The sequence below is a fragment of the Paraburkholderia ultramafica genome (assembly GCF_902859915.1).
GTDB lineage: Bacteria > Pseudomonadota > Gammaproteobacteria > Burkholderiales > Burkholderiaceae > Paraburkholderia > Paraburkholderia ultramafica.
On sequence record NZ_CADIKK010000029.1, the window covers coordinates 1 to 56,522 of the forward strand.

Genomic DNA, 56,522 nt, shown 5'->3' on the forward strand with positions numbered 1-56,522 from the left:
TAGCGGAGCGGTTTCGCTCAAAGAATTTTTAGCGAAGCGGGCGCGGATTTCGTGCCGTGCCTGCGATCACCCCGGTGCGCCGCTTCCGCTTCGCTAAAAATCCTCTGCCTTGTCGCGCGGATTTGATTTGATATGTCTATGACGCGTCGGTTAAAAAATGCATCCGGCGGCGCCGCAAGATAATAAGGATTAGTCATTCTCCCATTACCGGCGCATTACGTCAGTCCTTGCTATTCCGCTATACGTTTGCTAGCATCCCGTTGCAGTTTGCAATAATCATAAGTTTTCTAATTCTTCAGGCCCGCACAAGTCGGCCGTGCGGCAGCCAACGTTTCTGCGAGGAATGCGTTATGGCTTGCCACTTACCACCCGTCCGCTGACGCTGGAACAAGCGCGGCGCGCAAAGCAGCGTGGTTTTTGCGCCTCATTATCCCAAAAGCTCGCCGTCAGTCGCATCCGGCGGCGTGGGCATTGCTTTTCGCGATTTTTGCGCGTAATGAGTATTACGCGAGGGCTGGCATTGTCTTTAAAGGACGGAGGTCAGTGTGAAGAAAGAAATTATCTGGCCGTCCCGGTCTTGATGGCGACCATTGTGGCGTTTTTTGCCGAAAACGCATTCGCGCAAAGTGAAACCGATAACGTGAACCAAAGTAATAGTCCGCTTAATCTCGCGTCTTCGCTCAACGTTCAGACGTCCGACCCGGCAATCGATCCCGTCGAAATCCAACAGGCCATGCGCCAGTAATTCAGCGGAGAAAACGGATGGAGCCAAATCTCACTGCGCGACTGATCGACATCCTGCTGCGCACGGCGAAGAATCGCGGCGTGCTCTCGTACTCACGCTTTCACGCGCTGTTCGCAGGCACGATGACGCTGGCTGCCAGACACACGCTGCTCGACGAAGCGTTGCGCAATCTCTGCGATGAGCATGAAGTCGACTACGGCGTGCTTTTCGCGCGCGACAACGGACTTCCAGGTTCCGATGACGCAATCAAAAGGAGTGTTTCATGGCATGCAATATATCGAGGTCGAGAGTGGGTCGCATGAAGACCATCCCGGTCGCGCTGGCGTTTCTGCTTGCGACGGCTTACCCGGCCGTGGCTCAGGAGCCGGCATCAGCGCCGCCGGCCGTCGGCGCGGCGGCACTGCTGCACGTTCAGGCGCGCGTCGTCGAAATCGATCCGGATTCGAACAGCGTCACGCTTGTCGGTCCGCGCGGCAACCTCGCGGTCATCGATGTGAATCCCCAGATCGCGGACGTGAAGAAGCTGCATGTCGGCGACACGGTGAACATTGCATACCAGAAGGCCGTTCTGATCGGCGTCGACAAACTGGCGACGAGCGGGATCCGCCAACGTATCGACACCGAACTCGCGCAGCCTGCATCGGGCGGTGTCGTTGCGTCGGCACGTCGTGTCGAGGTCGTGGCGACGGTGCAGAAAATCGACCGCAAGCTTCACACGGTCACACTGCGCGGCCCGACGCGCACCGAAACGCTCGACGTCGCGCCGGACGTTTCGTTGAAGGGACTCAAAGTGGGCGACTCGGTTCGGGCGGTGTTTGTCACCGCCGCGGCGGCCTCGGTGTCGCGCAACGGCGCCGAACTCAAGTGACGACGAAGGCGTAGCATGGGTGAAGCGCATCATCGAGTGCGGCGTTTTCCGGCAGCGTGATTCGGGCTTGAGTCACGCTGCGCTCGACGTTTGACGCCGCGCCGGGCAACGATCGTCGACACAGTCATGGCGTCGCGGGCGAAGGAGCATGGAATGGAACAGAAACAGGTGAAGTCCACCGACGCCGACACCGACGCAGCGGAGCGCAGAAAAATCATGCGCGGCAAGGTGCGCATCGGCCTCGCTGCGTTCGGTACGTTGGCCGCGGTCGCTGGAATCGGCGTGGTGATCAACGGGGGCCTCTACTTCAACACGACGAAGGTGCTGATCGGCGTCGGCATCATCGTGGTATCGACGGTGCTGTATGTCTCGATGCTGGTTCTGTCGAAGGACGATTAGGCAGGGGTCCGCTTTCATGGGTACGGCTTGCCGAAACGCTGCTCGACATACTGCGGAATGTTGACCGGCGTAACAACGACCACAGACGACGATGGGCCCACGGCAGACGCGGGCAGCAGCTTATGGAAATGCATAATGTGGTGACACGCGGTTCGCATGTCTTGCCGGAGGTCGTGATGCAGGACCGCGCTGAGCTTCCCGTCGCGCAGCAGCTGTACGTTGTCCCTGTCCAGGTCGTGTCCGATGAAACACTGCGGTGTCTGGCCTATCGACTGCAGCGCGCGAAGTATCGCAAGGTTGCCGCCGCCCATCGAATAGACGGCTACGATTTTCTTCCTCCGGCCCACGGCTCGTCGTACGCGTTCCTCTGTTTGCATGTCGACACCGTGGCCGCCGCTAGCATCGACGAGTCTCAGCTTCGGATAGCGTCGGCGTAATTCGTCGCGAAAACTGATCTCGCGCTCTTCCTCGCCCCTGAAGCGTTCGTTGCTCATCGTGACGAGAACGTTGCCCTCCGGGTGAGCAAGCCACTGGCCAATCAGGTACGCCGCCGTGGCCCCTGCCATGCGGTTGTCGAGACCCGCATAGGCTATCCGTCCCGACAATGGAATGTCGGTGAAGGTCGTGATCACGGGAATGTTGACTTCGAGACGCACTATGTGCAATTGCCGCTCGAGAAAGGCGATGCGCTCTTCTTCAATCCCAGCGCTCTTCCATGCCGCTGGTTCGAACAGGACGACGGCAGTTCAACGCATGGCGAACCTCCTGCAGAATTCATCGGCTTATGGCCGCGCAATGGAGTCGTTGAACCGGGCAAGGATGTGCGAGGTGCGGTATCCGGTCCTGCTGGCATCTCTTGACACAGCGAGCATGACGCAGGCAGAAGTCGACGCGGCGGTGGCTTCCTGTGCCGAGGGCTATCCCTTTCCGACGAACCTGGACAGAGACCCGCCGCTGGGCGGCCTCGCGCCAGAAAGCCAGCAGGGCTTGTTCGCCCGGGCACTCAAAGAGTCGTGGACGGTAGACCGATTTCACACGGCAATCCGTGAACAGGTCGCGCGGCGGGAAGCGTAGGACGCAAGGCGCTGTGAGTCAGGACGAGGCACGCTCACGCGTGACACTCGGCTAAATCGCGCGGCATTCTTGAGGTGTTTTGCGGTCTATTGCTGGAGGCGGACAGCAACATCACGAGAAAGCGCCTCGCTTCAACGGCCCGTCATAGCGTGTCACTTTGTCGACGCGTTGACCGAGCGATTTCAACAACACAATTTCGAGCGGCTCTGGATCGCGTAGTCCGCGCGCCAAATGGCATTCCGGTTCGTCATTCCATGCGCTATAACTTACTTGCAGGGCGACTATTACGTGTCGAGGGTCCACAAAATCCGTTGACATTGCCAATTCGCACGCCAACTTGCGCCCCTCGACCTCGGTTGGGCGCACTGCGCTCCGTATCTTCCCAACTACCTGATACCCTGGCCTCGGGCAATTTGGCCCGCAGACCCAAGGAGGGTTTCGCGCGTCGGCAAATCCCGGTTGGATTTCAACCGCGGAGCACGCGAATAACAAATCGTATGGATGGAAAGCTCAACGTAAATCAAGGAGCCAACATGAAACTACGACTGATGGTTGCTTCTACTGTTGGGTTGTTTGTCATGGCCGGGCTTGCGCATTCGCAAGGCTCGCCCCAAGCCCCTCAACCCGCCCCGCAGGAAAACGCCGCGACTCAGGCTTCCTCACCCAGTACGGGGATGGAAGCATATGGCGGTATGCCCGACACAAGGATGCAAAGTGGCGCAAGAAATGCCCGGCCGTGCAGGGTGGACCCACAATGCAATGTCTTCTTTGGGGGGAGCTAAAAAACTGATGGCGCGAGCGAACAACGGAAGACACTGCGTGCTCGCGTCGCAAGGGGGGCGACGTCCTTGGCTGACTGGGTGGCTCCCCTTTCATTCTTTCAGGTTCAGACGCGTCCTGACAGGGGAGGCCCGTCTGTGTACATGCGAAGCGCCAGCCGGCTTCAAGGTGTAACGGACTGGATGTCACAAAGAGAATTTGGACGCCCGAGAACCTTAACCTGGAGCGTATATTCCACGAGCTTCGAGCTTCGAGCTTCGAGCTTCAAGCTTCAAGCTTCAAGCTTCAAGCGTCACGACGTCGACCTCGGCTCGGGCCAAGGCCAACCTCTCTTCTCGTTGCGCACTTCCGCCTCGACGGGCGGCGCGGCGGTGACAGATACCTCGACCGGACTCACCTCGTCGGCGGCATCGTATGACGGTTCCGGCAAAGCGTCCCTGTTCACATTCGAAAGTCCGGTCCCAAACCACGACACTTTCTTCTGGACGTGGCTGATATACGCTTGCCAGCCGTCAGGATTGCCGTCAAAAAGATTGTGCTGAACGGTTGACGCCAGTGCGTCCCGGTTGAGCTCCGTCTCAAGCAGCTCCTTTGGCCACGAGAAGAACGCGCTGGCGACGCGCGTGGTGAATTCGGCCACCGTCATGCTGGGCGCCAGTGTCCGGAGAAACTCGAAGTCCTGCAACGATTCCTCTTCCTGCATGAGGTGCGCCACCGACACGCCCGGCCCGCCCGTCCTGGTTAAACAGTTCAAAGCGTCGAGAATGTCGCCAAGATGAAGCAGCAGTTCTCGTCTATCAAATCGGTCGTCCATTCCAGTATGTCCGTTCATCTCGTGCCTGGTTGCCAATGCCCTGTTCCGGCGTAACGCCTCGTGCAGTCGCCTCCTGTTGCAGCGCGTCCGCGTCGAACAGTTCGACATATTCTGATCGCAAGTTAGCATGAAGCACGGCATTCCCCCAACGCGACCATGCTCAGCATTCACCGCATCTCAACTCATCCAGTCGAGGAAGGACAAATGCGAACCGAAGTTCGCATTTGTCGACACAGAAGGTCTGTAAGAGACGAAGCTCTCTTATTGAGCGGCGGACACGGTCGACACCCACTGCCTGGCGGCCTTGTTAGCCGATTCATAGGTGGCGCTAGCAGCCGAGAAGGCCGAGTTCCACGCTGCAATAACCGATTCGCTTCCTGCCGGGGCGTTCTTCTTGAGATTTTCGACGAACGCTTGCGCGTCGCGTTGGAATTGCTGGACCTGTGCCGTCGCCGCGGCCGAGATTTCGCTCTGAACTTCGGACACGATTTCGTGAACCTGGCGGCCGTACGCGGCTACCTTTTCCGCCGCAGGCTGGGACAGGCTCGCCGGGAGCGCCAACAGTTCACCCGGGTTGCTGGCTGACAAGCCTTTGGCCAGGATTTCCTGGCTTTCGGCCAGAGTCGCTTTGCCAACCTGAAAATTTAACGTGACCAGCTTCTCGAAGCCTTCAAATGCCTTGTTCGTCAGACCAAACAGCGTTTCGAGGCCGGCTTGTTGCGCGGTGACCAGTTGCTGGGGGGTAAGAGTGCTCATCACTGCTCCGAAAGGGTAAGGCGGCAGGTGCGAGGGGCTCTGAGTGAAAACGAAATCCACGCGCCTGCGAGGGACGAAGGCTGATTGCTGCAATGCAGCAAAACCAATTGTACGGGGGAATGCCCGGAAGTCAATGGTTTTCGTTGCGACATCGACGTGAATGGAATCGTCCCGGTTGGGTCGCTACCCGGAACGCGTCATGGCTCGGCAGTTCAACGGAATTAATCGAAGTTGCTCAGGCGTTGCGTATAAAGGAAACTTGACGAGTATCCAACGTGACGGAGAGAGACATGACCAACGCATCCGGGGCTAATAATACTAGTCAGCGCGCGCTTCTGCCGGAGGCGCTGCGGGCTTTGGCAGAGTATTTGGAGTTGTCCCTCGACGCCGGTGCGAGTCTGATTGTGATGCGTCACACAAGTGATACCGCCACCCTCTATGTGGGTGACGCCACGGGGCCACGAGAGGATCTGAAGCGTCGCGGAACGATTCCGGCGCCGCTTGCTAACGAAATCCTCGACGCGACTCGAGCGGGAGTGAACCTGATTGAAATTGAAGGCAGAACGTACCGGTTCTTTCGCAGCTTTGCGCACATGGACGAAGTTGCCGCGGTCGTATTCTCTTCAATTTGATCGAGTCGTGTTGGGGGCTTGAGCGCGACTGCCTCCGTCAACCCGCCGCGAGCGGCACAAGCACTGACCGGCAGAACCGGGCGCCTGGCCCGTCACTGCTTCCATCGAAACGTTCAAAGCGCGTCGTGACAAAGCGCCATCATCCTTTGGACCATCGTGCTCGACTCGTTGAGTTCCATCTCGCTGGTGAAGAGTGCGTTCACGCTGGACAGCCGAACCGCAACACCGGCTTCCAGCAAGTCTTTGCTGGCAATCTTCAGCGCCAGTTGGCCGATGCGGACCCGGTCGAGCCAGTCCATCTTGATGCGATTTTTCTTTAGCCACTGACGGCTGCACTGAACAACATGGTCGACTCGCCATTCGTTGGTCAGCGCGTAGGACGCCGCTGCAATCGCGACGAGGAAACATAGCAAGTCGGGACGCGCGCTTTCGCGTTCGTTGAATTCGGGTTTGGTCATGTCTGTCGGCTTGCCCGCTGCGGTTGAGCAAACCCAACACATGTGGGCGAGGACGGACGAATCAAGTAGCCGGTTGACAAACCGCTCCCGATCCACTTTTGTTATCGCCCCCTCCAATACTCGAATTGTTGGCGCATCGCACCGCTCGTATATTGCTGAACTATCAGCACGGACAGCAGCGATACGACAACTGACAGGCACGCCACTCGGGCGGCCCACAGGAGCACAGCGATGAATAGAATCGATCTGGAGGGGCGCGTTGTCGCCATCACCGGCGGCGCGCGCGGCATCGGCTACGCGGTGGCGCAGCGGGCACTGAACTCGGGCGCGTCGGTCGCGTTATGGGACGTCGACGCCGAACGCCTCGCGCGCAGCCAGCGCGAACTGAGCGAGCTGGGCAAAGTCACCGCGGTCACGGTCGAGTTGACCCAGGAGGCCGCGGTCGCGCAGGCGGTCGCGCAAACCGTCGCCGCTCACGGCGCGATCGACGTGCTGATCAACTGCGCCGGCATCACCGGCGGCAACGGCGCGACGTGGGAGCTGGAGCCCGAGGTCTGGCGCCGCGTGATCGACGTGAACCTGATCGGCCCTTATCTGACCTGCCGCGCAGTGGTGCCGCAAATGCTCAAGCAGGGCTATGGGCGGATCGTCAATATCGCATCGGTGGCCGGCAAGGAGGGCAACCCGAACGCCTCGCATTACAGTGCGTCGAAAGCTGGACTGATCGGCTTGACGAAGTCGCTCGGCAAAGAACTCGCGACAAAAAACATCCTCGTCAACGCGGTCACACCGGCTGCGGCCAAAACCGAAATCTTCGATTCGATGTCGCAACAGCACATCGACTACATGCTCTCGAAGATTCCGATGAATCGATTCCTGCTGCCGGAAGAAGCGGCGTCGCTGATTCTGTGGCTGTCCTCCGAGGATTGCGCGTTCAGCACCGGCTCGGTGTTCGATCTGTCCGGCGGCCGTGCGACTTACTGAAACTGACTGAGCGTTCGTTGCGCCATCTGAGCGTCACAGCCGCAGCCGCGTACAAGACAAGAACGCAGAGCCGCTACACGCGTGCTCTGCGAAGGAGACGACATGGACCCGCACGCGCCCGTTGCACGGGAAGCGATCGACGGCAACGCAAGGCGCCGCAAGCTCGCGCCTACTGCGCCGATCGCAGCGCTCGCGCTGATGATCAGCAAGCGCTTGCCCCACGACGCCGTGCAGCCCGGCGCGTCTTTCCAGAACTTATGCAACGCGCCTGCCAGGCGCATTGTCGACTGCACGTTCGACGTATCCATAACGGAGCTCCTTTCATGGCCATGCCTACTATCCGGCACGTGCGTGCCTTCATCGTTCGCGGCGGCGGTGCGGACTATCACGACCAGCCCGGCGGACACTGGATCGACGATCACATCGCCACGCCGATGGCGCGTTATCCCGAGTATCGACAAAGCCGCCAGTCGTTCGGCATCAACGTGCTCGGCACGCTGGTGGTGGAGATCGAAGCGAGCGACGGCACCGTCGGCTTCGCGGTGACGACGGGTGGCGAGATCGGCGCGTTCATCGTCGAGAAGCATCTTGCGCGCTTTCTCGAAGGGCAGCTTGTCACCGACATCGAGAAGATGTGGGATCAGATGTACTTCTCGACGTTGTACTACGGCCGCAAAGGCGTGGTGCTGAATACGATCTCGGGCGTCGATCTCGCGCTGTGGGATCTGCTCGCGAAAGTGCGCAAGGAGCCGGTGTACCAGTTATTGGGTGGCCCGGTGCGCGACGAACTCGTGTTCTACGCGACCGGCGCGCGGCCCGATCTCGCGAAGGAGATGGGCTTCATCGGCGGCAAGCTGCCGTTGCTGCATGGTCCCGCTGAAGGCGAAGCGGGTCTGAAGCAGAACCTGGAGAAGCTCGCCGATATGCGCAGCCGCGTCGGCGACGACTTCTGGCTGATGTACGACTGCTGGATGAGCCTCGACGTGCGCTACGCGACGCGGCTCGCGCAAGGGGCGCACGCATACGGTCTGAAATGGATCGAAGAGTGCCTGCCGCCCGACGACTACTGGGGTTACGCCGAACTGCGCCGCAACGTGCCACGCGGCATGATGGTGTCCACCGGCGAACACGAGGCGACGCGCTGGGGCTTCCGGATGCTGCTGGAGATGCAGTGCTGCGATCTGATCCAGCCGGACGTGGGCTGGTGCGGCGGCATCACCGAATTGATCAAGATCTCCGCGCTCGCCGATGCCCACAATGTGATGGTGGTGCCGCACGGGTCGTCGGTGTACAGCTATCACTTCGTCGTCACGCGGCATAACTCGCCGTTCGCCGAGTTTTTGATGATGGCGCCGAAGGCCGACCAGGTCGTGCCGATGTTCACGCCGCTTCTGCTCGACGAGCCGGTGCCCGTGAATGGACGGATGAAGGTGCCGGACACACCGGGCTTCGGGGTGAGGCTGAATCCGGAATGCGCGTTGGTGCGGCCTTATCCGCGTTGAGGGCGCGTTGAGAGCGCGTTGAGTGTGTGTTGAGCGTGTGTCGAGTTGGTGTCGAACTCGTGTCGAACCAACCCGCTCGCGAATGCGACTTCACGCAGGCGCACCAAAGCCACTACCGCTGCCAGTATTGCTGGCTCACCAAAGGAGAATGACGTGCTGCTCAAGGACAAGGTCGTAATCGTCACCGGCGGCTCGCGTGGCATCGGCCGCGCGATCGCCGTCGCGTGCGCCGCCGAAGGCGCGGACGTGGCGATCAACTACTGGGGCGATAACGACGCATCCTATGGACGCCGTTCCGCCGTCGCGGAAGTGGTCGGCGAAATCGAGGCGCTGGGTCGCCGCGTGATCGCGGTCGAAGGCAACGTCGCCGCGCGCGACACGGGGCAGGAACTCGTGCGTCATACCGTCGAAGCGTTCGGCAAAGTCGACGTGCTCGCCAGCAATGCCGGCATCTGTCCGTTCCACGCGTTTCTCGACATGCCGCCGGACGTGCTGGAGTCGACGGTGGCGGTCAATCTGAACGGCGCGTTTTACGTCACGCAAGCCGCCGCGCAACAGATGAAGAAGCAGGGCACGGGTGGCGCGATCGTGGCGACGAGTTCGATCAGCGCGTTAGTGGGCGGCGGCATGCAAACGCACTACACGCCGACCAAAGCGGGCGTGCATTCGTTGATGCAATCGTGCGCGGTCGCGTTGGGTCCGTACGGCATTCGCTGCAATTCGGTGATGCCCGGCACCATCGCGACCGACCTGAACGCGCAAGACCTGGCCGACGAAGCGAAGAAAGCCTACTTCGAAAAGCGCATTCCGCTCGGCCGCCTGGGCTGTCCGGAAGACGTCGCCGATTGCGTGGTGTTCCTCGCCTCGGACCGCGCGCGCTATGTGACGGGCGCCGCATTGCTGGTCGACGGCGGCCTGTTCGTCAACCTGCAATAACGCGCGATGCCGATTTCAATGCGCCGCAGCCGGCGCGCTCAGCGAGTCCGGCGCGGCCATCGTGGCGAGGGCGTCGCCGTCGCCGGCGAGCTTGCGCGAGAAGCCACGCAGCAGGTCGATGAAACGCAACGCCGGTTCGGCGAGCGCTTCTTCCTTGCGCGTGAGAATGCCGAAGCCGGCGAGACTCTTGCCGATTTCGAGCGGCAACGCAACCAGCAGCTGGCCGCGCAAATGATCGCGTACGACCGACTCGGGCAGCATCGCGACCGCATCGTAATTCTCGAGCAGTTGCAGCGTCGCGAAGATCGACGCGCATTCGGTCAGGTTGACCGGTGTCGCCAGCCCCGCACGCGCGAGTTCCTCTTCGAACAGCACGCGCGCCGGACTGGTAACGGGCTGCGCGACCCACGGCCAGTCGACCAGCTCGCGCAACGTGATGCGCGCGCGCTGCGCCAGCGGATGCACCGAACGCACGACCAACAGCAGGGTCTCGCGCGCGAGCGGCTCGAAACTGAAATCGTTGTGTTGCAGCGGACTGGTCAGGCGGCCGAGCGCCAGATCCACTTCGCGGCGATGCAGCAGCTGCACGACCTGGTCGCTGGTTTCGCCGAGAATGCGCACGTTGAGCAACGGGCTTTCGGTCTTCAACGCGGCCACCGACATGGCCAGCAGATCGGGCGCGGCGCCCATGATCGCGCCAACGGTCAATTGCCCGTGACCACCGCAGCGTTTGACGTCGAGGTCTTCGGCGAAGCGGGTCAATTCGGCCAGCGCGCGCCGCGCGTAAGCCAGCGTGACGACGCCGAGCGGCGTGGGTGTCATGCCGCGCGCGTTGCGCTCGAACAGCAGGAAGCCGAACGCTTCCTCGATGTCGCCGAGCATGCGGCTCGCGCTCGGCTGGGCCACGTTGACGGCTTCGGCGGCCTGATGGAGATTGCGCGTGTCGTCGAGCGCAACGAGCAGCGCGAGGTGCTTGAACTTGAGCCGGTTGACGAGTGCGACGGCAGCTGAATATTGGCTCATGGTTCCGGTGCGATTCGGTTTGTGGATCGCCCAATCCCAACAACGGATTGAGATGCTATCGACGCAGGAATTATAGTCGCATCAGACGCTTCCAGGCTTCACTGGAAAAGCGCCCGAATACGACGGGAGACAGGTCGCAATGGAAACAATCGCTTTCCGCATGGTGCTCAACCCTGGCATGCGCGAGGAATACGAACGACGTCACGCGCTGATCTGGCCCGAGCTGGTTGATGCGTTGCACAACGCCGGCGTGCGCGAATACCGGATTTTCTTCGACCCGGAATCGAACCATCTTTTCGCCATGCTGACGCGAACCTCCAATCACACGATGGATGAACTGCCGCAACTCGACGTGATGCGCAAATGGTGGGATTACATGGCCGACATCATGCAGACCGCGCCGGATCACACGCCGCTTCAGCAGTCGCTCGAACCGGTCTTTCATTTGAATTCGCTGAGCTGACAGTTCACCGCGTTACCACGTTTGTTGACCTCGAAGTGACCTTCACTGGACGGAGCGTGCTGCATGCAGGTTGTCGATTCGCATATCCATCTGTGGGATCTGAAAACGCATCGCTATCCGTGGCTGGAGAACCCGGGCCTGTCGTTTGTGGGCGACGCGCGCGATCTGAAGCACGATTACCTGCTCGACGATCTGCTGGGCGAGGCCGGCGAGATCGACGTGCTGAAACTGGTGCACGTCGAAGCGAATCACGATCCCGCCGATCCGGTCGAGGAGACGCGCTGGCTGCAATCCATCGCGGATCGCAAGGAATCGCGCGGCATGCCGAACGCGATCGTCGCCGCCGTCGATCTGTCCGCGCCGAATGCGCCCGCGGTGCTTGAAGCGCACGCGTCGTTCGCCAATACGCGCGGCATCCGGCAGATCCTGAACGTGCACGAGAACAAACTGTTCGATTACGTCGGCCGTCACTTCATGCGCGAGCCGCAGTGGCGCGAACACTTTGCGCTGCTGCGCCGCTATGACATGTCGTTCGATCTGCAACTGTATCCGTCGCAGATGGAGGAGGCCGCCGCGCTGGCGCGCGCGCATGGCGACACGCAGTTCATCGTCAACCATGCCGGCATGTTCGTCGATCGCAGCAGCGTCGCCGGGTATCGCGCGTGGCGCGAGGGCATGCGCACGCTTGCGGGTTGCCGGAACATCGCCGTGAAGATCAGCGGACTCGCGATGTTCGATCATCGCTGGACCGTCGAAAGCCTGCGGCCCTACGTGCTCGAAACGATCGATACGTTCGGCGTCGAGCGTGCGATGTTCGCGTCGAACTTTCCGGTCGACCGGCTGTTCGGCTCTTACACGGACTTGTGGCGCGCGTATGCGTCGATTGTCGACGGCGCGAGCGTCGCCGAAAAAGAGGCGCTGTTTTGTCGTAACGCGGAGCGTTGCTACCGCATCTGATACCGCGTTTGACACCGCATTTGGCACATCACGAACGCGAATAAAGAAGGAGACAGGCAGTGCAGCAACCCACATCCGCTGTGCCGAGGCTCGAACTGCGACACGCGAGTAAATCATTCGGCCGCGTGCGTGCGTTATCCGACGGCGATCTCGCGCTCTGGCCTGGCGAAGTCCACGCGTTGCTGGGTGAGAACGGCGCGGGCAAGTCGACGCTCGTGAAGATTCTCGCCGGCGTGCATCAGCCCGATACCGGCGAGCTGCTGGTGGACGGCGCGCCGCGCCGCTTCGCGACGCCGGCCGAAGCGCGCGACGCCGGGCTCGCGGTGATCTATCAGGAACCGACGCTGTTCTTCGATCTGTCGATTGCGGAAAACATCTTCATGGGACGGCAGCCGGTCGACCGCATCGGCCGCATTCAGTACGATGCGATGCGCCGCGAGGTGGATGGCCTGCTCGCTTCGCTCGGTGTCGACCTGCGCGCGGATCGACTGGTACGCGGTTTGTCGATTGCCGATCAGCAGGTGATCGAAATTGCGAAGGCGTTGTCGCTGAACGCCAACGTGCTGATCATGGACGAACCCACCGCCGCGTTGTCGCTGCCTGAAGTGGAGCGGCTCTTCGCGATCGTGCGCAAGCTGCGCGAACGCGACGTGGCGATTCTGTTCATCACGCACCGGCTCGACGAAGTATTCGCGCTGACACAACGCGTGACCATCATGCGCGACGGCGCGAAAGTGTTCGGCGGACTGACCGCCGATCTGAGCACCGAGTCGATCGTCGCGAAGATGGTCGGCCGCGATCTGGAGACGTTCTACCCGAAGGCCGACCGGCCGCCGGGCGAAGTGCGCCTGTCGGTGCGGGGACTCACGCGCGTGGGCGTGTTCAAGGACATTTCGTTCGACGTGCGCGCCGGCGAGATCGTCGCGCTGGCGGGTCTGGTCGGCGCGGGGCGCAGCGAAGTCGCGCGGGCGATCTTCGGCATCGATCCGCTCGACTCGGGTGAAGTCTGGCTCGGCGGCGCGCGTCTGACGACGGGCCGGCCTGCCGCCGCGGTGCGCGCCGGCCTCGCGCTGGTGCCGGAAGACCGGCGCCAGCAGGGGCTCGCGCTGGAGCTGAGCATTGCGCGCAATGCGTCGATGACCGTGCTCGGACGGCTCGTCAAACACGGCCTCATTTCGACGCGCAGCGAGACGCAACTGGCCAATCAATGGGGCACGCGTCTGCGTCTGAAAGCGGGCGACCCCAATGCGCCGGTCGGCACGCTGTCGGGCGGCAATCAGCAGAAGGTCGTGCTCGGCAAATGGCTCGCCACCGGCCCGAAAGTATTGATCATCGACGAACCCACGCGCGGCATCGACGTCGGCGCGAAGGCGGAGGTGTATAGCGCGCTGGCCGAACTGGTGCGCGACGGCATGGCCGTGCTGATGATTTCGAGTGAGCTACCGGAAGTACTGGGTATGGCCGACCGTGTACTGGTCATGCACGAAGGCCGTATCAGTGCGGATATAGCGCGCGCCGAAGCCGACGAGGAGCGCATCATGGGCGCCGCGCTCGGTCAACCGCTTCCACCGTTGGGACGGGCAGCATGATGCGCCATTCTTCGACTCATCCCGCGCCGGTTCAGCCGCCGCTGTCCAAACGCTCCGCCAGCACGCCCGGCGGCTTCGTTGCAGGCATCGCGAAGAGCCGCGAGACCACACTGTTCGTCGTGCTGATTCTGTTGATTGTCGGCACAGGGCTCGCGAAACCGCAGTTTCTGAATCTGCAGAATCTGCGCGACGTGCTGCTGAACGTGTCGATCATCAGTCTGCTGACGGCCGGCATGACGGTCGTGATCCTGATGCGCCATATCGATCTGTCGGTCGGCTCGACGGTCGGCATCAGCGCGTACGCGGTCGGCAGCTTATACGTTGCGTTTCCGCACATGCCGGTGCTGGTCGCGCTGGCGGCGGGGCTCGCCATCGGTTTCGTCGCGGGCGGCATCAACGCGCTGCTGGTCGCGGTGGGGCGCGTGCCGTCGCTGGTCGCGACGCTGTCCACGCTGTACATCTTTCGCGGCGCGGACTACGCGTGGGTGCATGGCGGCCAGATCAACGCGACCAGTCTGCCCGACGCGTATTCGCGTCTCGCGACCGGCACGCTGCTCGGCATCCCGACACTCGCGCTGATCGCGATCGTCGTGCTGGTCGGCCTCGCTGTGTACCTGAAGCAGTTCCGCGCCGGCCGCGAGCACTACGCGATCGGCTCGAATCCGGAGGCGGCGCGTCTGGCCGGTGTGAACGTCGAACGCCGCGTGATGTCGGGCTTTCTGTTGTCCGGCGCGATTGCCGGTTTCGCGGGCGCGTTGTGGCTGGCCCGTTTCGGCACCGTCGACGCCAGCACCGCGAAGGGCATCGAATTGCAGGTGGTCGCGGCCGCGGTGGTCGGCAGTGTCGCGATCACGGGCGGCGTCGGCACGATACTCGGTGCCACGCTCGGCGCGCTCGTGCTCGGCGTGATCAGCATCGCGCTGGTGGTGCTGCATGTGTCGCCGTTCTGGGAGCAGGCCATTCAAGGCGCGCTGATCGTCGCCGCGATTACCGCCGATACCTTGCTGGCCCGCTCCGTCGCCAAACGCATGATGAGGAAACGCGATCATGGCTAAACCCGACTCCGCGCTGCTGACGCGCAAACGCGAAACGCCGCTGCAATGGGAAGTGCTGCTGGTGATCGTGCTGATCCTGTCGCTCGGGCTCGGACGGTGGTTGTCGCCGGTGTTCCTCACCGGCGCGAACCTGAGCAACGTGTTGGCCGATCTGACCGAGATCGCGTTGATGGCGCTGCCGATGACGCTGATCATCGTCGCCGCCGAAATCGATCTGTCCGTCGCGTCGGTGCTCGGCGCATCGAGCGCGTTGATGGGCGTGCTGTGGCACATGGGCTTGCCGATGCCGGTCGTGATCGGGCTGGTCGTGCTTGCCGGTGCGCTGGCAGGTCTGCTCAACGGCCTGGTGATCGTCAAGCTCAACCTGCCTTCGCTCGCGGTCACGATCGGTACGCTGGCGCTGTTTCGCGGCCTCGCGTATGTGCTGCTCGGCGATCAGGCGGTGGCGGATTTCCCGGCGGCCTATACGGCGTTCGGCATGGACACGCTCGGCGCGAGTTTCATTCCGTTGCCGTTCGTGATCGTCATCGTCGGCGCGGTGCTGTTCACCGTGCTGCTGCAGTCCACCGCGTTCGGCCGCAGCCTTTATGCGATCGGCGCGAATCCGACGGCCGCCGCGTTCTCGGGCATCGAAGTGGCGAAGATCAGGCTGCGTCTGTTCGTGCTGTCCGGCGCGATGAGCGCGCTGGCGGGTGTCGTCTATACGCTGCGCTTCACCAGTGCACGCGGCGACAACGGCGAAGGCTTCGAGTTGTCGGTGATCGCGGCGGTGCTGTTCGGCGGCGTGAGCATTTTCGGCGGACGCGGCTCGATGATCGGCGTGCTGCTGTCGCTGCTGATCATCGGCGTGCTGAAAAACGCGTTGACGCTCGACGACGTGTCCAGCGAAACGCTGACCGTCGTCACCGGCGTGCTGCTGCTGGCGTCGGTGCTGATACCGAACCTGGTCGCCCGCTCGCGCGCCGCACGCGACCGGCGTTTCATTGCGAAGTCCGTTTCTCGGTCCGCCACTTCTTCATAACGTTGTCTTAAAGCTGTCTGCGAAGAGAAAGTCCAACAACCAATGACCCGGACACCACCACGTCCAACAACAAGGCAGGAGACACTTTCATGTTCAAACCTCTTCTACGTCACACCGGCACGGCCGCGCTCTGCGCCGCGTTGCTCGCGATCAGTTGCAGTGCATTGGCCGCGGACCTGAAAAGCGGCCTAAAGATCGCCTTCATACCGAAGCAGATCAACAACCCCTACGAAGTGATCGCCGACGACGGCGGCATGGCCGCGATCAAGGAATTCGGCGGCGTGGGCAAGGTGGTGGGGCCGTCGGATGCGGGCGCGTCGTCGCAGGTGCAGTACATCAACACGCTGATCACGCAGCGGCAGGACGCGATCGTGATCGCCGCCAACGACGCGAACGCGGTGGTGCCGTATCTGAAGAAAGCGATGGGGCAAGGCATCAAGGTGGTGACCTTCGACTCCGACACGGCGCCCGAGGGCCGGCAACTGTTCGTCAATCAGGCGAACGCGGAAGGCATTGGCCGTGGCCAGGTGCAACTGGTGTCGAAGCTGATGGGCGGCGAGGGCGAGTTCGCGGTGCTGTCGGCCACGCCGAACGCGACCAACCAGAACACGTGGATCAAATGGATGCAGGAGGAGTTGAAGAAGCCGGAGTACGCGAAGATCAAGCTCGTGAAAATCGCCTACGGTAACGACGACGATCAGAAGTCGTTCGTCGAAACGCAGGGTTTGTTGCAGGCGTATCCGAACCTGAAGGCGATCGTCGCGCCGACCACGGTCGGCATTGCGGCCGCCGCGCGTTATATCTCCTCGTCGTCGAGCAAGGGCAAGGTGGTCGTTACCGGTCTCGGCACGCCGAACCAGATGCGCGCGTTCGTGAAGAACGGCACCGTGAAGGCGTTCCAGTTGTGGGATCCGAACCAGCTCGGCTACCTCGCGGCTTATGCGGCGGCGGCACTGTCGTCGGGCAAGATCAGCGGCAAGGAAGGCGAGTCGTTCGACGCCGGCAAGCTCGGCAAGCGCACGATCGGGCAGCAAGGCGAAATCATTCTCGGACCGCCGACCACGTTCGACGCGACCAATATCGACAACTTCAACTTCTAATCTGGCCTGCGTGATGGCCACTCGGCTAGTAGTTCGTACACCACGCGTCTGATGACCTGATGTACGAGGCGCGTCGGGCGGCAAAAAAACGCCCGACGCGCCTTCTCCCTTCACCGCCGGATCACAAAGCGCCGCGCATAACCTGCCGACGGCGTGCCGCTACCCCACACCTCGCCGTCGATCAGCACCTGCGTCACGTCCTCGCCAGGCAGCGCCACGTTCACGCGCGCGGCCGCTTCGCGATACAACTGCGTCTGGTTGATCCGCGCCGCGATCTGCGCGTAATCCGTGCACGCGTCGATCATCCCCCAGCGCTCGAACTGCGTGAGAAACCACGCGCCTTCGAACGGGTGCGGATAGTTGACCGCGCCGTCGTCGAAGAATCGCACCGGCAGGCTGCGCGGCGTGACGGTGGCGAAGCCTGCAACATCGGCGCCGAGCCGGGCTGCGATCAGGGTTTCATCGATGCCGATGTAGTCGGGCCGCGCGAGCCAGCGCGCGATGTCCTCGCGATGCTCCGCGCCGTCCAGCCAGCGGCACGCTTCGAGCATCGTCTGCACGAGGGCGCGCGTCGCATGGGGATTCGCGTCGACGAAAGCGCGCCGGCACGCGAGCACCTTCTCGGGATGATCGGGCCACACCTCGCTCGTATAAGCCACCGTTCTGCCGACGCGTTGCGCTTCGGCCAGCGCATTCCACGGCTCGCCGACACACAGGCCGTCGAGCTTGTCGTCGGCGAGCGCGGCGACCATTTGCGGCGGCGGAATCACGACGCTCTCGATATCGCGCAACGGATCGACGCCCTGCGACGCGAGCCAGTAGTCCAGCCACATCGCATGCGTGCCGGTCGGGAAGGTCTGCGCGAAGACCGGCTTGCGGCCGAGCGTCGCCAGCGCTTTGGGCAACGTGCGGTATTCGGCGAGCGCATCGGCGAGCCGGTTCGACAGCGTGACGGCCTGGCCGTTGCGGTTGAGCACCATCAGCACGGCCATGTCCGTTTGCGGACCGCCGAGCCCGAGCTGCACGCCGTAGACGAGCCCGTAGAGCGCGTGCGCCGCGTCGAGATCGCCCGACAGCAGCTTGTCGCGCACGGCGGCCCATGACGGCTGACGGGAGAGTTCGAGCGTCAGGCCATGCGCGTGGCCGAACTCGAGCAGCTTCGCGGCGACGAGCGGCGCGGCGTCGGACAGCGCGACAAAACCGAGTCGCAGATGGGTCTTTTCGAGCCGCCCCGATGAGGACGATGCGGCGATGGCAGCGGGAGTATTCATGAGCGGCGCTTCATTTGAGCGAGTCGGCCGACGCGACGACCGCGCGCGCGACTTCGGCGAGCTTGACGCCCTGGTTCATCGCGCGTTTGCGCAGGATGGCGTAGGCGGCATGTTCGGTGATTTTCTGCTGATCCATCAGCAGGCGTTTGGCGCGATCGATCAACTTGCGCTCGGCGAGCTCGTTCTCGACTTGCGCGAGGCGTTCGCGCAACTGCGATTCCTGCGCAAAACGCGCGAGCGCGACTTCGAGGATCGGAGCGAGCCGCTCCGTCGCGAGGCCTTCGACGAGATAGGCCGTGACGCCCGCGTTGACCGCGTCGCGGATCAACTGCTGGTTGGCATCGTGGCTGAACATCAGCACGGGACGCGGCGCGGTCGCGTTCATCACCGCGAGCTGTTCGAGCGTGTCGCGCGACGGCGATTCCGTGTCGATGATGATGACGTCGGGCCGCTCGTTCTGCACCGCGCGATGCAGCTCCTGCGGTGTCGCCGTGCCGGCCAGCATCTCGCAGCCGAGCCGGGCGAGGGCGTCGCGCAGATCGCCAATGGGCTTGTCGGTATCGGTTACGAGGAGAACACGCAGCATGGGGTAGAGTTTTATCGACGGCTAACTACGGTTAAAGCAACAGATATGCCAGGCGACGCGCGCGGCAGTGACCCGCAGTGAGCCGCAGTGACCATAAGGCCATCACGGACTTACCCGCGCGGCCGGCAAGCGCCGTTGCACCCTCACGGGGCACGCGCGGTCGATGCACCGAAGCGGCGCATGCCGATGCCGTTCACCCTGTCAGCGCCACTGCCTGTAGCTGCGCGGCGAGAACAGCCACGTCACCGCCATCATCGCGCCGACGCAAACGGCCAGCATCACCCAGGCGGCGCCGAAACCACCGCTCCAGCCTCGCACGAGCCCGGCAACGACCGGCGCGATGGCCGCGACGATAAAGCCAACCCCCTGCGTGAACGCGACCAGCCTGCCGGCCACGCGATGGTCGGTGGAATGGTCCATCGCGGTCACGAGCGTCAGCGAGAAGGTTCCGCCGAGTCCCGCGCCCGCCACGCCGATCCATAGCAGCGGTGCGGCGTCGGGCCAGACGATCAAGCCCAGTAGTCCGAACCATTGCGCCGACAGGCCCAGCGTCAACCACGGCCGGCGATCGCGGAACGACGCCGCGGCCAACGGCAGCAACAAGGCCGCCGCGGCCTGGAAGACCGTCATCCCGGCCAGCAGCGAGCCGCTCGCCGCGACGCTCACGCCGCGCTGCTGGTAGAACGCCGGCAACCACGCGACGAGGCTTGTATAACCGCCGTTGACGATGCCGAAATACAGCCCGAGCGTCCATGCGCGCCGTTTGTTCCAAAGCGCAAGCGGCACCGTTTGCGCCGGCTCGGCCTGCGCCTCCGGGGTTGTTCGAACGCTGGCGATTCAAAACCCACCAGCCGAGCAGCGCGACGCCGGCAGGCATCGCCCATACCGCGAGACCCGCGTGCCACGACTGCGTCGCGCGGCTCACCCACGGACTCAAACTCGCGCCGAGCCCGCCGCCGCCCATGATCGACGCGGAGAACACGCCCATCGCCAACGGCACGCGCGCGTGAAAGCGCTGCTTCATGACGGCGGGCAGCAGCGCCTGGATCGCCGCGACGCCCACGCCCGCGAGTAGCGCCGTCGCGAGCAGCGCGGCGCCGCTCGACGCGGTCCACCGTGCCGCGCAGGCCAGCGCGATCGCCAGCAGGCCGAGCGCGACGCCGCGTGTCTCGCCGACACCGCGGGTCAGCGCGCCCGCGCCGAACGCGCCGATCCCCATCGCGACGACCGGCAGGCTGGTCAGCAACGACGCGCCGTAGAAGCTGAGGCCGGTGGTCTCGCGGATCGTCGTCATCAGCGGGCTGATCGACGTCAGCAGCGGGCGCAGATTGATGCCGATCACGACGATCGCGCCGAGCCACACGACGTCCTGCCACGTCAGCGCGGCGGACGCGTGGTCGGCGGGAGTATGGGTCGGGCTGGCGCTGGGGTGCGAAATCACAATTGACCTGGATGCGAAAGAGGGACGGGGCGCCGCTCCGCAGACGCGACGACGAAAACCGGGCGAGCCGAGCCGGCATGGCCGACGAATCAAACATAAGGACCGTCGCGGCCTGGCTCACGGAGCCAGATAAAGCTGCAAGGATCATTTTGGTCAACCATAATAACCTGGAATGGTTAACCATTTCCATGATGTCCGGTATAGCTCACGGCATAAGCGGATGGCATCGTGCGCCCGCCGCCGCTAGAATGCCGGGCGATATCGCTCCATTCCCGCTCCGTTCACGCTCAGTTCCCGGTTACTGACTCCATGGCTCCACGCTCCCGGCGTTCCCCGTCCGCCGACACCGAAACGCCCATTAGCAGCGCATCCGACGACGATCCGATCAGCGTCGAAGCGCGCATTTACGCGTCGATTACCGCGGCGTTGCTGCAGGGGCGTTTGCGGCCGGGCGCGCAACTGGTCGAGCGGGATCTCGCGGCCGCGTTCGGCTGCACTCGCGGCGCGCTGCGCAAAGTGCTGGCGCGGCTAGGCTTCGAGGGCAAACTGGTGCTCGAGGCGAATCGCGGCGCGTTCGTGCCGTCGCCATCGGAAGAGGACATCCGCCAGGTGTACCGGGCGCGGCAGATCGTCGAGGCGGGGATCGTCGCGGCGCTCTGCGGAGCGTTGAGCGCCGCGCACAAGCGCCGCTTGCGCGCGCATGTGCGCAGCGAAGAGAAGGCGTTGCGCACCGGGGCCATCGAGGAATCGGTGCGCCTTGCGGGTCAGTTTCACGTGCTGCTGACGGAACTGGCGGGCGGCACCGAGCTGCTCGGACTGGTCGGGCAACTGGTCGCGAAAACCGAGTTGTACAAGGCGCTGTTCGATCCGTCGAAGGGCTCAACCTGTTCCGCGGACGAGCACACGCACATCATCGAAGCGCTCGACGCCGGCGATCTGCAAGCGGCGTTAGCGGCGATGCGCGAGCATCTGTCGGAACTGGAAGAGCGGGTAGTCGAGCAGGTGCGCAAAAGCGCCGCCGGAGAGGATCTCGGAGCGGTGTTCGGGCTGTAGAAAAAACACGATGGCGCGCGAGGGTGCGCAGCATCCGTTGACGGCGGAAAGGGCGCGGCGGTAAAGCGGCAGGCAGAGCCGCGTGCGAGAAGATCGGTAAAGCGACCGGCCGCGCAGCACGGTGTGCAGCTTGAGCGACTCGTGCTCGTGAGTGAGCAAGCAAGCCGCCTTGGCCAATCCACATCGAGCAACCCGCGACGGGCAACTCGTGAGCAGCACGCGTGGAACTCATGCGCTGCCGCGGCGCGCCGCTCAGGCGCGATTCAATGACTCAGCGAGTCAAGCCGGAGAAGGCGCGCGAAAAGGTTCGCGTACAACTCAATCGCAATCGGTCACGCAACGACCGTGCACAGCGCGGTCAGCTTGCCGTCAGGCCTTAACGGCGACGCAATTGCGTATTGCTGCGGGCGCTGCCGCCACCGGTGGCGCGCTCGTCTTTATGACGAAAATTGATCCGGCCTTTGGTCAGATCGTAGACCGACAGTTCCAGCGTCACGCGGTCGCCCGCGAGAATACGGATGTGGTTCTTGCGCATGCGTCCGGACGCGTAAGCGCCAACCACGACGCCGTTGTCGAGCGTCACGCGGTAACGGCTGTCCGGAAGTACTTCGTCGACGATACCGTCAAGTTCAAGCAGTTCTTCTTTCGCCATGCATAACTCCTGGTCGATGGGATAACGGGGTGCTGGTCGCCGGCGAAAAACCGGGCGGCACAACATTGGATACGGTTGACAGCGGGTTGTCAGACCCGCTGCGTTGCGACATCAGCCTCTACGCTGATAGTACCGCTCAAAGATCGGCGATGGACTGGCCGTCCACGCGGCCGTCGATCAACTGTTCGGCGTGAGCCATGCACGCAATGCGCGCCTTGCCCGTGCCGTCGAACGGAAACAGGTACTGCAGACGGAACACCCGGCCGTCGGCCGCCGGATTGGCGCCCACGCGGCAGATGCGCACCGACGCGTCGTAGCCGGCATCCGCATTGCGGCTCGTCTGACCGTCCGCCGGACGGCGCGGATAGACGAGCGGGTGAATTTCGTAGCCCTTGTACGTCTTGACAACCGAGTTCATGAAACATGTGTCCTGTAATACGTGGCCGACATGTCACGCGTGTTACGCGCGGCAAGACCGGCCGGCGGCGCTGCACCGTGGGGCGCGCCGCCATGGAAAAAGTTGGCACAGGCCCGTTGGCAAGGGCTTGAGCGCGGCCGCGCAAAATCGCGGATTCGATGGAGAAGAACGCTGAAGTCGCGCAGACATCGGGCGCGTAAAGCTGAACCACTCAGCTGTACAACTCGCGACGGCGAATGCATGCGGCGCATTGCCGGAGTGACGGGATCGCCGACGGGCGGCGGTCGAACAGTCGGGGGCGTGCGGAGATGCCGGTTGGAGACTGCCCGGTGTTGCCTTGTGCTGCCAGTGCTACGAATGCGGAATACAGCTATTCCAATATGATGCACTAAATGAGGCTAATTGGATAGCAAAAACTTCCGCGCATAGGCAAACCGCCCAACTGGCGGGGCTTTGAGCGCGGCGAAGAGATCGCTGGCGGCGCGCTGCGCATGAGCGGCACGCCGTGTACGCAGCGCGCCGCAATGGCGCAGCCCGCTGCCTGGTGGGCGCAACGGCGCTTCAGCGGGAGGTTTCGGCGACGCGTTTCCGCAACTCGCGCGAAGCCGCGAGCGGAATGCGGGCGTCATCCCAACCGGCCAGCCATTCGACCTCCTTCGACGTGAAGATCTGCCCGTGATTGCGCAGCGCGTATTGCAGCGAATCGATGATGTGATTGCGGATGATTTCCGGCGTGCCTTCGTCATCGAGCACGGCGCGAAACGCTTCGAGCGTGGCCATCTGCGGCTCCGTGAAATAGTTGGTTCTGTTATCGCATGAAAAAAATCGCCTCGCCAAGCGGACAAAAATCGCCGTGCGGTGGCGGGAAGGCGCGCGTGGCGGGTTTTTGAGCGGAGTGGACGGTGCAGCAGTCGCGGCGGCCAGGCGGGGTGGCTACAATGGCGAGTTGCCGCGTGCGGCCTGGTTGGCTCCGCCTTCGGCAGCGGCTTTTTCTCACCGCTTCGCGTCTGCGAAACCGGCGCCGCATCCTTCGAACACTGCGACTTCCAATGCGCAATCCAAACGTGTCTCCTGTGAAAGACCTGCTGCTGGAGCGTTATGCTCCGATCGCCGACGGCATCGCGGCGCTCCTCTATCCGTGTGCCGAAGTGGTGATTCACGACTTGCGCGATCAGACCATCGCCTACCTGGTGAACAACCTGTCGAAGCTCGAAGTCGGCGGCCCGTCGGTGCTCGACGAGGTCCATTACGCGGCGCGCGGCCAGACGATCGGACCGTACGAGAAGCTCAACTGGGACGGCCGGCGCATGCGTTGCGTGAGCAACATCCTGTTCGACGACGATGGCAAGCCGGCCGGCATGCTGTGCATCAACTTCAATATCGCGGTGTTCGAGGACGTGCGCTCGACGCTCGATCTGTTCATCAAGGGCGGCAGCCTGACGGACGCGCCCGCGGAAGACCTGTTCCGCGACGACTGGCAGGATCGCATCAACACGTATTTGCACACGTGGCTGCGTGAGCGGCAGATCGGCATCAATGCGCTCACGCGCGAACACAAGCGGGAGATCGTCGAAGCGCTGCACGCGCAGGGCGCGTTTCGCGGCCGTAGCTCGGCGAACTACGTGGCCGCCGTGCTGACGATGGGGCGCGCCACGGTCTACAAGATTCTGAAGCAGATGAAAGAGGCCGGCTGAAGCTCCGGAGGAAGCCCCCTTTGGGGCGCACTGGAGGAAGTCCTCTTGGGGGCGTCCCGGAGGAAGTCCCCTTGGGCGACGCCCCGACAGTCGCCGCGCCGAAGCGCTGCGGTTTTCAATCGTTCGAGGAGGATGGCAATGGTGCGTTACCGGCACTACAAAGGCGGTATTTACGAACTGGTTTGCGAAGCTACACTGGAGTCCGACCCGGCTGTCACGATGATCGTCTACAAAGCCAGCAATGGTACGATCTGGACGCGTCCCGCTTCGGTGTTTTTCGAGCTGATCGAGCAGGACGGCGTCAAGGTGCCGCGCTTCGCACCGATTTAACCAGGCGCGGGCGTTTAGCTCGGCTCATCTCAGCTCAGCCTGACGCGCGCTGGCATGCAGCACTAGCAGGAAATCCGAATGCGTTTATTGCTTGCCATCATTCTGCCGTGGTTTCAGTTCTTCACGATCGGCCGCCCGTTTGCGGGCATCATCTGCCTGATCTTGCAGATCACGCTGATCGGCTGGATTCCGGCCGCGATCTGGTCGGTGTATGCGTTGAGCCAGTACAACACCGACAAGAAAATCGCCCGCGCGATGGGCAACGGGCGTTAACGCGCGCTTGCGATGGAGGATGTGCGCGCCGCTTCAGACCGGGGCGGCGCGCTGCGATTCAACTCAACGTGGCGGCGACGACTCGATTGCGTCCGGCGCGTCGAGCACCACGTCGGTTTCCGCGATCGCCACGCACGGCAGGATGTAGCCTGCCACTTTCTCTTCCCGACTGAGGCCCGGCCACTCGATCGTGTAGCGCACCCGGCCGGCTGTCATTTTGCAAATACATGTGCGGCAGGTGCCGTTGCGGCACGAGCGCGGCAGACGCAGATTCGCAAAGCCGGCCGCTTCGAGAATGGTCAGCGAGTCAGGCGCTTCGAAGCTCTGGCCGAGCGGTTCGATGCGAACGAGAGGCGGGCGGGTCGGATCGGACATCGTGTGACGTGGGTGGCTGGGTGCGCCACACTTTACACGGGATGGGCGGGGCGGGATGTGTCGCCTGGCGCCACCATCCGCATCACCACTTCAATGCGTGGTCCCGCCGCGCCGCAAATACCGATACACCGTGTTGCGGGCCAGCCCCAACTCACGCGCTGCCGCCGACACATTGCCATCGAGCCGCGCAAGTGTCTGCGCGATCAGCGTGGTCTGCCAATCCTCCATCCGTGCAGGCGCCTGTGGCTCGGACGCGTGCGCCGCAATGCGCCCATCGTCATTGTTGCCGGAACCGGCCGCCGCCGCCGGCACGCTCCCCGCATCCGTCACCAGGACGCAATCCTGCAAAAAGTCGTCCGGCAAATCATCCATCTCGATCTGCTCCGCGCCTTCGGCCATGATGCTCGCGGTGCGCAGCACGTTGGCCAGTTGCCGCAGATTGCCCGGCCAGCGGCATTGCGCGAAGCGCGCGAGCACGGCGGCGGACACGCGCCGCGGCAAGCGCTCGCCCTCCGGCTGCAATGCCAGCATGCGCATGACGAGCGTGGCGAGATCGGTGCGCTCGCGCAGCGCCGGCAAGCTCACGACGAGTCCGTTGATCCGGTAATACAGGTCTTCGCGGAAGGTGCCCGCGTCGATCATCGCGCGCAGGTTTCGATGGGTCGCGCAGACAATCCGCAGATCGACCGGAATCGGCCGTGTGCCGCCGAGCGGCACCACGGTGCGCTCCTGCAGCACGCGCATCAGACGCACCTGCTGCGCGAGCGGCATATCGCCGATTTCATCGAGGAACAGCGTGCCGCCGTCGGCCTGCACGACCTTGCCGACGCTGCCGCGTTTTTTCGCGCCGGTGAACGCGCCGTCCTCGTAACCGAACAACTCCGCTTCGATCAGCGTGTCGGGCAACGATGCGCAATTCAGCGCGACGAACGGCGCGGCCCGCCGCGGCGAATCGTGATGAATCGCCCGCGCGAGCCACTCCTTGCCGGTGCCGGTTTTGCCGAGCACGAGAATCGGAATATCGCGGCCACGCAGCTTGGCGACGCGCCGCAGGATCGCGGCGACTTGCGCGTCGCCGGTGTCGAGCGTTTCGAGTGTGGCGAGCGGCGCCGGCCCGGCGGCGCGTGGCGCGTGACGCGCGCCGCCGGACGCCGGCGTGCGCGGCGTGCCGATCAAGTCCTCCGCCGGCGCGACATAACGTGGCGCCGCATATTCGCCGCGCGCGACCACCCGCACGCCGCTCGGCAGCGTCAACAAGACACTTTCGCCGGGGGCGCGGGCGATCTGCCGCAACAGCCCCGCGAAGGCGACACCGAACAGCGCTTCGAACGGTTGCCGTTGCAGCTCGGCGAGCGGCCGGCCGAACTGGAACAGCGCGCTGCGATTCGCCGACAGAAACGTGCCGTCCGGCGCGAACGCCGCGAGCCCTTCGAACAGCGTGCCGATGAATTCCGCGCGCGCGTGAAAGTGCACGCGGACCGCGTCGGCGAATTGATTGGAGAACAGATGATTTTCGATCATCTGCGCCGACATCCTGACGAGCGCGAGCGTGTGCTTATGAAAGCCGCGCGTGTCGCCGCTCACGTCGAGCGCGCCGATGGTGCGCCCGAACGGGTCCGCAATCGGCGCGCATGAGCAGGTGAGAATCCGGTTGGCGTGCAGAAAGTGCTCGTCCGCGTGCACGACGGTCGGCTGTCCGTCGACCAGCGCGGTGCCGATCGCATTGGTGCCGCGATCCGCTTCGGCCCACGACACGCCCGGACACAGCGCAACCCGATTGGCTTTTTCGACGAAGTCGCTGTCGCCGAGACTATGCAGGATCACGCCGTGATGGTCGGTGAGCAGCACCATGCTTTGCGTATCGACGATCTGCGCGTGCAGCGTTTCCATGACCGGGAGCGCATGCGCAAAAAGCGCTTGATTGCGGTCGACGAGCTCACGCAGCGCGGGCCGGCGCAGCGGATGAAAGTCCGGTATTTCCGACGCGCGCAGGCCGATCTCGAGCGAGCGCGCGTGAGCTTGCGCGATGACATCAGGTCGACCGATGCTGGCCGGCGTGGCAGGACGATGGGTCAAGGCATGTCTCCAGAAAACGGACGCGCGGCGGGTGCGTTGCCCGCCGTTCGATGCCGCAGCGCAACATGCGCGCGTGCGGCCGAACACCGATCTTACAGGACGAAATGCGCTGTGCGCGGCAGCGAAAACACTGAGATCACACATCGCCGGATGCCGCAAAAAGCCGTGCATAGCAGCAAAATCATGCAAACCGAAAGGAAAACTTGCGCCGCGCCCGAACTCGTCTAAAGTGAATCAATTCACCTCCGCGAGGCGCGAACTACGGTGCCGCCGCAACGGGGTGACGAGCCCGCGTCGTCAGCATTGGACAAGGAGGAGGGAGCTGCTGGCGCGATCAGATACAACCGGCGCGCGCACTACCAGGCGATACGCTGCGCAGCCCCAATTTCCAGGTGAACTCCCATGCAGATCCTATTCCCCAATGAAACTCCTGAATATTCAGGTCGCGAACTCACCTTGGCGTTCCCGGCGATGGTCGATGGGCAGAGGGTGGAATGCATGATCACGGCGGAGGCACTCGAAGATCACTTCGGCGCCGCATCCCCTCGCCTGGAAGACATGGTCGGTGCCTTCGACGCGCACCGCGCGCGGATCGAGGCCGCCACGCGCCGATTGCTGTCGGAAACACGCGCGCAGTGCCTGGTGCTCAGGAGTGGTTACGTGCGCTTCTACGAGGCGAACTGGCGTAACTGATGGAGGACGTCTCCAGCGTCTGAAACAACGCTCGGACGCTCGAACGAGAAAGAAAGCCGCGCGAAAACCGCAGGTCGTCGAAACCTGAGCGCGGCGTGAGTCGTTCAAACTGGCTGCGGCCGTTCGCGCCGCCATCGTTCATGACCGCGCTTGCTTCTGTCCCGGGCGCGGCACATCAAAAAACTTGCTGGCTTCAGGCGTTTCAGGCGCCTTGTCAACACTTGCCCGCGCCTTCTGCGCCGGCGAGCACGGCACGCAATCAGATAATCCGCCGCAGCGTCCGGTCCTTGAAAACCACGTGATGCGCAATCGCCGCCAACGCGTGCAGCCCGATCACCCAATAGAACAGATTGCCGAGCCACTCGTGCACGTCCTTGAGCAAGGGCCGCGCGATCGAATCCGCGCCGACCAGCGTGAAGCTGAGATTGACCCACGCGAGCGTCACCGGCCGTCCGCCGGCATTGACCAGCAGGATGCCGAGCAGCGGCTGCGCGAAGATAAAGGCGTAAAGCGCGAGATGCGCCGCGCGCGCGGTGAACGTGAGCAGCCGGTTGCCGGCGAGCTCCTCCGGCGCGCCGGCCCACAATCGCCAGAGCAGGCGCGGCACAGCCAGAGCCAGCACGAGCGTGCCGGCCCAGAAATGCACGCTGGTCCAGAACGCCCGGCTGTCAGAGCCTTTCGGCCCGCGTATTTCGATAGCCAGATAAGCCAGCGCGATCAGCAGAAATATGGCCCAGTGAAGGAAAATCGCGGGCGACGTGTAACGGTCGGTTGAGCGGCTATATGACATGCGGGACTCCTGCGACCAGGTCGATCGTCCTTGGAATCATTGAATGATAAACGGTGCCCGACCGGAAGGGGCTCTCTCAATAAAGCGTCCTTGATCCAGCCGCAAGTGTGCCCAAAAAAGTGCTCCAGGCCGCGCCCAATCTCCCGCGTCTTGCCGCCCGTGCGCATCACCAGCCGCTACGCCGGCGGCCGCGCTGATTCACTGCTATTCGCTGCCGAGGTAGAAATAACGGAACAGGAAAATCGCCGCGATGACCCATACCACCAGCTTCACCTGGCGGGCCTTGCCGGTCAGCAGCTTCAGCCCGGCGTACGAGATGAAGCCGAACGCGACGCCATTGGCGATCGAATAGGTGAACGGCATCAGCAGCGCGGTCAGCGTGGCCGGCACGACTTCGGTGGCGTCTTCCCACGGCAGATCGACCATTTCGCGCAGCATCAGGCACGACACGTACAGCAGCGCCGGCGCGGTCGCATAGGCGGGCACCACGGCCGCCAGCGGCGCGAAAAAGAGCGCGGCGAGAAACAGTACGGCAACCGTGATCGCGGTGACGCCGGTGCGTCCACCCGCCTGCACGCCCGACGCGCTTTCGATGTACGCGGTGGTCGACGAGGTGCCGAGCATCGAGCCCGCCAGAATCGCGGTGCTGTCGGCGAGCAGCGCGCGGTTCAGGCGGTGCATCTTGCCCTCGACCAGCAGCCCCGCGCGATTGGCCACACCCATCAGCGTGCCGGTCGCATCGAACAGTTCGACGAGGAAGAACACGAGGATCACGTTCAGCACGCCAGTGGATAACGCGCCGCGAATGTCGAGCTGGAACAGGGTCGGCGCAATCGACGGCGGCGCGGAGACGATGCCGTGGAACTGATTGCCGCCGAAGAAAAAGCTCAGCACCGTCACGCCGACAATGCCGATCAGGATCGACCCGCGTACCCGCAGGTAGTCGAGCGTGACGATCGCGAAGAAGCCGATGATCGCGAGGATCGCGTGCGGGTCGTGCAGGTTGCCGAGCGTGACGAGCGTGGCCGGATGGCCGACCACCACGCCGGAGGCCTTCAATGAAATGATCGCGAGGAACAGGCCGATACCGCCGGTGATCGCAATGCGGATCGAATGCGGGATGCCTTTGACGATCACTTCACGCACGCGAAACAGCGTGACGATCAGGAACAGGCACCCGGAGACGAACACCGCGCCGAGCGCGGCCTGCCAGGTGAAGCCCATGCCCTTGACGACGGTGTACGCGAAGTACGCGTTCAGGCCCATGCCGGGCGCGAGCGCGATCGGGTAGTTCGCGTACAGACCCATGATCAGCGAGGCCAGCGCGGCCACGATGCAGGTCGCGACGAACACGGCGTCCTTCGGCATGCCGGCGTCGCCGAGAATCGCGGGGTTGACGAAGATGATGTAGGCCATCGTCAGGAAAGTGGTCAGCCCAGCGAGCACTTCGGTGCGCAGGTTGGTGCCGGCGGCGTCGAAGTCGAAATAGCGTTTTATCGAGTCCATGAGGCGGGTCTCTCGTCGTTCAGAAAGCGTTTCTTGTGGTTGAGGCGGATGACGCGTAGCAATCCGGCGGGCGGCATGCCGACCGCCGCGGCAGCGGGCTACGGGCGCCGGGCTACGGGCTACGGGCGGATTGTAATCATGAATGGCGGCCGCACGCGCTGTCGCGTGGCCGAACCGGGGTGTAAAGGCGTGTCAGGCGGGCGGTTGGTCGGGAGAGTGTGGCGTCGGCGCATCAGAGCGCGGCGGCTGCCGCGCCAGCCAGCGGTCCAGTTCGCCCGCGAAGCTCTTGCTGTCGCGCGGACTGAAGGCGGCCGGCCCGCCCGTGTCGACGCCGCTCGCGCGCAACTGGTCGAGCATCGAGCGCATGCGCAGCCGCTCTTCGATCGTACCGGGCGTGTACCAGTTGCCGCGCGGGTCGAGCGCCTGCGCGTTTTTCGCGAGGACGGCGGCGGCGAGCGGAATGTCGGCGGTGATCACGAGGTCGCCCGCGACGACGCGTTCAGCGATCAGGTCGTCGGCGGCGTCAAAGCCGGCGGGCACCTGAATCGCGCGGATCAGCGGCGACGGCGGCACGCGCAGAAACGCATTGGCGACCAGCGTCAGCGGCATGCCGGTGCGGCGCGCGGCGCGAAACAGCATGTCCTTGATCACGACCGGACAGGCATCGGCATCAACCCAGATTGGCATCGTTCGGATTCTGGCGGTGGAGGGTATCGAAGGGGCGAGATGATACCTTGCCAGCGCGCGGGGTGCATGGGCAAGGGGATTTGTGGTGTTGCGGGAAGGAGGCCGGGAAGCGGCGGGGCGAACAGCCAGGCAGCCGGGGCGGACCAGCGAAGAGGAAGCCCAAAACCCAATGCCAGCAAGACACGCGGCTTCCCCCAATCCGCGGCCATTGCAGTCGCGGGCAGCCCGGCAGCATGCCGCCTGCGGCGGCGCACGCGTTACTGCGTCATCGTCTCACCGGCCTGCTGCGCGCGCCGTGCCGCGACGATGCGGCCCGCGCGTAGCGCATTGCACGGATAGTCGATCCAGTCGAGCGGATCGTAGCCGGCGGCGCGCCATTCGACCAGGTCGGCCCTGACATCGGCGCGCGTTTTCGGCGCCGATGGATCGTAAGGCCGCGCCTGGGGTTGCGCAAACGCGGTACTGATACTCACGGCGGCCAACAGCGCGCCGAGTCCAACTCGAGAGACGGTCTTCATGATGAGCTCCCATGGAGCGGTTGAAAACAACCCCGGCATTCTGGTTTCCGGCTGCATTTCGAGTAAGGCGATGCAAAGCAATGCACCGTTTCGTCCAGCGGCCAAAAGCGCGCCAAAACTTCGCTGGTTCATGGGGGGTCAGGGGGCCGACGGCTTGCCGAAGCGATCCAGCACCGCAGTTAGCAGATCGACCGGCAGGGGAAACACGATCGTCGAATTCTTGTCGGCGGCGATCGTCGTGAGCGTTTGCAGGTAACGCAACTGCATCGCCTGCGGTTGCCGCGCGAGCGTCTGCGCCGCTTCCAGCAGATGCTGCGAAGCCTGCAATTCGCCCTCCGCGTGAATCACCTTGGCGCGCCGCTCGCGCTCGGCTTCGGCCTGCCGGGCAATCGCGCGGATCATCGTTTCGTTGATGTCCACGTGCTTGATCTCCACAATCGATACCTTGATGCCCCACGCGTCGGTCTGCGCGTCGAGCACTTTCTGGATGTCGGCGTTCAGCTGCTCGCGCTCGGCCAGCAACTCGTCGAGCTCGTGTTTGCCGAGCACCGCGCGCAGCGTCGTCTGCGATAACTGACTGGTCGCCTCGAAATAGCGCGCGACCTGAATCACCGCTTTCTCCGGATCGACCACGCGGAAATAGACCACTGCGTTGACTTTCACCGACACGTTGTCGCGCGTGATGACGTCTTGCGGCGGCACGTCGAACACGACGGTGCGCAGATCCATTCGCACCGCCTGCTGGACGATCGGGATGATCAGCACCAGCCCGGGCCCCTTGACCTTCCAGAAGCGCCCGAGCATGAACACGACACCCCGTTCGTACTCCCGAAAAATCCGTATCGACGAAGCAATCAGCACGGCCGCCAGCAGAATCAGAATGCTGCTGAAGCCGAATGTGAAACCGATCATGAACGTTCTCCTGTCGACCAGAGTTAGCGCTTCAGCGCCTTACTCTGGTCCCATGCACAGCGGTCGACCAGAGTTGGCGCTTCAGCGCCTACTCCGTCCCATGCAAGACGGTTGCTGCATGGCCTCCGCGGACGCGACCGGCACCACGGTCAGCGTCAGTCCGCGCCGCGCGGTCACGCGCACCGGCTGGCCCGCCGCGACCGGGGCCGTGCTGGACACCCGCCAGCGCTCGCCCTGCACGCGCGCCCAGCCCTCCGGCGCGCCACCCGCCGTCGCGTGCTCAAGCGCGAGACCGCCGTCGAGCACCACGCCGACGCTGCCGATCAGCCCTTCCGAGCCAGTCACCACGGGCCGGCGCCGCGCGCGCAACGCAAGCCTCGACACGCCGAGCACAAACACCACGCTGAACACGACGACGGCGGCGATCAGCGGCAATGGGATGCCGTAGCCGGGCACGTCGGTGTCCATCAGCATCAACGCGCCGATCACGAACGCGACCACGCCGCCGAAGCCTAGCGAGCCGAAGGTCGGCAGGAACGCCTCGCCGATCAGGAACGCGATGCCAAGAAAGATCAGACTGAGGCCGACATAGCTGATCGGCAGCATCTGCATCGCGAACAGGCCGATCAGCAGGCTGATCGCGCCGACCACGCCGGGCAGCACGAAGCCCGGATTGGCGAACTCGAAGAACAGCCCGTACATGCCGATCATCAGCAGCACCAGCGCGACGCTGGGGTCGGTGATGACCGCGAGGAAATGACTGCGCCAGTCGGCTTCGAGCGTGATGAGCGGCGCGTGCGCGGTGTGGAGCGTGACATTGCCGCTGCTCGTGGTGAGCGTGCGGCCGTCCACCTGGCGCAGCAGGTCGGGGACGTCGCGCGCGACCAGATCGACGACGTGCTGCGCGAGCGCGTCCTCCGCCGACAGGCTCACGGCTTCGCGGACCGCGCGCTCGGCCCATTCGATATTGCGCCCGCGCATCTGCGCGAGGCCGCGGATGTAGGCGGCCGCGTCGTGGACCTGCTTGCGCAGTTCGGTCGATTGGGTGTCGAGCGGGAGTGCACTGGCGGCTTCGCTGGCGGAAGCGGCGGACGCGGCGGAAGCGGTCGGCGAGGCCGTCGACGGGTTCGATGCACCGCCACCAGCGCCAGCACCAGGCAGCCCGGGCGTACCAGGTGTGCCAGGTACACCCGGAGACCCACCCGGCAACCCCGGCGCCCCTCCGCCCCCAGGCGGCTCAGCCCCGCCAATTCCCATCTGCACCGGCGTCGCCGCGCCGAGATTGGTGCCCGGCGCCATCGCCGCGATATGGCTGGCATAGACGATATACGTGCCGGCGCTCGCCGCACGCGCGCCGCTCGGCGCGATGAAGGTGGCGACCGGCACCGGCGAGCCGAGAATCGCCTTGATGATCTGCCGCATCGACGTATCCAGCCCGCCCGGCGTGTCGAGCTGCAGCACCGCGAGTTGCGCGTGCTCGTCGGCCGCGCGTTGCAGGCTGCGCACGATGAAGTCGGCGCTGCCCGGGCCGATCGCGCCGTTCACCGGAATCACCACGACGCTATTGCGGGCGATCGCCGCGTGCAACGGCGCCGCGAATTCGCACGACGCGAATCCGAATGCCAACAGCACGCCAAGCGCGGTAATGCCGCGCATCAACCGGCCCACGACGCCGCCACGGATAACCGGCATGCGCGAACCAGACTGCCGGAACGGGAGACGCGGATACGTGCTCATCGCTGACGGCTGCCGCGCCCGGTCGACAGATATCGGCCGGCGCGGGCCGATACCCCACAAGAAGGCTGGCCTGCCGCTTACAGCTTAGTCCGATTCCGCGCGCTGCGTGAAATCCGCACGCGCCGGCCGGTAGTCGGTCGGCCGCATGCCGGTCCATTTGCGGAACGCGCGATGAAACGCGCTCGGCTCCGCAAAGCCGATCGCGCTGGCGATGTCGGCGATCGTGCGATGGCTGCCCTGCAATTCGCCGATCGCGATGTCGCGCCGCAAGTCGTCCTTGATCGACTGGTACGTATAGCCTTCCTGTTTCAAACGCCGCCGCATCGTGGCCTCGGCGACGTGCAGGCGCGCGGCCATCTGATCGGCTGCGGGCCAGCCGGCCATCGGCAGCGCGCGCAGCGTCTTGCGCACGCGCGTGGCGAGCGAGCCGGCATTGCGGTACTTGACGATGAAGCTGCCGGGCGCATCGCGCAGGAACGGCTTGACCGACTGGGTGGTCTGGATCACGGGCAGTTCGAGAAAGGACGGCGCGAGATCGACATACGACTCGGCTTGATCGAACCTCATCTGATCGCAGAACATCAGGCGGTATTCGTGCGCGGCGGGCGGCGCGGCGCAGCGAAAGCGCGCTTCGAGCAACGGAATGCGCCGCCCGACCAGCCAGCACAGCAGACCGTACACGAGGATGAAGTAGGTCGCGTAGGCGAACATGGCGGGCGCCGGCGCGCCTTCGCGCTCGACGAACCGGAGCCGCACGCGCTCGGCGTCGGTCTCGATGCGCGCGCCGAGATCGTCGAGCACGAGGCGCATGAAGCCGACCGCGCGCGCGAGCGCCTGCGCGCCGTTGCGCGCGGTCAGCGCCGTTTGCGTCATCGCGATGAAGCTGCCGCTTTTCATGCGATGCGAATCCTGGCCGAAGAACTCGTCGTCCAACGCGCGCGCGATGCTGGCCCATAGCGCGCCGTATTGCGCCGACGACACCCGGCTCTTCGGCGACGCCAGCATCGGCGCCGCGATGCCGGCGGCTTCGGCGAGCGGCAGCGCGTCAAGCCCGCGCGCCCGCGCGAGCGCCAAGGTCTCCTCGACCAGACTGACGGAAATCGTGCCCTTGTCGGTTTTCATAGGTGTGTGGCCTGGCTGGCAAAAGCGCTCAGCATTTTCCTTATGGCGGTTCGCTAAGCCCCTGAAATTGCGGATCAAATAAGACTGGGATAGTACCAGTATGGCAAATGCGCTCAACCAGATTGATCGGGCTGAGCATCGAAGCTGGCCGGCGGCTTCCCTACACTTGCCCTCAACCGATCGCGCAACCCGCCTGCATCGAACCACGACGGCGAGCCGGCGCACCCGCTGCGAGCAGACGCACAGGACAGGACAGCCCATGGACAGCTTCTACACCAACGAGCAACGGATGATCCGCGACGCTGCTCGCGACTTCGCCACCGAACGCCTGGCGCCGCACGCGGCGCAATGGGATCGCGACGCGCAACTGCCCGCGGATGTCGTCACGCAGATGGGCGAGCTCGGCTTTCTCGGCATGATCGTGCCGCCGGAGTGGGGCGGTTCGTACACCGACTACGTCGCCTATGCGCTCGCGCTCGAAGAGATCGCCGCGGGCTGCGCCGCGTGCGCCACGTTGATGAGCGTGCACAATTCGGTCGGCTGCGGGCCGATCCTCAACTTCGGCAGCGCCGCGCAAAAGGACCGCTATCTGCAGGACCTCGCGACCGGCCGGCGGATCGGCGCGTTCTGTCTGACCGAGCCACAAGCCGGCTCCGAGGCGAATAACCTGCGCTCGCGCGCGGTGCTGCGCGACGGCAACTGGATTCTCAACGGCAGCAAGCAGTTCGTGACCAACGGCGCACGCGCCGACCTTGCGATCGTGTTCGCGGTTACCGATCCCGAGCGCGGCAAGCGCGGCCTGTCCGCGTTCATCGTGCCGACCAGTACGCCGGGCTTCAACGTCGGCAAGCCGGAGCACAAGCTCGGCATTCGCGCGTCGGACACCTGTCCGATTTCGTTCGACGACTGCGCGGTGCCCGAAGCGAATCTGCTCGGCGAGCCGGGCGAAGGCTTGCGCATTGCGCTATCGAATCTCGAAGGCGGGCGGATCGGCATTGCCGCGCAGGCGGTCGGCATCGCGCGGGCCGCGTTCGACGCCGCGCGTCGCTACGCGAACGAGCGCGTGCAGTTCGGCAAGCCGCTCAAGGACCATCAGACCATCGCCAACATGCTCGCCGACATGGCCACGCGCCTGAATGCCGCGCGCCTGCTCATGCATCACGCGGCGCGGCTGCGCTCGGCGGGTCAGCCGTGTTTGTCGGAGGCGTCGCAGGCTAAGCTGTTCGCGTCGGAACTGGCTGAACAGATCTGCTCGAGCGCGATCCAGATTCACGGCGGCTATGGCTATCTCGAGGATTATGCGGTGGAGCGCCACTACCGCGATGCCCGCATCACGCAGATTTACGAAGGGACTAGCGAGGTGCAGCGGATGGTGATCGCGCGCCATGTCTAAACGCGAGTCGAACGGCGTTTGAGCGCAAAATAGCCTGGGCGTCGAGCTTAGGCGGAACATAAGCCAAACACAAGCGGAGCACCCGCAGGGCAGCGGCGCAACAGCGGAATAAAGAGCGGAGCGCATACCGCGCGATCAGCAACTGCGTTGCATGGGATCGGAGTAAGCGCTATGGGACCAGGGTAAGCGCTGAAGCGCCAACCCTGGTCGACACGCTAACTCCGATCGACATAGGAGACGAGGAGACGACGATGACTGCAGCGAAAGCCTTTTTCGACGCGCGCGATCTGTTATTGCGCCATCGAACCGACTACGACCGTGCCTACCGCGAATTCGCGTGGCCAGCGTTGGACGAGTTCAACTGGGCGCTCGACTACTTCGATGTGATCGCACGCGACAACCACAACCCCGCGCTGTGGATCGTCGACGATCCCGCCAGCGACGGCCTGCGGCTGTCGTACGCGCAGATGTCGGAGCGCTCGGCGCGCATGGCGAACTTCCTGCGCGATGCTGGCGTGGGGCGCGGCGACCACGTGCTGCTGATGCTGCCGAACCGCGTCGAACTGTGGGACGTGATGCTCGCGGCGATGAAGCTCGGCGCGATCGTGCTGCCCGCCACCACCCAGCTTTCCGCCGACGACGTGCGCGACCGCGTGCAGATCGGCGGCGCGAAGTTCGTGGTGGTCGATAGCGCCGAGCTGGCCAAGTTCGATACGCTCGACGTGCCGCTCACGCGCTTCTCGGTCGGTGCGCCGCGCGACGGCTGGATCGATCTGGCCGCCGCGGCTCAAGCGTCGCCGCAATTCACGCCCGACGGCGTCACGCGCGCCACCGATACGCTGCTGCTGTACTTCACGTCGGGCACGACGTCGAAGCCGAAGCTGGTCGAGCACACGCATCAAAGCTATCCGGTCGGCCATCTGTCGACGATGTACTGGATCGGCCTGCAACCGAACGACATCCATTGGAACATCAGCTCGCCGGGTTGGGCCAAGCACGCGTGGAGCTGCTTCTTCGCGCCGTGGAATGCGCAGGCCTGCGTGTTCGTGTTCAACTTCGCGCGCTTCGTGCCGAAAGACACGCTGAACGTGCTGGCGCGTTTCAACGTCACGACGCTGTGCGCGCCGCCGACCGTTTGGCGCATGCTGGTGCAGGAGCATCTCGCGGACTATCCGGTCAAGCTGCGCGAGATCGTCGGCGCGGGCGAGCCGTTGAACCCGGAGATCATCGAACGGGTGAAACACGCGTGGGGCATCACGATTCGCGACGGCTTCGGCCAGACCGAGACCACCTGCCAGATCGGCAACTCGCCGGGGCAGCCGGTCGTCGCCGGTTCGATGGGACGCCCGCTGCCGGGCTACCGGATCGAACTTGTCGACGCCGACGATCAGCCTGTCACCGAGGGCGAAATCGCGCTGCCTTTGAACGAGCGTCCGCTCGGTCTGATGACCGGCTATGCGAACAATGCCAACGCCACCGCGCAGGCGATGCGCAACGGCTTCTACCGCACCTCCGATGTCGCGCTGCGCCGCGACGACGGCTACTACGTGTACGTCGGCCGCGCCGACGACGTTTTCAAATCTTCCGACTACCGCCTGAGTCCGTTCGAACTCGAAAGCGTGCTGATCGAACACGAGGCGATCGGCGAAGCGGCCGTGGTGCCGAGCGCCGATGCGCTGCGTTTGTCGGTGCCCAAGGCGTTCGTTACCGTGCGCCAGGGCTACGAAGCCGGACCCGAACTCGCGCGCGCGGTGTTCGCGTTCTCGCGCGAAAAACTCGCACCGTACAAGCGGATTCGCCGTCTGCAATTCAGCGAACTGCCGAAAACCATCTCCGGCAAGATCCGCCGCGTCGAGTTGCGGCGCCGTGAAATGGAGCGCGAAGCCGAACCCGCGCGTCTGCCAGGCGAGTACTGGGAAGAGGATTTCCCGGAGCTGCGTTGATTATTTTTATTTCCCCTTATTCAAGTCATCACCGTTACTCTCCGGCCGCCGCGCGGCCACTGCACAGGAGTTTCAGCATGAGCGCAATTGCTTCGAACCATGCCGGGCGCGACGCTGCCGGCGCCATCGCCACCGTCAAGCTGCTGATCAACGGTGAGTTCGTCGAATCGAAGACCAGCGAATGGCGCGATATCGTCAACCCCGCCACGCAGGAGGTGCTGGCGCGCGTGCCGTTCGCCACCGCCGACGAAGTCAACGAAGCGATCCACAGCGCGCACGCCGCGTTCAGCACCTGGAAGGACACGCCGATCGGCGCGCGCATGCGCATCATGCTGAAGTACCAGGCGTTGATTCGCGAGCATCTGCCGCGCATCGCGAAGACCTTGAGCGCCGAGCAGGGCAAGACGATTCCCGATGCCGAAGGCGACATCTTCCGCGGCCTCGAAGTGGTCGAGCACGCGTGCTCGATCGGCACCTTGCAGCAGGGCGAATTCGCGGAGAACGTGGCGGGCGGCGTCGACACCTACACGCTGCGCCAGCCGCTCGGCGTCTGCGCAGGCATCACGCCGTTCAACTTCCCCGCGATGATCCCGCTGTGGATGTTCCCGATGGCGATCGTCTGCGGCAATACCTTCGTGCTCAAACCGTCGGAGCAGGATCCACTGTCGACGATGCAGCTAGTCGAACTCGCGCTCGAAGCCGGCGTGCCGAAGGGTGTGCTGAACGTGGTGCACGGCGGCAAGGACGTGGTCGATGCGCTCTGCACGCACGAGTTGATCAAGGCGATTTCGTTCGTCGGTTCGACGGCGGTCGGCACGCACGTGTACCGCCTCGGCAGCGAGCACGGCAAGCGCGTGCAATCGATGATGGGCGCGAAGAATCACGCGGTGGTGCTGCCCGACGCGAACCGCGAGCAGACCTTGAACGCATTGGCGGGTGCGGGATTCGGCGCGGCCGGCCAGCGCTGCATGGCGACCTCGGTGGTGGTGCTGGTGGGTGCCGCGCAACAATGGCTACCTGAACTCGTTGCGAAGGCGAAGACGCTCAAGGTCAACGCGGGCAATGAGCCGAACACGGACATCGGCCCGGTGGTCTCGCGCGCGGCGAAGCAACGCATTCTCGGCCTGATCGAAGCGGGCGTGAAAGAAGGCGCGACGCTCGCGCTCGACGGCCGCGACGTGAAGGTGCCCGGCTACGAGCAGGGCAACTTTATCGGCCCGACGGTGTTCACAGGTGTCACCACCGAGATGGAAATCTATCGCACCGAAATTTTCGGTCCGGTGCTGCAGGTGCTGAACGTCGCCACGCTCGACGACGCGATCGCGCTCGTCAATCGCAATCCGTTCGGCAACGGCGTTGGCCTGTTCACGCAGAGCGGCGCGGCGGCGCGCAAATTCCAGAGCGAGATCGATATCGGCCAGGTCGGCATCAACATTCCGATTCCGGTGCCGGTGCCGTTCTTCAGCTTCACCGGCTCGCGCGGCTCGAAGCTCGGCGACCTCGGCCCGTACGGCAAACAGGTCGTGCAGTTCTACACGCAGACCAAGACCGTCACGGCCCGCTGGTTCGACGACGACACGCTCAACGACGGCGTCAACACGACCATCAGCCTGCGCTGACCGCGTGATGAGCGCGCGCTGAGCGAGCAGACACACGGAGACGACATCATGAAAATTGGCTTTATCGGACTCGGCAACATGGGCGCGCCGATGGCGCACAACCTGCTGAAGGCGGGCCACACGGTCAACGTATTCGACCTGAACGCGCAAGCCGTGCAGGCGCTCGTCGAGGCGGGCGCGAAAGCGGCCGGGTCGCCGAAAGCGGCCGTGACCGATGTGGAGTGCGTGATCACGATGCTGCCCGCCGCGGCGCATGTCCGCAGCGTGCTGAGCGCGGACGACGGTGTGTTCGCCGGCATCGCGAAGGGTGTGACGATCATCGATTCGAGCACGATCGATCCCGCCAGCGTGAAGGCGTTCGCCGAACTCGCGGCGCAGCATGGCAACACCTTCGTCGATGCGCCGGTATCGGGCGGCACCGGCGGCGCGGCGGCGGGCACGCTGACCTTCATGGTCGGCGGCAGCGCGAGCGCGTATGAACAGGTCAAGCCGGTGTTGTCTGCGATGGGGAAAAACATCGTGCATTGCGGCGATACCGGCACCGGCCAGGTCGCGAAGATCTGCAACAACCTCGTGCTCGGCATCACGATGGCTGGCGTGGCCGAGGCGATGTCGCTCGGCGTTGCGCTAGGCATTGACGCGAAGGTGCTCGGCGGCATCATCAATACGTCGACCGGGCGTTGCTGGAGTTCGGACACGTATAACCCGATGCCCGGCGTGATCGACACCGCGCCGTCGAGTCGCGGCTATACCGGCGGCTTCGGCACCGACCTGATGCTCAAGGATCTGGGTCTCGCCACCGACGCTGCCCGGTCCGCGCGTCAGCCGGTCTATCTCGGCGCGCTCGCGCAGCAGCTTTATCAAACGATGAGCGCGAAAGGCGCGGGACGTCTGGACTTTTCGGCGGTCATCAAGCTCTATCGCAACGACAATGACACCGGCAAGGACGGAGACGCGTGATGATCGAACTCGACTACGTGCACGACGGCACCGTCGCGCAACTAACGCTGAAGCGGCCGCCCGCCAACGCGTTCACGCCTGACGGCTTGCTGCAATTGCAGCGGACCGTCGAGCAGTTGAACGGCGAAGCGCGCGTGCGGGCCATCGTGATGACCGGCGACGGGCCGAAGTTTTTCAGCGCGGGCGCCGATCTGAACACGTTCGCCGATGGCAACCGCGAAGTCGCGCGCACCGCGGCGGCGCGCTTCGGCGCCGCGTTCGAGACCTTGCAGAACGCGCGGCCGGTCGTGATCGCGGCGATCAACGGTTATGCGATGGGCGGCGGACTCGAGTGCGCGCTGGCTTGCGATATCCGCATCGCGGAACAGCATGCGTTGCTGGCGTTGCCGGAGACGGCGGTCGGTTTGCTGCCTTGCGGTTGCGGTACGCAGACGCTGCCGTGGCTGGTCGGCGAAGGCTGGGCCAAGCGGATGATACTCACCGGCGAACGTGTCGACGCGGCGACCGCGTTGCGCATCGGTCTGGTCGAGGACGTGGTGGAAAAGGGTGCCGCGCGTGAAGCCGCGCTGACGATGGCCGCGCGTGTCGCGGGTCTGAGTCCGCAGGCGGTCGGTTTCAGCAAGAGCCTGATTCATCAGGCCCGCAACGGCGTGCCACGCGCGGCGGCGCTGGCGCTGGAACGCGAGCGCTTCATCGATCTGTTCGACGGCGCCGATCAGCGCGAAGGGGTCAACGCGTTCCTCGAGAAACGCGCGCCGCGCTGGCAGGTGGCTCAAGCTCAGCCTACGGAGCAGGCCGATCACACGGCACACACCAGCCACGCGCAGCAGGAGACCCACCGATGAGCGCCTTGCAAAGCGTCGTGCAAGATACGGGCATGGAAGCGGAACGCGAGATTCTGTTTCGCGTCGTCAACCGCGTGGCGATCATCACGCTGAACCGGCCGGCCGCGCTCAATGCGCTCTCGCATGCGATGGTGCGTGAACTCGCGGTGCTGGTCGAACATTGCCGCAGCGATAGCGGTATCGTCGCGCTCGTGCTGAAAGGCGCGGGCGCGAAGGGCTTTTGCGCCGGCGGCGACGTGCGCGAAGTGCAGCGGCTGGCGAAGAACGGCGATCACCGTTGGCTCGCGTTCTTCGTCGACGAATACCGGCTCGACTACGCGCTGCACACGTTTCCGAAGCCGGTGGTCGCGTTGCTCGACGGCATTACGATGGGCGGCGGCATGGGGCTCGGTCAGGCGGCGCGGCTGCGCATCGTCACCGAGCGCAGCAAGATCGCGATGCCGGAGACGCGCATCGGCTTCCTGCCGGATGTCGGCGCGACGCGTTTTCTGAGCGTGATGCCGGCGGAGGTCGAGCTGTATGTCGGGCTGACCGGCGCAACCTTGTCCGGCGCCGATGCGTTGCGTCTGCATCTGGCCGATCTGTGCGTGCCGGCCGAATGGCTCGGCAGTTTTGAAGAACGTCTGCAGCGCATGTCGCATGAAGGCGATCTGATGGCCGCATTGCGCGGGGTGTTCGAGCCGCCGTGCAACATCATCCCGCACGCGGCGTTGGCGCCGTTTACACAGCTGATGTTGCGGCATTTCGACCGGCGCTCGAGCGTCGAGCGGATCATCGCGACATTGCGGCAAGACCTGGAGCGTGAGCCGTCGCGCGAGGTGAAACAGTGGTTGCAGTCCACTTACGACGCCATGACCAGCCACTCGCCGACGCTGCTATGCGTCACGCGCGAGGCGCTGTTGCGCGGCCGGCAGATGACGCTCGCCGAGTGCTTCAGGATGGAGCTGGGCATCGTCAAACGGGTGATCGAGGAGGGCGATTTCTGCGAAGGGGTGAGGGCGCAGTTGATCGACAAGGATCGTAAAGCCCGCTGGGCGCCGGCGACGCTCGCGGAAGTGCGGCCCGAACGGGTCAGGCATTTTCTGGCTTCGCCGTGGAAAAGCGAGGTACATCCGCTGGTTGGGTTGGGGGCGGAGCAGGGGTGTCCGGCGCCCGCACGAACCGGGCACGCCGGTGAGCGCTAACGCTCAATCGTCGAGCGTTTCGTGGACCGCCGCGGCGCCCTGTTTCCAGTAGCTGGCCGCGCGAATCCGCGACTTGCCGACGCCGCGTTGCGCGGCCTGCGCCGCGCATCGAAATGATCGACGGTTCAATTCGAGGTGGATCGATTTCGAAGACGGGATGAACGAGCGGGTGATCGGCGCGACGGTGTTTCAGCATCAATCTATCCTCTATAGGCATCCTCATCGAAGCTGGTGAATGCGCTCGACTCCATTCAAGTGCCGCGCTGGGTGTTACGCTGAGGTCCGACGGTTTGATATTCCAGACAACGTGCCTGCGAGAGGTAAAGCAGATGTTGAATCAACTGGTTGAAACGACTCTACTGGTCGTCGCTGGGCTGTTTCCGGTCATCAATCCGCCCGCCGCCGGATTCATCGTGCTCAGCCTCGTGCCACATGCAACACCCGCGGAACGGGCCTATCTCGCGCGAGCCATTTCGATCAACAGCCTGATTATTCTGCTTGCCTCTCTTCTGATCGGCGCGTACGTGCTGTCCTTCTTCGGCATATCGATACCGGTGTTGCGGGTCGCGGGCGGATTGGTCATCGCGTTCGCCGGTTGGACGCTGCTGCACACGCCCGATGACGCTGATCGGGGCACGGAGCCGAGAATGGCGTCGGATGCGGCACGCAAGGCGACGCTGGGTGCGAAGGCCTTTTATCCGCTGACGCTGCCCGTCACCGTGGGTCCCGGCTCGATCGCCGTGGCGATCGCGCTCGGTACGGGCAGGCCCCGTACCGGGATTTCCATCATCAACGTGATCGGCGTGGCCGTCGCGATGATTTTGCTATGCGGCAGCATCTACCTTTGCGTGCGCTTCGCCGGCCATGTCGAGAGGCTGCTGGGCCCGATCGGTACGCAGGTGGCGATGCGCCTCTTCGCGTTTGTGCTGTTTTGTATCGGCATTCAGATCATCTGGCTCGGCCTCGATCAGCTGTTCGAATCGGTGCGGTTGTCCGTCCAGTGAAATCAGATGTCCGCGCCCAGCGAGACCTGGTCGCGTCCGACGTCACGCCCGTGCCCCTTCATGCGCGGCAGGCTCGACGCACCTGTCTACTGTTTCCTGATGCAGGCGATGCGATAGACGCCGTCCTCGACTTCGACGCCGTGCGTATCGTGCGTGAAGCCAGGGAAGCGCAGATCGAATTGTTCGAGCGACTTCAGGTAACCGAGCAGTGGACCGTCGGCCGGTCCGGCATTCTCTCCGGGCATCAGCAGCGGGATGCCGGGCGGGTAGGGCACCACCGCGTTGGCCACCGTGCGGCCTTCCATTTGCGACAGTTCCAGCGTTTCCACCTCGTTATGCACCAGCAACTCGAATGCCTCCTGCGGGCTGTACTGCGGATCGGGGAGCGTCGAGAAGCCGCGTGACATCATCTCGGTCGTCTTCAGATCGCCCATCGCCTGGAACATCAGGTCACACAGTTCGCGCAGCCCGAGGCGGCCATACCGCTGCGGATAACGCGCGACGAGATCCGGCAACGCCTGGTCGAGCGGCAGATTGGCGTCGTAGTCCTTCTTGAAGTCGAGCAGCGTGTTGACCAGCGTGCCCCATTTGCCCTTCGTGATGCCGATCGAAAACAGCAGCAGAATCGTAAAGTCGGTGGTCTTCTCGACGACGATACCGTGGCGAGCCAGATAGGCAGTCACGACACACGCCGGAATGCCGACCGTCATCAGCCCTCCCGTCGGCGCGATGCCGGGTGTCAGGATCGATACCTTGATCGGGTCCAGCATGCAGTAGCCGTCTTCGATTGTGCCGAAGCCATGCCACAGTTCGTCGGAGTGCAAGACCCAGCAGGACGGATCGGTCGCCAGCAGTTCCTCGTCGGTTTCGTGGAAGGGTGTGCGCCGGCCGGTCTTGCGATTGAGCACGACCTCGGGCTGCCAGCCATTGAAGAACCAGTCGTTTTGCTCATCGAACTGCGCGTGCAGCCTGCCGAGCATCTGACGAAACGCGATCGCCTCGCGGATCGCATCGCCTGTGAGCGCCTCGCCGCCGGGGCCGTCCATCATCGCGGCGCTGACGTCGTTGGACGCAATGATCGCGTATTGCGGCGAAGTCGACGCGTGCATCATGTACGCTTCGTTGAAGCGCGCATGCTCGATCGGGTTGCGCCCGTCGCGGATGTGAATGAACGATGCCTGCGACAGCGCCGCGAGCAGCTTGTGCGTCGAGTGCGTCGCGAAAACGGTCGGCTTCGACGCGTCGTGGTCGGCAGGATCGCCGTGCATCGCGAAGCGATCCTTGTAGAGCGGATTGAAGCGCGCATAGCCGTACCAGGCTTCGTCGAAGTGCAGACGGTCGACGCTTTCTCCCAGCAGTTCCTCCAGACGCGTGACGTTATAGCAGAGTCCGTCGTAGGTCGAATTCGTCACGAGCGCATGCACGGGCGTCGGTTCGATGCCTGCGTGATTCTTGACGAGCGGGTTCTGGTCGATCAGCAGGCGGATGGCCGCCGCCGTGAGCCGCTCGGGCATGATCGGACCGATGATTCCATAGCGGTTGCGCGACGGCACGAGATAGGTCGGGATTGCGCCCGACATCGTCATCGCGTGCTCGGCCGACTTGTGGCAGTTGCGGTCGCACAGCGCGATCTGGTTGCGTGTCACGCTCGCCATCAGGATCACGCGGTTCGACATCGAAGAGCCGTTGGTCACGTGATACGTGCGATGCGACCCGAATACGCGGGCCGCATAACGTTCGCTTTCGCCAATCGGTCCACTGTGGTCGAGCAGCGAGCCGAGTTCTCCCACCGAAATCGACAGGTCCGAGCGAAACAGCTGTTCGCCGAAGTACTCGAAGAACGCCTGCCCCACGGTCGATTTCATGAACGCCGTGCCGCCCGTATGGCCCGGCGTATGCCACGAGTATTCGAACACGCGCGAGAAGCGCGCCAGCGCGCCGAACATCGGCGGCAGCACGGTCACGCGATAGCGCTCGATCGACGCGACGATTCTGCCGGCAATAAACGCGGTGGTGTCTTCCAGCATCCAGATGAAGTCGTCCGCTTTCTGCATCGCGTCGACGGGGACGGTCGCGGCGCTCGTGCGACTCGCGAGCAGGAAGATCGGCACCGTCGCGCTGCGCAGCCGCTGCACGTCGAGCACACGTTGAGCCTGCTGATGGCTTTCGTCGTTGTCGAGTTCCCAATCCAGCAGCAGGCATTGAATCAGCGGGTCAGATTTGACGACCGATACCGCATCGTCGGCCGAGCTCGCAATGACAACTCGCACTTGCCGTTCTTCCAGTTCGGCGGCGAGCGACTGGGCGGCGCGGCCGCTTGCGGTGCGAGCATCGATTTCATGATGCACCAGCAGCGCTTTCATGCCGAGACGGCGATAGACGGGTTCGGACGACGAAGACATGTGAATTTCCCCAGGTTGGACGCGGCGACGGCAAGCGTTGGCGAGGCGCGCGGCGTATCCGGGCGCCTCGCCAACGCTTGAGCACTTACTCGGGCAACACGGCGAGACGGTAGAAATTCTTTGTGTCTTCGTCCGGCTCACCGAACCACTTCACATAGAGTCCACGATATTGGCCCGATGCAAACATTTTGCTCAGCGTGCGATCGACGAACAGGCGCATGTCCTCATCGCCACGCGCGACGCCTAGCGAAACGGGTACGTCCGTGAAACGGCGCTGCAGGACCACCAGATCGCTCGACGCCGGACTGCGCTTGACCGCGTCCTGCAGGATCTGGCGCTCCGCGAAGAACACGTTGGTTTTCCGGTTGATCACCCGTTGCACGCCTTCGTTAAAGCTCGACACGTCGACGACCTGCGCGGTCAGCTGGAAGTGATCGATCCGGTCCGCCAGCCAGCGCTGGGTCGGCGAGTCCTTCACGCTCGAGAACGTCTGCGCGTTCAGCAGCTGCGCCGGCGACCCACGCCATACGGGCTGGTGGGGCAGTGTGTCGCCGCTCAGCACCTGCTTGAGCCCGGGTGCCGCATCGGCGCGCAACAGCGCACCGACGCCGCCCGGATAGACGGGCAGCGAATAGCTGATGAAGCCGCGGCCTGTCAGCGTTTCGGAGTCGCCGCACAGCAGGTCGATGCGACGCTCCTGGAGCGCGCGGTAGCGGTCGTCCGCTGCAACCAGCGTCCAGTTCACCGTCAGCGCGGGCAGACCCAGTTCACTTTTGACCTGATCGGCAACGTTCTGGCATAGCGCCGCGAGATAGCCCACCGCATGGCCGGCATCGTCCCGATACACAAACGGGCTGGCGCCGTTGACGTAGCCGATGTTCATCTTGCCGGATTGCTTGATCCGCGCGAGCGCACCGGCTGTGGCCGCCGGCGCGGTTGCGCCTGTTTCGGCTGCATGCGCCGGGCGAGGCGCGGGCGCGCACAGCAACAAAAAGGCGATGATGCTGGCCGCCGCCACGGCGGGTTTGCGTGCTTTGGCGCCGCGCAGACCAAGACGTGGCGCGATGAGGCCATAGATCACGTAGCCGATCGCCATCACCAGCATGCCGCCCATTACCGCGTCTTTGCCCGAAGCGTAAAGCGCGTAGGTCGAGTACACCATCGCAATCACCGTGACTACCGCATTGCGCCGGTAGGCGGCGGGCTCGGTTCCCGCTTCGCGCATCATCACGAACAGGGCCGACAGCGATACGATGTACGGCACCACATTGGTGACCACCGCGAGATTGACCAGCGCCGCGAACTGTTCGGACAGGTTGGGCGAAATCGTCGACAGGGCCATCAGCGATTGGACGATGCCCATGATGATCATGCCGGCAATCGGTGCGCCCGCAAGACTCGCCTTGCTGAAAATCGACGGGAACATGTTGCTGTCCGCCGCATCCTTCGCGGTCTGGGCCAGCGTGAACTGCCAGCCGAGCAACGAGCCGACGCACGCCATGGCCGCGAGCCCCATCACGATGGAACCGACCGCCGGATTGAACATCTGCGCAAAGGCGAGGCCAAACGGCCCGGTCGACTTCGCGAGATCCGCGTTGGGCACGATGCCCTGGATCGCAGTGGTCGAGAGAATGTAGACGACCGCCGCGCCCAGCGTGCCGAACAGGCACGCGAGCGGCACGTCGCGTTTCGGATTCTCGACGGCCGACGAGTTCTGCACCGCCGATTCCATCCCCAGAAATGCCCACAGGGTCAGCGAGATGCTGGAGCCCATGCCTTCTATCAGCCGCAGCCCCTGCGGGTTCCAGGCGGCCGCGAAGATGCCGGGGTGGAACCAGAACCAGCCGGCGAAGGACATGAAACCCACCGGCAGAATCACGCCCCATACCGTCACGGAGCCGATGCGTCCGGTCAGCTTCGGACCGCCGAAGTTGGCGACCGTGGTGATCCACAACAACGCGATCACACCGACGCAGGTTGCGATCGGCGACGACGTCAGGACCGGGAAGAAGGCGGCGAGATAGCCGAGCGCCGAACTGGCGACCGCCACATTCGCAATCGCCAGAGACAGGAAATACAGGAAGAACACCTGAAAGTATCCCGGCTTCCCATAGGCATCTTCGGCGTAAGCCGCCATGCCGCCCGCGCGCTGGTTGAGAATGCCGGCCTGCGCGAAGCCATAGGCGATCGCCATCGAGCCCAATGCCGTCACCACCCACGACAGCAGCGAAATGGCGCCGACCTTGGCCATATTGGTGGGCAGCATGATGATGCCCGAGCCCATCATATTCACGGTAACGATGAACGTCAGTTGCACGACGTTCATCTTCTTGGGTTGATTAGCCATGGCGCACACTCCTTAGTGGCTTTCGTTATCGCTTATTCACTGACCACGTAGGTATAAAACCGGATACGACCGTTTTCGCGTTCCTGGAATACGCCCTGAACTTCGTAATTGAAGCCCGGGAAACGGTTGAAAGATTCCTGGAACGCCATGAAGTAATCCAGCATCGGTTGGGCACGGTCATCCCAACGTTCGCCGGGGAGCACGACGCCGATCCCTGGCGGATAGATCAGTGCGAGGGTGGCGGAGACACGGTTTTTGGCCTGATCGAGCGGCATATACTCGACCCGGTTCGCGACCAGCGCCTCATACGCTTCTTCCGGCGACATCGCGAGTTCCGGAAAGCTCGATGCGCGGAAGCACAGCCGCTGCAGGTTCTTGACGTTCGCCTCGCGATAGAAACGGTGCATTTCGTTGCAGACCTGGCGCAGCGTGTAGCCTTGGTAGCGTTCGCTGTGCGTGGCGCACAGCGTCGGCAATACTTCCGCGAGCGCGGCGTCGCGGTCCCACAGGTTCTTGAATTTGACGAAGCGGGCGATCAGCGTGTTCAGCTTGCTTTCGTCTTCGGCGGGCGTCATCAGGAAGAGGATGCTGTTCAGGTCGCACTTTTCAGGGACGATCCCTTCTTCGCGCAAGTAGTTCGCGACGACCGTCGCGGGCACGCCGAAATCCAGATAGTCGCCTGTCTTCCGGTCGATGCCGGGTGTCAGCAGATTCAGCTTGTTCGGGTCGACCATCACGTAACCGTCGGCATAGCCGGTATAGCCGTGCCACGTGGCTTGCGGACGGAATTCCCAGCACTGCTGCTCGTGCTTGATGACGTCGGTCGGAATGTCTTCCCACGCGAGGTTCGACGCGTCGGGCATGAAATTCGAATTGCGGATGTCGACGACGTCGGGCACGAAAGGATCGAAGAACCATTGCTCCTGCGCCGTCTGCCCGGTCGTCTCATAGTGGCGGGCGAACTGGCGGAATTTCTTGCGCGCTTCGATGCCCAGTTCGATGCAGCCGTCCCACAGCATTTCGCCCGCTTTGCCCTCGTGTACCTTGGCGTTGACGTCGAGGGACGCGAACAGCGGATAGAACGGCGAGGTGCTGGCGTGAATCAGGAACGATTCGTTGAAGCGCTTGTGCTCGATAAAGCGTTTCTGGCCGCGAATGTGTTGGTCCCGCTTGTGAATCTGGGAGGCTTGAGAGAAACCGGCGCCCTGCTTATGAACCGACTGGGTCGAAAAAAGGCCGGGCATTTGCGGCGTCAGATCTTTCAGCCGCATCGGACTGTGATCGTTGAACAGCGGATGGAAGGCGTTGTAACCGATCCACGCTTCATCCCACAGCACGTAATCGCACAGATGGCCGATCTTTTCCAGCACCTTGCGGACGTTGTAGATCGTTCCATCGTAGGTGGCAAGCTGAATGCAGGCGAGCCGGAATGGGCGCTCCGCGTTGGCGCGCTCCGGGTCGTTCACGAGAGGGTGGTTGCGGATCTGCTCGCGCAGCGCGTCCTCATCCCATGCCGACCAGTCGACTGCACCGATCATGCCGAAGGCATTGCGAGCGGTCGGCAGGAAGATCGGAATGGCGCCCGCCTGGACGAGCGCGCCTTGATGCAGCGACTTGTGATTGTTCCGGTCGAACAGAACGAGGTCGCCGCGCTTGAGCACGGCCCCCGTCACGATCTTGTTGGAGGTGCTGGTGCCATTGAGAACGAAGTACGTCTGGTCCGCGCCAAACACCGCGGCGGCATGCCGCTGCGCAGCCGCGGCCGCGCCTTCGTGAATCAGCAGGTCGCCGAGATCGACGTCGGCATTGCACAGATCGTTACGAAAAATGCTTTCGCCGAAATGCTTGAAGAACAACTGCCCAGCGGGCGACTTCCGATAGAACTGCCCGCCCTGATGTCCAGGGCAATCGAATGCGATATTGGCTGCGGCGTCGTAGGCGACGAGTCCGCCGAAGAAAGGCGGCAGCAGCGTCAGCCCGTATTTGACGAGGCTTGCCATGACCTGCTTCGCATAGAAAGCCGGTGTCTGTTGTCCGAGATAGATATATCCATCGACTTCGCCCAGCCCGCCGATTACCGCGAGATCCGACAGACGATGCGAGTTCGCCAGCGCCCACAGCGGCGTGCGGAACCCGAGCGCGCGCACGGCAGCGGCAAGCTTGCGCGCGCCTTCGAGGCGAGGGCCGTCGACCAGCACGATGTACGCACCGACGTCGGCGTCTTCGTTGACATCGCGTGTCAGGCTATCGGTGACTTCGACGCGGAAATGCTCCGCAGTAATCTGCTCCAGCAACTCATTGGTCTGCGCATCGCTGCGGTCCACGATCGCGACGATCTTCATGAGCTTGTGAAACGGAATCGGAATAGTGGGCGCCTTCAAGGATCCGGGGACCATGGTCACTCCTTCTTCAGCAGGCTTCGCAAGTCAGGTTCTGTCCTGGCGGCGGAGGTCTGGCCAGACGCCAGTCCGCAAACGCAAATCCAAGCGCCGGCAGTGTCCGGCGTTTAGTGCATGTTCTTTTTCCAGCCGACAGCTAACGGGAAGGCGATCACAAGTGCAGCGGTTGCCGAGCTATGGAATACCAGCGATCAGATGGCGGAAGGCAGCAAAAAAAATGCCTTGCTGCGGGTCTCTCGGCTTTTCTGGGTGCTCGGCAACCGACTCACCAAAAGTGAGTCGATAGAACGGTCGTAGGTGCTACATAGATAGTTGGCGAGTTCTACGCTTAATGCAAGTTCTTAAAAGACGGGCCGATTAGCAAGTCTAACGGAGTCGGATTTGCTAAAAAAATGACGGCAATATGGCGAAATTGTCAGAATGGACAGACGTTGTTGATTTTCTTAGCATGACTGACAAAGAAAGTCAGATTGCCACTCGCATTTACGATAGTAGTTGGGCGCCGTCGCGAGCTTGAACAATGCGGGTTTATCAACCAGAATGATCTGCAGATGACGTGCCGGTTCTATTAAAGGCACGGCGGAAAAGAACGCTCGAATGAAGCGTCTTTCACTGTGCGTGATGAAAACCCTGGTGTGTCGAGATTCAACTGAATCAACCATAGCGGGGACGCCGGCATTGCCAGATATGCGGCGGGACGATAAGCGAAAACCATGCGATGTTCTTGCGAAAGCGACAATTTCCAGTCGGCTGGCACGCGGAAATCCGCCTCTCGTCTGCTGCATTGCAATGTATCGCGACGGGACCACTGCAAATGGAATCTCCGCCCGGATCGACTGAAGCACTCGAGTTCCGGCTACTCCGCTAGTCCATTGAGCAGCGCGAGCTTGCTGAGCTTCCCGATTCATCGCACATCTGTAGTTGTCCGCGTTTGCTCTGACCTTGAGGCGCGCTAGTCTTCGGCCGGGCAAAGCGGGCAAGCAAGCCGGCTTCTGTTGCAAGCAGGAAACTGCGGGAAGCTGATTTCGCCGCTGTTCTGATCGCAGCTATCTTGCCGGCTGCCGGTCTCTACAACGGCTCCATGACGATCTGATTCGGGTATGGGAGAACGCGATGAACACAGAGGTCACCAGGCTCGGAGCCTACTCCGAGGTTGGCAAGCTGCGCATGGTCATGGTTTCGTCGCCCGGGCTTGCCCACCAACGCTTGACGCCTAGCAACTGCGACGAGCTGTTGTTCGACGATGTCATCTGGGTGAACCAGGCGAAGCGCGACCACTTCGATTTCGTCACCAAGATGCGCGATCGCGGCGTGGAAGTGCTGGACGTGCACAACCTCCTCGCGCAGACGATGGACAATCCCGATGCGCGTAAATGGGTGCTGGATCGAAGGATCTCCGACGACAGCGTCGGCGTGGGTCTGAGTAACGAAGTGCGTGCATGGATGAATGAACTCGAGTCGCGCAAGCTTGCGGAGTTTCTGATCGGAGGCGTGTCGCTCGAGGACATTCCGGGCAGCAATGCGCCCGTTCTAAATCTGTTTCGCGAGTATCTGGATTACTCCAGCTTCCTGCTTGCGCCGTTGCCGAACATGGTGTTCACGCGCGACACCACCTGCTGGATCTACGGCGGCGTGACGCTCAATCCGATGTATTGGCCGGCGCGGCGGCAGGAGACGCTGCTCGCAGCAGCGATCTACAAGTTTCATCCGACGTTTGCCAATGCCAACTTCGAGATCTGGTACGGCGATCCTGACACGGACCACGGCGCATCGTCGCTCGAAGGCGGTGACGTGATGCCGATCGGCAAGGGCGTCGTGCTGATCGGCATGGGCGAACGCACGACGCGCCAGGCAATCGGACAGGTTGCGAGATCGCTGTTCGAGAAAGGCGCGGCCGAACAGGTGCTCGTTGCGGGCATGCCGAAATCACGGGCCGCGATGCACCTCGACACGGTGTTCAGCTTTTGCGACCGCGATCTCGTGACGATTTTCCCGGAAGTGGTCAGACAGATCGTCACGTTCACGATCAGGCCCGACGATAAAACCGCGTATGGGATGAGCATCCGGCGCGAAGGCAAGCCGTTTGTGCAGGCTGTCGGCGATGCGCTGGGCCTGAAGGAGCTGCGCGTCGTCGAAACGGGCGGCAACCGCTTTGCGGCGGAGCGGGAGCAATGGGACGACGGCAACAACATGGTGTGTGTCGAGCCCGGCGTCGTCATCGGCTATGACCGTAACACGTTCACGAACACGCTTCTGCGCAAAGCCGGGATCGAAGTGATCACGATCACCGCCAGCGAGCTTGGGCGCGGACGCGGTGGCGGGCATTGCATGACGTGCCCAATCTCGCGCGATGCGGTCGATTACTGAGCGCCCCCAAATCTCGAGAGATATTTGCGCTGCGCGCAAAAAACGCGCAGCCGCCCTATAGATGGAGAAAACTCATGGCTTTCAATCTGCAAAACCGTAGTCTTCTCAGCCTGATGCATCATACCGGCCGCGAACTGCGCTATCTGCTGGATCTGTCACGCGATCTCAAGCGTGCCAAGTATGCGGGCACGGAGCAGCAGCATTTGCGCCGCAAGAACATTGCGCTGATCTTCGAGAAGACCTCGACGCGCACGCGCTGCGCGTTCGAAGTCGCCGCGCACGACCAGGGCGCGCACGTCACCTATATCGACCCGAGCTCGTCCCAGATCGGGCACAAGGAGAGCATGAAGGATACGGCGCGCGTGCTGGGCCGTATGTTCGACGCGATCGAATACCGGGGATACAGTCAGGAAGTGGTGGAAGAACTCGCGCGTTACGCAGCCGTGCCTATCTTCAACGGCTTGACTGACGAATACCACCCCACCCAGATGCTGGCCGACGTGCTGACGATGCGGGAATACGCGGACAAACCGCTGCAGGACATCAGCTACGCCTATCTCGGCGACGCGCGCAACAACATGGGGAATTCGCTGTTGCTGATCGGCGCGAAGCTGGGCATGGACGTGCGCATTGCAGCGCCGAAGTCGTTGTGGCCGAACGAGGCGCATATTGCGGCGTGCCAGCAATTTGCCAAAGAGAGCGGGGCGCGCATCACGCTCACCGAGGATCCGAAAGAAGCGGTGAAGATGGTCGACTTCATTCACACCGATGTGTGGGTGTCGATGGGCGAGCCGGTCGAAACATGGGACGAAAGAATCAAGGTGTTGTTGCCGTACCAGGTGAATCGCGCGCTGATCGATGCGACGGGCAACCCGCGAACCCGCTTCATGCACTGTCTGCCCGCGTTCCATAACAGCGAGACCAAGGTCGGTCAGCAGATCTCGGCACGCTATCCGGATCTGGCGAACGGCATCGAGGTGACGGAAGACGTGTTCGAGTCGGATTACAACATCGCCTTCGAACAGGCCGAGAACCGGATGCACACGATCAAGGCCATTCTCGTCGCGACGCTGGCTGATATCTGAGCGTATCGGCTTGCCCCGTGTTCGTCGCCGTGCGGCGCATCCGTGCCGCACGCGACGCGTCTTGCAGGAGGGTCACATCATGCGCCTCGTCATTGCATTAGGCGGCAATGCGCTATTGCAGCGCGGTCAGCCGATGACGGATAGCCAGCAGCGCGAGAACGTCAAGCTTGCCGCCACGCAGATCGCGAGCGTGGCGAGCGGCAACGAACTGGTGATCGCGCACGGCAACGGTCCCCAGGTCGGCTTGCTGGCGCTGCAAAGCGCGGCCTACAAGGAAGTCGCGCCGTATCCGCTCGACGTGCTCGGCGCGCAGACGGAGGGCATGATCGGCTACATGATCGAACAGGAACTGGGCAATCTTCTGCCGTTCGAAGTCCCGTTTGCGACTATCCTGACCCAGGTCGAAGTGGATCTCGCGGACCCCGCATTCCAGCATCCGAGCAAGCCGATCGGCCCGGTCTATTCGAAGGAAGAGGCGCAGCGGCTGGCGCAGGAAAAGGGCTGGAGCATCGCGGAGGACGGCGACAAGTATCGGCGCGTCGTCGCGAGCCCGCGGCCGCGGCGGATCTTCGAAATGCGTCCGGTGAAGTGGCTGCTCGAGAAAGGGACGATCGTGATCTGCGCGGGCGGCGGCGGCATTCCGACGTGCTACGACGAGCATCACAAGCTGCACGGCGTGGAGGCGGTGATCGACAAGGATCTGTGTTCCGCATTGCTTGCGCAGGAACTCGAGGCGGACCTGCTCGTGATCGTAACCGACGTGAACGCGGCCTACGTCGACTGGGGGAAGCCGACGCAAAAAGCGATTGCCGACGCGCATCCCGACGAGCTCGAAAAGCTGGGCTTTGCGTCGGGGTCGATGGGGCCCAAGGTGCAGGCGGCCATCGAATTCGCGCGCAAGACCGGCAAGGACGCGGTGATCGGCGCGCTTGCCGATATCGTCGCGATCACGCAAGGCGCGGCGGGCACGAGGATCAGCGTGCGCAAGCCAGGCATCGGGTTTTATCCGTCCGCGTAGCGTAGGGCCGTGCAGTGCAAGGCGGCACGCTCGCTGTGAGAGCACCGGCAGGCGCAGCGTGAAAGCGCCGCCAATGCGCTCGCGCTACGGCGCGTGGTCGGCGCCGGACTGCGACGCTGCGGGCGACACGAAGGCTTTGCCGGACGTGCCGAGCTGCCCCGCCGACGAAGCGTCGCTCCCGTCGTGCGGCACTATGGTCTGAAACAGAACATGGTCCCGCTCGGGGTCAGGCATCGCGATGATCGCGTGCAAGGCCACTCGCGTCGCCCAGCACACATCCAACGGCGTCGCCTGCGACGGATGGGACGAATAGAACGCGAATCGGTCGACGTCCGCCTGGTCGCCCTGGAGTTCCGTGATCACCGCACGCGTGAACTGACGCTCCGCGGCGGCATACTGCTGCGGGGTCGGCTCGGTTATCGGCGCATGCGACGCTTCGCTGACCAGAACCTGATGGAGCAGACTGAAATACTGCTCGACGTCGGATTCCGACATCTCGCGCAGCGAAACGCGAGTCATCACCGCACGCATGTCCAGCAGACCAAAACAGTTGACGGGGACCTGTTCGTCGAGGAGTTTCGTCAGCAGCTGCACGTACCTGAAGCGATCCGCTGGCGCAAGGCGCGCGAGTCCGCTCGCCATGAGCTCCTCGCGCGCAGCCGGATC

Annotated in this window: 54 protein-coding genes and 2 pseudogenes (1 of these 56 running past the window's edge); 31 read left to right on the top strand and 25 right to left on the bottom strand. The window is 63.5% G+C overall.

The genetic code is table 11. The features are described 5' to 3' along the window. Positions 1-355 precede the first annotated feature (355 nt). The 4 genes from HV744_RS26190 (at position 356) to HV744_RS26205 (ending at position 2,012) form a co-directional block, all read left to right on the top strand. On the top strand, positions 356-745 hold the full coding sequence (locus HV744_RS26190) for a hypothetical protein (protein WP_175152279.1): 390 nt from the start codon (positions 356-358) through the stop codon (positions 743-745). A 17-nt stretch (positions 746-762) separates the two neighbouring features. Continuing rightward, positions 763-1,047: a hypothetical protein gene (locus HV744_RS26195; RefSeq protein WP_175152280.1), complete on the top strand. Its 285-nt coding sequence runs from the start codon at positions 763-765 to the stop codon at positions 1,045-1,047. After that, complete coding sequence (locus tag HV744_RS26200; protein WP_175152281.1) at positions 1,008-1,613, top strand: hypothetical protein; 606 nt, start codon at positions 1,008-1,010, stop codon at positions 1,611-1,613. The genes HV744_RS26195 and HV744_RS26200 overlap by 40 nt, the downstream gene beginning before the upstream one ends. A gap of 153 nt (positions 1,614-1,766) precedes the next feature. Continuing rightward, positions 1,767-2,012 (top strand): DUF2964 family protein, encoded by a 246-nt coding sequence (locus tag HV744_RS26205; protein WP_175152282.1) that lies wholly within the window; start codon positions 1,767-1,769, stop codon positions 2,010-2,012. Between the two features lie 14 nt (positions 2,013-2,026). On the opposite strand, the gene HV744_RS26210 is transcribed toward HV744_RS26205, so the two are convergent. Continuing rightward, complete coding sequence (locus HV744_RS26210) at positions 2,027-2,668, bottom strand: substrate-binding domain-containing protein (protein WP_246279201.1); 642 nt, start codon at positions 2,666-2,668, stop codon at positions 2,027-2,029. Between the two features lie 97 nt (positions 2,669-2,765). Between HV744_RS26210 and HV744_RS26215 the strand changes: the two genes are divergently transcribed. Next, complete coding sequence (locus tag HV744_RS26215; protein ID WP_425497840.1) at positions 2,766-3,086, top strand: hypothetical protein; 321 nt, start codon at positions 2,766-2,768, stop codon at positions 3,084-3,086. Positions 3,087-4,158: 1,072 nt separating this feature from the next. Here HV744_RS26215 and HV744_RS26220 read toward each other — a convergent pair. Then, positions 4,159-4,680, bottom strand: a complete 522-nt coding sequence (locus tag HV744_RS26220) for a hypothetical protein (RefSeq protein WP_175152283.1) — start codon at positions 4,678-4,680, stop codon at positions 4,159-4,161. 261 nt (positions 4,681-4,941) lie between these two features. Then, complete coding sequence (gene phaP / locus HV744_RS26225; RefSeq protein WP_246279202.1) at positions 4,942-5,496, bottom strand: TIGR01841 family phasin; 555 nt, start codon at positions 5,494-5,496, stop codon at positions 4,942-4,944. A gap of 230 nt (positions 5,497-5,726) precedes the next feature. On the opposite strand from phaP, the gene HV744_RS26230 reads away from it, so the two are divergent. Further along, positions 5,727-6,068 (top strand): hypothetical protein, encoded by a 342-nt coding sequence (locus HV744_RS26230; RefSeq protein WP_175152284.1) that lies wholly within the window; start codon positions 5,727-5,729, stop codon positions 6,066-6,068. A 113-nt stretch (positions 6,069-6,181) separates the two neighbouring features. Here HV744_RS26230 and HV744_RS26235 read toward each other — a convergent pair whose 3' ends face one another. After that, positions 6,182-6,526, bottom strand: coding sequence for a hypothetical protein (locus HV744_RS26235; protein WP_175152366.1), 345 nt, complete (start codon positions 6,524-6,526; stop codon positions 6,182-6,184). Between the two features lie 231 nt (positions 6,527-6,757). On the opposite strand from HV744_RS26235, the gene HV744_RS26240 reads away from it, so the two are divergent. From HV744_RS26240 to lra1, 3 genes are all read left to right on the top strand, one after another. Next, complete coding sequence (locus HV744_RS26240) at positions 6,758-7,510, top strand: SDR family NAD(P)-dependent oxidoreductase (protein ID WP_175152285.1); 753 nt, start codon at positions 6,758-6,760, stop codon at positions 7,508-7,510. 323 nt (positions 7,511-7,833) lie between these two features. Beyond that, positions 7,834-9,012: an L-rhamnonate dehydratase gene (gene rhmD / locus HV744_RS26245; RefSeq protein WP_175152286.1), complete on the top strand. Its 1,179-nt coding sequence runs from the start codon at positions 7,834-7,836 to the stop codon at positions 9,010-9,012. Between the two features lie 153 nt (positions 9,013-9,165). After that, positions 9,166-9,948 (top strand): L-rhamnose 1-dehydrogenase Lra1, encoded by a 783-nt coding sequence (gene lra1 / locus HV744_RS26250; protein ID WP_175152287.1) that lies wholly within the window; start codon positions 9,166-9,168, stop codon positions 9,946-9,948. A 15-nt stretch (positions 9,949-9,963) separates the two neighbouring features. On the opposite strand, the gene HV744_RS26255 is transcribed toward lra1, so the two are convergent. Then, complete coding sequence (locus HV744_RS26255) at positions 9,964-10,971, bottom strand: LysR family transcriptional regulator (RefSeq protein WP_175152288.1); 1,008 nt, start codon at positions 10,969-10,971, stop codon at positions 9,964-9,966. Between the two features lie 139 nt (positions 10,972-11,110). On the opposite strand from HV744_RS26255, the gene rhaM reads away from it, so the two are divergent. The 6 genes from rhaM to rhaS all read left to right on the top strand — a co-directional run bounded on the left by rhaM (position 11,111) and on the right by rhaS (position 17,156). Continuing rightward, positions 11,111-11,434 carry an L-rhamnose mutarotase gene (rhaM, locus tag HV744_RS26260; protein ID WP_175152289.1) on the top strand — a complete coding sequence of 108 codons (324 nt, stop codon included), beginning with the start codon at positions 11,111-11,113 and terminating at the stop codon, positions 11,432-11,434. A gap of 63 nt (positions 11,435-11,497) precedes the next feature. Next, positions 11,498-12,391: an amidohydrolase family protein gene (locus HV744_RS26265; protein WP_175152290.1), complete on the top strand. Its 894-nt coding sequence runs from the start codon at positions 11,498-11,500 to the stop codon at positions 12,389-12,391. Positions 12,392-12,450: 59 nt separating this feature from the next. After that, complete coding sequence (locus tag HV744_RS26270) at positions 12,451-13,980, top strand: sugar ABC transporter ATP-binding protein (RefSeq protein ID WP_175152291.1); 1,530 nt, start codon at positions 12,451-12,453, stop codon at positions 13,978-13,980. Then, positions 13,977-15,035 carry an ABC transporter permease gene (locus HV744_RS26275; RefSeq protein ID WP_175152292.1) on the top strand — a complete coding sequence of 353 codons (1,059 nt, stop codon included), beginning with the start codon at positions 13,977-13,979 and terminating at the stop codon, positions 15,033-15,035. Before HV744_RS26270 ends, HV744_RS26275 begins: the two co-directional genes overlap by 4 nt. Further along, a complete protein-coding gene (locus HV744_RS26280; RefSeq protein ID WP_175152293.1) occupies positions 15,028-16,056 on the top strand; it encodes an ABC transporter permease in 1,029 nt (342 codons plus the stop codon). Before HV744_RS26275 ends, HV744_RS26280 begins: the two co-directional genes overlap by 8 nt. Positions 16,057-16,145: 89 nt before the next feature. Next, complete coding sequence (rhaS, locus tag HV744_RS26285; RefSeq protein WP_175152294.1) at positions 16,146-17,156, top strand: rhamnose ABC transporter substrate-binding protein; 1,011 nt, start codon at positions 16,146-16,148, stop codon at positions 17,154-17,156. A gap of 110 nt (positions 17,157-17,266) precedes the next feature. Here the strand turns inward: rhaS and HV744_RS26290 are convergent, their stop codons facing one another. From HV744_RS26290 to HV744_RS38550, 3 genes and pseudogenes are all read right to left on the bottom strand, one after another. Continuing rightward, positions 17,267-18,427: a CmpA/NrtA family ABC transporter substrate-binding protein gene (locus tag HV744_RS26290; RefSeq protein ID WP_175152295.1), complete on the bottom strand. Its 1,161-nt coding sequence runs from the start codon at positions 18,425-18,427 to the stop codon at positions 17,267-17,269. 10 nt (positions 18,428-18,437) lie between these two features. Then, entirely contained in the window at positions 18,438-19,013 is a 576-nt protein-coding gene (locus tag HV744_RS26295; protein ID WP_175152296.1) for an ANTAR domain-containing response regulator, read from the bottom strand. A gap of 201 nt (positions 19,014-19,214) precedes the next feature. Beyond that, positions 19,215-20,307 (bottom strand): annotated as a pseudogene (locus HV744_RS38550) (cyanate transporter). 456 nt (positions 20,308-20,763) lie between these two features. Between HV744_RS38550 and HV744_RS26305 the strand changes: the two are divergent. Continuing rightward, positions 20,764-21,507: a GntR family transcriptional regulator gene (locus tag HV744_RS26305; RefSeq protein WP_175152297.1), complete on the top strand. Its 744-nt coding sequence runs from the start codon at positions 20,764-20,766 to the stop codon at positions 21,505-21,507. Positions 21,508-21,883: 376 nt separating this feature from the next. On the opposite strand, the gene infA is transcribed toward HV744_RS26305, so the two are convergent. The 3 genes from infA to HV744_RS26320 all read right to left on the bottom strand — a co-directional run bounded on the left by infA (position 21,884) and on the right by HV744_RS26320 (position 23,357). After that, positions 21,884-22,159, bottom strand: coding sequence for a translation initiation factor IF-1 (gene infA / locus HV744_RS26310; protein WP_175152298.1), 276 nt, complete (start codon positions 22,157-22,159; stop codon positions 21,884-21,886). Between the two features lie 136 nt (positions 22,160-22,295). Then, on the bottom strand, positions 22,296-22,577 hold the full coding sequence (locus HV744_RS26315) for a hypothetical protein (protein WP_175152299.1): 282 nt from the start codon (positions 22,575-22,577) through the stop codon (positions 22,296-22,298). 561 nt (positions 22,578-23,138) lie between these two features. Beyond that, positions 23,139-23,357 carry a hypothetical protein gene (locus HV744_RS26320; RefSeq protein WP_175152300.1) on the bottom strand — a complete coding sequence of 73 codons (219 nt, stop codon included), beginning with the start codon at positions 23,355-23,357 and terminating at the stop codon, positions 23,139-23,141. Between the two features lie 269 nt (positions 23,358-23,626). Between HV744_RS26320 and HV744_RS26325 the strand changes: the two genes are divergently transcribed. The 3 genes from HV744_RS26325 to HV744_RS26335 all read left to right on the top strand — a co-directional run bounded on the left by HV744_RS26325 (position 23,627) and on the right by HV744_RS26335 (position 24,874). Then, positions 23,627-24,271: a helix-turn-helix transcriptional regulator gene (locus HV744_RS26325; RefSeq protein WP_175152301.1), complete on the top strand. Its 645-nt coding sequence runs from the start codon at positions 23,627-23,629 to the stop codon at positions 24,269-24,271. Between the two features lie 138 nt (positions 24,272-24,409). Next, entirely contained in the window at positions 24,410-24,601 is a 192-nt protein-coding gene (locus HV744_RS26330; protein WP_175152302.1) for a DUF1653 domain-containing protein, read from the top strand. Between the two features lie 78 nt (positions 24,602-24,679). Then, complete coding sequence (locus HV744_RS26335) at positions 24,680-24,874, top strand: YqaE/Pmp3 family membrane protein (protein ID WP_028194701.1); 195 nt, start codon at positions 24,680-24,682, stop codon at positions 24,872-24,874. A 63-nt stretch (positions 24,875-24,937) separates the two neighbouring features. On the opposite strand, the gene HV744_RS26340 is transcribed toward HV744_RS26335, so the two are convergent. After that, positions 24,938-25,249 carry a 2Fe-2S iron-sulfur cluster-binding protein gene (locus HV744_RS26340; protein WP_175152303.1) on the bottom strand — a complete coding sequence of 104 codons (312 nt, stop codon included), beginning with the start codon at positions 25,247-25,249 and terminating at the stop codon, positions 24,938-24,940. 90 nt (positions 25,250-25,339) lie between these two features. Then, a complete protein-coding gene (locus HV744_RS26345) occupies positions 25,340-27,325 on the bottom strand; it encodes a sigma-54-dependent Fis family transcriptional regulator (RefSeq protein ID WP_175152304.1) in 1,986 nt (661 codons plus the stop codon). Between the two features lie 402 nt (positions 27,326-27,727). On the opposite strand from HV744_RS26345, the gene HV744_RS26350 reads away from it, so the two are divergent. Further along, entirely contained in the window at positions 27,728-28,018 is a 291-nt protein-coding gene (locus tag HV744_RS26350) for a DUF1488 family protein (protein ID WP_028194698.1), read from the top strand. 259 nt (positions 28,019-28,277) lie between these two features. Here the strand turns inward: HV744_RS26350 and HV744_RS26355 are convergent, their stop codons facing one another. The 7 genes from HV744_RS26355 to HV744_RS26385 all read right to left on the bottom strand — a co-directional run bounded on the left by HV744_RS26355 (position 28,278) and on the right by HV744_RS26385 (position 35,290). Beyond that, on the bottom strand, positions 28,278-28,808 hold the full coding sequence (locus HV744_RS26355; protein ID WP_175152305.1) for a cytochrome b: 531 nt from the start codon (positions 28,806-28,808) through the stop codon (positions 28,278-28,280). 204 nt (positions 28,809-29,012) lie between these two features. Further along, positions 29,013-30,314, bottom strand: coding sequence for an NCS2 family permease (locus tag HV744_RS26360; RefSeq protein WP_175152306.1), 1,302 nt, complete (start codon positions 30,312-30,314; stop codon positions 29,013-29,015). A gap of 192 nt (positions 30,315-30,506) precedes the next feature. Continuing rightward, entirely contained in the window at positions 30,507-31,001 is a 495-nt protein-coding gene (locus HV744_RS26365; RefSeq protein WP_175152307.1) for a YaiI/YqxD family protein, read from the bottom strand. A 257-nt stretch (positions 31,002-31,258) separates the two neighbouring features. Then, positions 31,259-31,519, bottom strand: a complete 261-nt coding sequence (locus HV744_RS26370) for a DUF4148 domain-containing protein (protein WP_175152308.1) — start codon at positions 31,517-31,519, stop codon at positions 31,259-31,261. Positions 31,520-31,657: 138 nt separating this feature from the next. Then, positions 31,658-32,431 carry a slipin family protein gene (locus HV744_RS26375; protein ID WP_175152309.1) on the bottom strand — a complete coding sequence of 258 codons (774 nt, stop codon included), beginning with the start codon at positions 32,429-32,431 and terminating at the stop codon, positions 31,658-31,660. A gap of 81 nt (positions 32,432-32,512) precedes the next feature. Continuing rightward, the gene (locus HV744_RS26380; RefSeq protein WP_175152310.1) at positions 32,513-34,168 is read right to left on the bottom strand and encodes an NfeD family protein; all 1,656 of its coding nucleotides are present in this window, start codon (positions 34,166-34,168) and stop codon (positions 32,513-32,515) included. 84 nt (positions 34,169-34,252) lie between these two features. Next, positions 34,253-35,290, bottom strand: coding sequence for an AraC family transcriptional regulator (locus HV744_RS26385; RefSeq protein ID WP_175152311.1), 1,038 nt, complete (start codon positions 35,288-35,290; stop codon positions 34,253-34,255). A 259-nt stretch (positions 35,291-35,549) separates the two neighbouring features. Between HV744_RS26385 and HV744_RS26390 the strand changes: the two genes are divergently transcribed. The 6 genes from HV744_RS26390 to HV744_RS26415 all read left to right on the top strand — a co-directional run bounded on the left by HV744_RS26390 (position 35,550) and on the right by HV744_RS26415 (position 43,234). Next, on the top strand, positions 35,550-36,683 hold the full coding sequence (locus HV744_RS26390; protein ID WP_175152312.1) for an acyl-CoA dehydrogenase family protein: 1,134 nt from the start codon (positions 35,550-35,552) through the stop codon (positions 36,681-36,683). Between the two features lie 251 nt (positions 36,684-36,934). Beyond that, the gene (locus HV744_RS26395) at positions 36,935-38,626 is read left to right on the top strand and encodes an AMP-binding protein (RefSeq protein WP_175152313.1); all 1,692 of its coding nucleotides are present in this window, start codon (positions 36,935-36,937) and stop codon (positions 38,624-38,626) included. Positions 38,627-38,703: 77 nt separating this feature from the next. Then, entirely contained in the window at positions 38,704-40,245 is a 1,542-nt protein-coding gene (locus HV744_RS26400) for a CoA-acylating methylmalonate-semialdehyde dehydrogenase (RefSeq protein WP_175152314.1), read from the top strand. A gap of 48 nt (positions 40,246-40,293) precedes the next feature. Next, on the top strand, positions 40,294-41,205 hold the full coding sequence (gene mmsB / locus HV744_RS26405; RefSeq protein ID WP_175152315.1) for a 3-hydroxyisobutyrate dehydrogenase: 912 nt from the start codon (positions 40,294-40,296) through the stop codon (positions 41,203-41,205). Continuing rightward, on the top strand, positions 41,205-42,050 hold the full coding sequence (locus HV744_RS26410; protein WP_175152316.1) for an enoyl-CoA hydratase: 846 nt from the start codon (positions 41,205-41,207) through the stop codon (positions 42,048-42,050). The genes mmsB and HV744_RS26410 overlap by 1 nt, the downstream gene beginning before the upstream one ends. Continuing rightward, a complete protein-coding gene (locus HV744_RS26415; protein WP_175152317.1) occupies positions 42,047-43,234 on the top strand; it encodes an enoyl-CoA hydratase/isomerase family protein in 1,188 nt (395 codons plus the stop codon). The genes HV744_RS26410 and HV744_RS26415 overlap by 4 nt, the downstream gene beginning before the upstream one ends. A 3-nt stretch (positions 43,235-43,237) precedes the next feature. On the opposite strand, the pseudogene HV744_RS26420 reads toward HV744_RS26415, so the two are convergent. Then, positions 43,238-43,324: pseudogene (locus tag HV744_RS26420) on the bottom strand (siderophore-interacting protein); the annotation flags it as partial. 239 nt (positions 43,325-43,563) lie between these two features. Here HV744_RS26420 and HV744_RS26425 point away from each other — a divergent pair. Then, positions 43,564-44,238, top strand: a complete 675-nt coding sequence (locus HV744_RS26425; RefSeq protein ID WP_175152318.1) for a MarC family protein — start codon at positions 43,564-43,566, stop codon at positions 44,236-44,238. A gap of 86 nt (positions 44,239-44,324) precedes the next feature. Here the strand turns inward: HV744_RS26425 and HV744_RS26430 are convergent, their stop codons facing one another. The 3 genes from HV744_RS26430 to speC form a co-directional block, all read right to left on the bottom strand. Then, positions 44,325-46,640, bottom strand: a complete 2,316-nt coding sequence (locus HV744_RS26430) for an Orn/Lys/Arg family decarboxylase (RefSeq protein WP_175152319.1) — start codon at positions 46,638-46,640, stop codon at positions 44,325-44,327. An 85-nt stretch (positions 46,641-46,725) separates the two neighbouring features. Beyond that, positions 46,726-48,987 (bottom strand): putrescine-ornithine antiporter, encoded by a 2,262-nt coding sequence (potE, locus tag HV744_RS26435; RefSeq protein WP_175152320.1) that lies wholly within the window; start codon positions 48,985-48,987, stop codon positions 46,726-46,728. Positions 48,988-49,019: 32 nt separating this feature from the next. Further along, entirely contained in the window at positions 49,020-51,383 is a 2,364-nt protein-coding gene (gene speC / locus HV744_RS26440) for an ornithine decarboxylase (protein WP_175152321.1), read from the bottom strand. A gap of 117 nt (positions 51,384-51,500) precedes the next feature. On the opposite strand from speC, the gene HV744_RS26445 reads away from it, so the two are divergent. From HV744_RS26445 to arcC, 4 genes are all read left to right on the top strand, one after another. Next, positions 51,501-51,683, top strand: coding sequence for a hypothetical protein (locus tag HV744_RS26445; RefSeq protein ID WP_175152322.1), 183 nt, complete (start codon positions 51,501-51,503; stop codon positions 51,681-51,683). An 816-nt stretch (positions 51,684-52,499) separates the two neighbouring features. Continuing rightward, positions 52,500-53,753, top strand: coding sequence for an arginine deiminase (arcA, locus tag HV744_RS26450; protein ID WP_175152323.1), 1,254 nt, complete (start codon positions 52,500-52,502; stop codon positions 53,751-53,753). A gap of 74 nt (positions 53,754-53,827) precedes the next feature. Continuing rightward, complete coding sequence (locus HV744_RS26455; RefSeq protein WP_175152324.1) at positions 53,828-54,838, top strand: ornithine carbamoyltransferase; 1,011 nt, start codon at positions 53,828-53,830, stop codon at positions 54,836-54,838. A 79-nt stretch (positions 54,839-54,917) separates the two neighbouring features. After that, complete coding sequence (gene arcC / locus HV744_RS26460) at positions 54,918-55,856, top strand: carbamate kinase (RefSeq protein WP_175152325.1); 939 nt, start codon at positions 54,918-54,920, stop codon at positions 55,854-55,856. A gap of 84 nt (positions 55,857-55,940) precedes the next feature. Here arcC and HV744_RS26465 read toward each other — a convergent pair whose 3' ends face one another. Further along, positions 55,941-56,522, bottom strand: the 3' portion of a protein-coding gene (locus HV744_RS26465; RefSeq protein WP_246279205.1) for a hypothetical protein. 261 nt of this gene lie beyond the right edge of the window; the window shows 582 of its 843 coding nt (coding positions 262-843); the start codon falls outside the window, past its right edge; the stop codon is at positions 55,941-55,943.

Excerpts from the sequence above, each read along its gene's own strand:
- HV744_RS26195 (WP_175152280.1), top strand. The coding sequence starts at position 763 with ATGGAGCCAAATCTCACTGCGCGACTGATCGACATCCTGCTGCGCACG.
- HV744_RS26200 (WP_175152281.1), top strand. The coding sequence starts at position 1,008 with ATGGCATGCAATATATCGAGGTCGAGAGTGGGTCGCATGAAGACCATC.
- HV744_RS26205 (WP_175152282.1), top strand. The coding sequence starts at position 1,767 with ATGGAACAGAAACAGGTGAAGTCCACCGACGCCGACACCGACGCAGCG.
- HV744_RS26215 (WP_425497840.1), top strand. The coding sequence starts at position 2,766 with ATGGCGAACCTCCTGCAGAATTCATCGGCTTATGGCCGCGCAATGGAG.
- HV744_RS26220 (WP_175152283.1), bottom strand. The coding sequence starts at position 4,680 with ATGGACGACCGATTTGATAGACGAGAACTGCTGCTTCATCTTGGCGAC.
- HV744_RS26230 (WP_175152284.1), top strand. The coding sequence starts at position 5,727 with ATGACCAACGCATCCGGGGCTAATAATACTAGTCAGCGCGCGCTTCTG.
- HV744_RS26235 (WP_175152366.1), bottom strand. The coding sequence starts at position 6,526 with ATGACCAAACCCGAATTCAACGAACGCGAAAGCGCGCGTCCCGACTTG.
- HV744_RS26240 (WP_175152285.1), top strand. The coding sequence starts at position 6,758 with ATGAATAGAATCGATCTGGAGGGGCGCGTTGTCGCCATCACCGGCGGC.
- rhmD (WP_175152286.1), top strand. The coding sequence starts at position 7,834 with ATGGCCATGCCTACTATCCGGCACGTGCGTGCCTTCATCGTTCGCGGC.
- HV744_RS26255 (WP_175152288.1), bottom strand. The coding sequence starts at position 10,971 with ATGAGCCAATATTCAGCTGCCGTCGCACTCGTCAACCGGCTCAAGTTC.
- rhaM (WP_175152289.1), top strand. The coding sequence starts at position 11,111 with ATGGAAACAATCGCTTTCCGCATGGTGCTCAACCCTGGCATGCGCGAG.
- HV744_RS26265 (WP_175152290.1), top strand. The coding sequence starts at position 11,498 with ATGCAGGTTGTCGATTCGCATATCCATCTGTGGGATCTGAAAACGCAT.
- HV744_RS26275 (WP_175152292.1), top strand. The coding sequence starts at position 13,977 with ATGATGCGCCATTCTTCGACTCATCCCGCGCCGGTTCAGCCGCCGCTG.
- HV744_RS26280 (WP_175152293.1), top strand. The coding sequence starts at position 15,028 with ATGGCTAAACCCGACTCCGCGCTGCTGACGCGCAAACGCGAAACGCCG.
- rhaS (WP_175152294.1), top strand. The coding sequence starts at position 16,146 with ATGTTCAAACCTCTTCTACGTCACACCGGCACGGCCGCGCTCTGCGCC.
- HV744_RS26290 (WP_175152295.1), bottom strand. The coding sequence starts at position 18,427 with ATGAATACTCCCGCTGCCATCGCCGCATCGTCCTCATCGGGGCGGCTC.
- HV744_RS26295 (WP_175152296.1), bottom strand. The coding sequence starts at position 19,013 with ATGCTGCGTGTTCTCCTCGTAACCGATACCGACAAGCCCATTGGCGAT.
- HV744_RS26305 (WP_175152297.1), top strand. The coding sequence starts at position 20,764 with ATGGCTCCACGCTCCCGGCGTTCCCCGTCCGCCGACACCGAAACGCCC.
- infA (WP_175152298.1), bottom strand. The coding sequence starts at position 22,159 with ATGGCGAAAGAAGAACTGCTTGAACTTGACGGTATCGTCGACGAAGTA.
- HV744_RS26315 (WP_175152299.1), bottom strand. The coding sequence starts at position 22,577 with ATGAACTCGGTTGTCAAGACGTACAAGGGCTACGAAATTCACCCGCTC.
- HV744_RS26320 (WP_175152300.1), bottom strand. The coding sequence starts at position 23,357 with ATGGCCACGCTCGAAGCGTTTCGCGCCGTGCTCGATGACGAAGGCACG.
- HV744_RS26325 (WP_175152301.1), top strand. The coding sequence starts at position 23,627 with ATGCGCAATCCAAACGTGTCTCCTGTGAAAGACCTGCTGCTGGAGCGT.
- HV744_RS26330 (WP_175152302.1), top strand. The coding sequence starts at position 24,410 with ATGGTGCGTTACCGGCACTACAAAGGCGGTATTTACGAACTGGTTTGC.
- HV744_RS26335 (WP_028194701.1), top strand. The coding sequence starts at position 24,680 with ATGCGTTTATTGCTTGCCATCATTCTGCCGTGGTTTCAGTTCTTCACG.
- HV744_RS26340 (WP_175152303.1), bottom strand. The coding sequence starts at position 25,249 with ATGTCCGATCCGACCCGCCCGCCTCTCGTTCGCATCGAACCGCTCGGC.
- HV744_RS26350 (WP_028194698.1), top strand. The coding sequence starts at position 27,728 with ATGCAGATCCTATTCCCCAATGAAACTCCTGAATATTCAGGTCGCGAA.
- HV744_RS26355 (WP_175152305.1), bottom strand. The coding sequence starts at position 28,808 with ATGTCATATAGCCGCTCAACCGACCGTTACACGTCGCCCGCGATTTTC.
- HV744_RS26360 (WP_175152306.1), bottom strand. The coding sequence starts at position 30,314 with ATGGACTCGATAAAACGCTATTTCGACTTCGACGCCGCCGGCACCAAC.
- HV744_RS26365 (WP_175152307.1), bottom strand. The coding sequence starts at position 31,001 with ATGCCAATCTGGGTTGATGCCGATGCCTGTCCGGTCGTGATCAAGGAC.
- HV744_RS26370 (WP_175152308.1), bottom strand. The coding sequence starts at position 31,519 with ATGAAGACCGTCTCTCGAGTTGGACTCGGCGCGCTGTTGGCCGCCGTG.
- HV744_RS26375 (WP_175152309.1), bottom strand. The coding sequence starts at position 32,431 with ATGATCGGTTTCACATTCGGCTTCAGCAGCATTCTGATTCTGCTGGCG.
- HV744_RS26380 (WP_175152310.1), bottom strand. The coding sequence starts at position 34,168 with ATGAGCACGTATCCGCGTCTCCCGTTCCGGCAGTCTGGTTCGCGCATG.
- HV744_RS26385 (WP_175152311.1), bottom strand. The coding sequence starts at position 35,290 with ATGAAAACCGACAAGGGCACGATTTCCGTCAGTCTGGTCGAGGAGACC.
- HV744_RS26390 (WP_175152312.1), top strand. The coding sequence starts at position 35,550 with ATGGACAGCTTCTACACCAACGAGCAACGGATGATCCGCGACGCTGCT.
- HV744_RS26395 (WP_175152313.1), top strand. The coding sequence starts at position 36,935 with ATGACTGCAGCGAAAGCCTTTTTCGACGCGCGCGATCTGTTATTGCGC.
- HV744_RS26400 (WP_175152314.1), top strand. The coding sequence starts at position 38,704 with ATGAGCGCAATTGCTTCGAACCATGCCGGGCGCGACGCTGCCGGCGCC.
- mmsB (WP_175152315.1), top strand. The coding sequence starts at position 40,294 with ATGAAAATTGGCTTTATCGGACTCGGCAACATGGGCGCGCCGATGGCG.
- HV744_RS26410 (WP_175152316.1), top strand. The coding sequence starts at position 41,205 with ATGATCGAACTCGACTACGTGCACGACGGCACCGTCGCGCAACTAACG.
- HV744_RS26415 (WP_175152317.1), top strand. The coding sequence starts at position 42,047 with ATGAGCGCCTTGCAAAGCGTCGTGCAAGATACGGGCATGGAAGCGGAA.
- HV744_RS26425 (WP_175152318.1), top strand. The coding sequence starts at position 43,564 with ATGTTGAATCAACTGGTTGAAACGACTCTACTGGTCGTCGCTGGGCTG.
- HV744_RS26430 (WP_175152319.1), bottom strand. The coding sequence starts at position 46,640 with ATGTCTTCGTCGTCCGAACCCGTCTATCGCCGTCTCGGCATGAAAGCG.
- potE (WP_175152320.1), bottom strand. The coding sequence starts at position 48,987 with ATGGCTAATCAACCCAAGAAGATGAACGTCGTGCAACTGACGTTCATC.
- speC (WP_175152321.1), bottom strand. The coding sequence starts at position 51,383 with ATGGTCCCCGGATCCTTGAAGGCGCCCACTATTCCGATTCCGTTTCAC.
- HV744_RS26445 (WP_175152322.1), top strand. The coding sequence starts at position 51,501 with ATGTTCTTTTTCCAGCCGACAGCTAACGGGAAGGCGATCACAAGTGCA.
- arcA (WP_175152323.1), top strand. The coding sequence starts at position 52,500 with ATGAACACAGAGGTCACCAGGCTCGGAGCCTACTCCGAGGTTGGCAAG.
- HV744_RS26455 (WP_175152324.1), top strand. The coding sequence starts at position 53,828 with ATGGCTTTCAATCTGCAAAACCGTAGTCTTCTCAGCCTGATGCATCAT.
- arcC (WP_175152325.1), top strand. The coding sequence starts at position 54,918 with ATGCGCCTCGTCATTGCATTAGGCGGCAATGCGCTATTGCAGCGCGGT.